The organism is Brevundimonas sp. (assembly GCF_051858995.1).
Lineage (GTDB): Bacteria > Pseudomonadota > Alphaproteobacteria > Caulobacterales > Caulobacteraceae > Brevundimonas.
The window spans coordinates 170,131-227,801 of the sequence record NZ_JBHYGN010000010.1; the positions used below are offsets into that span (position 1 = coordinate 170,131).

The window sequence follows — 57,671 nt, forward strand, 5'->3', positions numbered from 1 at the left end:
CGGAATCAGCCGCCGGGGAGCGGCGTGGGAAACGCAGACATGGCCTTCTGGAACCGCCGCCGTTCGATCGACGCGATGCTGGCCCCGCATGACGGGCCGGCGCTGAAGAAGACGCTGGGCTGGCCGCACCTGATGGCGCTGGGGGTCGGCGCCATCGTCGGCACCGGCATCCTGACGCTGATCGGCGTGGGCGCCGGGCTGGCCGGTCCGGCGGTGCTGATCAGCTTCGCGCTGGCGGGTCTTGTCTGCGCCTGCGCGGCTCTGGCCTATGCCGAGCTGTCCACCATCATGCCCGCCTCGGGCAGCGCCTATACATACTCCTATGCGGCGCTGGGCGAGATCTTCGCATGGGTCGTGGGCTGGAGCCTGATCCTCGAATACTCGCTGGTGGTCTCGGCCGTGGCCGTGGGCTGGTCGGGCTATGCGGTGCCCTTCCTGGCCGGATGGGGCATCGACCTGCCGACGGCGCTGACCGTCGGGCCGCACGTCGAGGGCGGGCTGATCAACCTGCCGGCCGTCTTCATCATCGCCGTGGTGACGGGCCTGCTGCTGCTGGGCACCCGTGAGAGCGCGACGCTGAACGCCATTCTGGTGGTCATCAAGATCGCGGCGCTGGTGGCCTTCGTGGCCATCGCCCTGCCGAACTTCGACGCGGCCCACTTCACGCCCTTCATGCCCAACGGCTTCGGCGCGCCCTTCGTGCAGACGGGGGTGATGGCGGCGGCGGCGATCATCTTCTTCGCCTTCTACGGCTTCGACGCCATCGCCACGGCGGCGGAGGAGACCAAGAAGCCGGAGCGGGACCTGGCGATCGGCATCGTCGGTTCGATGGTGATCTGCACCATCCTGTACATCGCCGTGGCGGCGGCCGCGATCGGCGCGGCCCCGGTGGCTTCGTTCGCCGACAGCCCCGAGCCTCTGGCCCACATCATGCGCGGTCTGGGGCAGGGCGTGGCCGCCCAGTGGATCGCGGCGGCGGCCGTGGTGGCCCTGCCGACCGTGCTGCTGGCCTTCCTGTTCGGCCAGAGCCGCATCTTCCTGGGCATGGCGCGGGACGGCCTGCTGCCGAACCGTCTGGCGAAGATCTCGAACCGGGGCGTGCCGGTGGTGGTGACCGTGTTCACGGCCATCGTCGTGGCCTTCCTGGCCGGGATCATGCGGCTGGACGAACTGGCCTCGCTGGCCAACGCCGGGACGCTGATGGCCTTCATGGCCGTGGGGGTCAGCCTGATCGTGCTGCGCATCCGTGAGCCGAACCGCGAGCGGAAGTTCAAGGCCCCGCTGTGGTGGCTGGTGGGCGGCATCGCCATCGTCGGCTGCATCGTCTTCTTCTTCAGCCTGAAGGGTTCGACCCAGCTGTACTTCCTTGGCTGGAACCTGCTGGGCCTGGTCGTCTACCTCGTCTGGTCGTCGCGGAACTCGCGGCTGGCCAAGGGCGAAGAGGCGGAGGGCTGATGGCGCGCAGGGATCTGTCGGGGGCGGTCGACTTCGCCGTTCTGGAGCGGATGACCGGCGGGCAGGACGCGATCACCGACGAGGTCCTGGGCCTGTTCGGCCAGCAGGCGGCCCTGTGGTCGCCGATGCTGGACGTCCGGGAAGAGGGCTGGCGTGACGCCGTGCACACGATCCGGGGCGCCGCCTCGGGCATCGGGGCCGATCAGCTGGCCGAGGCCTGCCAGACGGCGGAGAGCTCGGACAAGGCCGGGGCGCCGCCGCTGCTGGACCGGGTGCGGGATCAGCTGGAGATCGCGCTGGCTGATGTGGCGGCGTTCCGGCACGAGATCATGCTGCGGAGCCTGAGGGGGTAGCTGTCGCCGGCGCCCCGCCACCGCTTCGCGGTCCTCCTCCCCCAAGGGGGAGGAACGGCTAGACCCGCGTCTTGTCCCAGACGCTGAACTCGTGGGCGATGCAGCGGTCGACGAGGGTGCGCCAGACCGGCTCGGCGATGTCGGCCGACAGGCCGGCGGAACCGGCGGCCGCGAGGACCTTGGACACCACATCCTCGATGCGGGCGTCGTCATGGACCACGTCCCGGCTGGGCTTGATGCGGGCGGCGGCGTGCATGTAGCGCTGACGCTCGGCTAGCAGGGTGACCAGCGCGCGGTCCAGGGCGTCGACGCCGTGGCGGACCTCGGCCATCGTCAGGCAGTCTTCCGGGGCGACGCGGGCGTCAATCGCCACAACGGTGGGGGACTCAACCGACAAAGGCGCGCTCCAGAACATAATCGCCGGGCTCGGCGTTCGAGCCCTCCTTCAGACCGTAGGTTTCGAGCAGTTCGCCCGTTTCCTTGATCATGGCCATCGAGCCGCACAGCATGACGCGGTCGGTGTTGGGCGAGAAGCCGATGGGCAGTTGCAGGTCGGCGAAGACGTCGCCGGACTTGATGCGATCGGTGATCCGGCCGGGCGTCTCGAACTTCTCGCGCGTGACGGTCGGATAGTAGACCAACTGGGCCTTCGCCTCGTCGCCGACCAGCGGGTCCTCATGGATGCCGTGGGTGAAGAAGTCGCGGTAGGCGAGGTCGGCCACGTTGCGGACGGTGTGGCAGACGATGACCTGACCGAAGCGGCTGTAGGTGTCCGGGTCGCGGGCGACCGAGAGCCACGGCGCGAGACCGGTGCCGGTGCCGATCAGCCAGAGGCGTTCACCGCCGGTCAGGGCGTCCAGCACCAGGGTGCCGGTCGGCTTCTTGCCCATCAGGACCGTGTCGCCGACCTGGATCTTCTGCAGGCGCGAGGTCAGGGGACCATCGGGCACTTTGATGGAGAAGAACTCCAGCGCCTCGTCCCAGTGCGGGGAAGCGATCGAGTAGGCCCTAAGGACGGGCTTGCCGCCGTCTTCGCCGGGCAGGCCGATCATCACGAACTCGCCCGAGCGGAAGCGGAAATCCTCCGGGCGGCGGATGCGGAAGCTGAACAGCTGATCGGTCCAGTGGTGGACGGTCAGGACCTCAAGCTCATGGAAGGGCGAGGCCTTGGCGGGGGGAGGGGCGACGGCGTCGGTCATTGCCGCGCTTCTTAGGACGCGTCGCGGCGGGGGGGAAGGGCGGCGGTGTCGCGGGGCTTGGCAGGGTGGGCCGAAAATGACGGAGCCCTGCTGTCCCGGGGCTGTCGGTGAAATGTGCACTCAGAAAAAAATGGAGTGCACATCGTGCACATTTTCGCGTGAGGCGGGGTGGTTGGGGCCGGTTCAACCGTGGCGGAGGGCGTCGGGCACGAAGCCGGGAGCCGGGCGATGGGGGCTCGGCGAGGGTTTCCAGTGCGGCGGGGCATTCAGCCTGTGCTCAACCCGGAGGGAGCGTCACGGACCGCGATGTCAAAGACCGGGAAGCAGTGTGGCATGCCGATGCGTCAAATTTGGTCGTAGGGGCGAGCTTGTCATCCCGGCCGCAGCGAAGCGGAGAGCCGGGACGGTGGCGGCAACTCTGTTTCCCCCTTCCGGACAGCCCGCAGGGCTGAGCCGGAAGACGCGTAGCCACACGCTTGATCTTGCCCGCCGGAGCGCGCCGCCAGCCGTCGCCCGGATAACCGCTGGCGCGGCTTCCGGGCGGGGGGTAGTTGGACCCTTCCGTCCCGGCTCTCCGCTTCGCGTCGGCCGGGATGACAAGGAGCTGCGGCTTACGCCGAATGCGAATGATCGACCCTCACCCTGATCGCTTCGCTCTCAGCGGTTCAAAAGTCCCTCTTCCGACGGGAAAGGGGTAGTGCGGTGGGGGGTGACGGAACCGGATTCCCGCTCTAGCGTCCGGGTCCGGTTCAAAAATCCAACGTCTGGCTTCCATGCGTAATATCCTGCTGGCCTCCACCCTGCTTGTGGCGACGTTGTCGCCGTTCACCGCCGCGATGGCGCAGCAGGCCCCCGCGCCCGCCGCGGCGTCGGCCCAGAGCGCCATCCTGACGCCCGAGCGGGTGTTCGCGAATCCGTCGCTGGCCGGGCCGGTGGCCAAGGGCGTCAGCCTGTCGCCGGACGGCGAACTGGTCGCCTTCCTGCGCTCGCGCGAGGACGATGTGGAGGTGCAGGACCTGTGGGCCGCGCCGACCGGCGAGGGCGAGCCGTTCAAGCTGATCGACGCGCGGGCGCTGGTCCCCGATGCGGGCGAGCTGTCCGAGGCCGAGAAGGCCCGGCGCGAACGGATGCGCATCAGCGCCCGGGGCGTGGTGGAATATTCGTGGGACGAGCAGGGACGCTACATCCTGGCGCCGCTGGAGGGCGACATCTTCCTGGCGACCCGCGCCGACGGGACGGTGCGCCGCCTGACCGAGACCGATGCGGACGAGATCGACGCCAAGGTGTCGCCGCGCGGCAATTTCGTCTCGTGGGTCCGGGACCAGGACCTGGTCGTCTATGACCTGTCGACCAATACCGAGACGGCGATCACCAGCGACGGCGACGGGCTGAAGACCTGGGCCACGGCCGAGTTCATCGCCCAGGAAGAGCTGGATCGCGACACCGGCTACTGGTGGAGCCCGACCGAGCGCTACATCGCCCTGCAGCACACCGACGAGAGCACCGTCGATGTGATCCCGCGTCTGGACATCACCGGCGGCGGGGCGACGACGGTGGAGCAGCGCTATCCGCGCGCCGGTCGTCCGAACGCGGTCGTCGAGCTGTATGTGCACGACCGCGAAAGCGGCCAGCGGGTGAAGGTCGACCTGGGCGCCAACAGCGACATCTATCTGGCGCGGGTGAACTGGTCGGCGGACGGGCGGACGCTGTACGTCCAGCGCCTGTCGCGGGACCAGAAGACGCTCGACCTGCTGAGCGTCGATCCGTCCACGGGCGCCTCGCGCGTGATCGTCAGCCAGACCTCGAACGCCTGGGTGCCGCTGAACCACGACTTCAAGGCGCTGGATAACGGCGACTTCATCTGGTCGACGGAAGAGACCGGCTGGAAGCACCTGTACCTTTACAACCGCGACGGTCGTCGCATCCGCGCGATCACATCGGGCCAGTATCCGGTCAAGGGACTGGCGGGGGTGAACCAGCGCACGGGCGAGGTCTTCTTCACGGCCTCGATGCGCGACGGGCGCGAGCTGCCGATTGAGCAGCAGCTGTTCCGCGCGAGCCTGCGCCGGACCATGACGCCGGTGGCGGTAACCTCGGCCGGTGGCTGGTGGAGCGCGTCGATGAACCGGACGGGGACGGCCTTCGTCGGCAACTATACTGACTTGAACACCCCGACGCAGTCGGCCCTGTATCGCGCCGACGGAACCCGCATCCGCTGGATCGAGGAGAACCGTCTGCAGCCGGGGCATCCGGCGTACCCGTTCATCTCGCGTCGCGGCGAGGTGACCTTCGGCACGCTGGAAAGCCATGGCGAGACCCTCGTCTGGCAGATGACGACCCCGCCGGGCTTCGACCCGACCAAGACCTATCCGGTGGTCATGCAGGTGTACGGCGGACCGTCGGGCGGCGGGGTCAAGAAGGGCTGGCAGTCGTCCACCAATCAACTGTTGACCGAGGCCGGCTACATCGTCTTCCGCATGGACAATCGCGGCGAGGGCGACCGCTCGGCGGCGTTCAAGCAGGCGCTGTATCTGCGCATGGGGCAGCCTGAGATCGAAGATCAGGTTATGGCGGCTGACTATCTGAGATCATTGCCTTTCGTGGACGACGACCGCATCGCCATGATGGGCTGGTCCTACGGGGGCTTCATGACCCTGATGGCGGCGACGGAGCCGAAGATGGGGCTGGCCGGCGCGCTGGCCGGCGCCCCGCCGACCGAGTGGGGCCTGTACGATACGGCCTATACCGAGCGCTATATGTCGACGCCGGAAGCGAACGAGGCGGGCTATGCGGCGTCGGACGTGATTCCGCGTCTGCCGAACCTGACCGGGCGGCTGCTGCTGATGCACGGCATGGCGGACGACAATGTGATTCTGGAAAACTCGACGCGGGTGATCAACGCGCTTCAGCAGAACAGCCAGCCGTTCGAGCTGATGCTGTATCCGGGGCAGCGTCACGGGGTGCGCGGGAACGAACGTCAGCTGCAGCAGTGGCGGACGTATCTGGACTTCCTGGACCGGACGATCGGGACGCGGTCTCACTGAGTGAGTCCCCCTTCCCCTCGAGGGGAAGGGGTTGGGGATGGGGTGGAGATGATGGGTTTCATGAAGTGGCGCGAGGGGCTGGGTCTTCGGTTTGACGGAGCCTTTGGCGCTTCATCCGGACGCCGTGCGCCTCCACCCCTCCCAACCCTCCCCCTCGAGGGGAGGGCTTTGGCGGGAGCGGCCGCCGCGCTGATGATGCTGGCGACGGGGGCGGCGCAGGCCCAGGTGACACCCGACGTCCATGTGACGCGCGAGCCGGTTGTCAGCATCCCGCTGCGTCCGCCTCTGACGGCCGAAAACATAATGGCTCAATATCGGGCCTATGACGGTCGTGCGGCCAGCATGATCCGCTGGAGCCCATCCGAAGTTCTGGCGCCGATGTTGCCGGGCGCGGTGATGACCTCCACCCCTGATGCGCCGCTTACCGAGATCAGCGGTCGCAGGCTGGTCCTGAAGGACAATATTGAAACGGCGGACCTGCCCACGACGGCGGGCTCGCTTGCGCTCGCGGACAATGCGCCCGGGCGCGACGCTCCGATCGTGGCCAGGCTGAGAGCCGCGCGGGTGATCATCCTAGGCAAAGCCAATCTTTCGGAATGGGCCAACATCCGGTCGTCGAACTCCATCAGCGGGTGGAGCGCGGTCGGGGGGCAGACACGTAATCCCTATGACCCCGAGCGGACGCCGTGCGGGTCTTCTTCGGGCAGTGCCGTGGCGGTCGCGACGGGCCTAGCCGAACTGGCCATCGGGACGGAGACGGACGGGTCGATCACCTGTCCGGCCTCGGTGAACGGCGTGGTCGGGTTCAAGCCGACGGTGGGGCTGGTGTCGCGGACGCACATCGTGCCGATCAGCCACTCGCAGGACACCGCCGGGCCGATCACCACGACGGTCGAGGACGCGGCGCGGGTGCTGACCGTCATCGCGGGCAGCGACCCGCTGGATGCGGCGACGGCCGAGGCGGATGCGCGCAAGGTGGACTATGCGGCGGCGCTGGATGCGGACTCGCTGCGCGGGGCGCGGATCGGGGTGCTGCGGTTCCTGCTGCCGTCCTATTCGCCGGAGACGCACGAGGTGTTCGAGCGGTCGCTGGAGGCGATGCGCGAGGCCGGGGCGGTGCTGGTGGACGTCAATGAGCCGCCCGCCGACTGGCGTAATCTGGGGACCTGGGAGCTGCAGGTGCTGATGACCGAGCTGAAGGTCGATTTGAACGCCTATCTGGCCTCGACCGACCCGGAGCAGGTGCGGACGCGGACTCTGGCCGATGTGATCGCCTTCAACACCGCCGAACCGCGCGAGACCGAGCTATTCGGGCAGGAGCTGTTCCTGCGGGCCGAGGCGACGACGGGGCTGGAGGATCCGGTCTATGTGCACGCCCGCGCCAGCTCGCTGCGCGCCGCCGGGCCGGAGGGGATCGACCGGATGATGGCGGACAATGGCGTCATCGCCCTGATCGCGCCGACGACCTCGCGCGCCTGGACCAATGACCGGGACGATGAGGACAATATGCAGGGCTCGGCCAGCCGTCTGGCGGCGGTGGCGGGCTATCCGCACCTGACCGTGCCGATGGGCTTTGACAGAGGGATGCCGGTGGGGCTGAGCCTGATGGCCGGGAAGTGGGAGGACGCGAAGGTCCTGTCGCTGGGGTATGCGTTCGAGCAGCGGACGCGGGCGCGGCGGGCGCCGGGGGAGCGTTAGTTTTCCTCCCCGTCGCGGCTCGCGAGGGGGAGGTGGCGCGCTTCGGATACGAAGCGTGACGGAGGGGGCGGCGCAGGCGGCTGAGAGCCGATCGCCATCTCCGCTGACCGTCTGAGCCGCCCCCTCCACCACCCAGGCTAAGCCGCCCGGTCGGTCCCCCTCCCCAGTCGCGACGCGACCGGGGAGGACATGCAACCTTCGCCGTTAGCCCGGGTTCAACCGACCATGGAAAAGCTGTTCGTCAAATTCGCCACCCTGACGGCGAAGGTCGCCGGCAAACCGTGGACCTTCATCGCCTGCGTCGGGATCGTTCTGGCCTGGGCGGTGACCGGGCCGATCTTCAAGTTCAACGAGACCTGGCAGCTGGTGATCAACACCGGCACGACCATCATCACCTTCCTGATGGTGTTCCTGATCCAGAACACCCAGAACCGCGACGGGGCGGCGATGCAGGCCAAGTTGGATGAGCTGGTCTATGCGGTGACGCGGGCCGATGTGCGGTTCATCGGCATCGAGCACCTGACCGACAAGGAGCTGGACGCCGTGCTGGCCGAGGTCGAGCGCCGCGCCCTGGCCATCCACAAGGGCAAGCCCGCCCGTCCGATCAAGGGCCGGCGCGGTCTGCGGATCGAGGAGGTCGAGGCGGAGAGGCCGACGAAGGTCGCGCCCGCCGGACGGAAGGCGCCGGCCAGGGCGCGCGAGGCGTCGTGAGCGGACTGGTCGCGAATATCGTGGGCACGGCGGCGGCGCTTTGCTCGATCACAAGCTTCGCGCCCCAGATGATCAAGATCTGGAAGGAGCGGGACGCCTCGTCGATCTCGCTGAAGACCTATTCCCTGACGGTGACCTGTTTCATTCTGTGGACAATCTATGGAGTGATGACGGAGGCTTGGCCCGTGGCGGTCGCCAATGCCTGCGCGCTTGCAATGGCGGCCGGCGTTCTGGCGATGAAATGGCGGTTCAACCGGCAATAAAGGCTGAGCTTGTTAACCGATGTAGCCGTTTTGCGACGCTTTTAAGTCTTAAGAAAGTCTTGAAGTCCGCAGGCTTGCCGGTACTAGCTGCGATCTCGAACAGGGGATTTCACGGGACGACAGGACGGGTTTCGCATCGCGGTGGGCGCGGTGTGGCCGTTTCCTGCGCCGGCTATCCGCCAACAGGGAACGACAGACATGCCGACCACTCTGGCCGCAGGCGACATCGCGATCATCGGCGTCAACGGGGATGACCCGGACGGCTTCGCCTTCGTGTCCCTGGTCCCGATCACGGCCGGCACGACGATTACCTTCACCGACAACGGCTGGACCGGCTCGGCCTTCCGCACCGGCGAGGGTGTCTTCACCTACACCTTCCCGGCCGACGTTCCCGCCGGTACCGTCATCAACATCGCCTCGGTGGCGCCGATGAATTTCGCGGCGGCGGGCGACCAGATCCTGGCCTACCAGGGCACGGCGGCGAGCCCGACCTTCCTGTTCGCCATCGACTTCGCGGATGACAACACCACCTTCGCCGGTGCGGCGACCAGCTCGAACACCTCGGCAGTGCCGACGGGCCTGACGGCGGGCGTGAACGCCGTGGCCGTGGGCGCGGACAACGTCCACTACACCGGCCCGCGCAGCGGCACTCCGGCGGAGCTGCTGGCGGCGATCTCGAACACCGCCAACTGGTCGGGCGACAACGCCGTCCGCTACACCTTCAACACCGCCAGCTTCAGCGTGGGCGGGGCCACCAGCTTCGCCATCTCGGACGCGACGGTGACCGAGGGCGACGCGGGCACGGTGCTGCTGACCTATACGGTGACGCGCAACAACGCCGCGGGCGCCGCGACCATCGACTTCGCCACCTCGGACGGCACGGCGACGGCGGGCTCGGACTATGTCGCACAGAGCGGCACGGTCAGCTTCGCGGACGGCGAAACGACCCGGACCATCACCATCGTGGTCAACGGCGACACGGCGGTCGAGGGCGACGAGACCGTGACCGTGACCCTGACCAATCCGTCGGTGGGCACCATCGGCGACGCCACGGGCGTGGGCACCATCACGAACGACGACGTGCCCGCGGGCGCGGTGACGCCGTTCATCAACGAATTCCACTACGACAACGCCTCGACCGACGTGGGCGAGTTCATCGAGATCGCGGGCAGCGCGGGCACCAATCTGAACGGCTGGACCATCGTCCTGTACAACGGCGGCAACGGTCAGTCGTACGGCACGATCAACCTGTCGGGCACCTTCGCCGACCTGCAGAACGGCATGGGCGTCCTGAGCTTCGCCGGACCGGCGGGCGGCATCCAGAACGGTTCGCCGGACGGCTTCGCCCTGGTGGACAACAACGGCAATGTCGTCGAGTTCCTGAGCTACGAAGGCAGCTTCGTCGCCACCAACGGCCCGGCCAGCGGCATGACCGCGACGGACGTGGGCGCGGGCGTAGAAGAGCCGGGCGACGCCAACGGCACCTCCATCGGTCGCGTCGGCACCGGCGGGCAGAGCAACTTCACCTGGGCCGTGATCAGCGATGACACGCCGGGCACGATCAACAACGGCCAGACCTTCACCCCGGTGGTGTCGGTCGGCGACGCCACGGTGACCGAGGGGAACAACGGCTCGAGCCTGATCACCTTCACCGTGACCCGCACGACGGGCGCGGGCGCGGCGACCGTGGACTGGTCGACCCAGGACCCGATCCCGGTGAACGGCACGGACGCCAACGCGAGCGAGGACTACGCCCGGTCGATGGGCACGGTGACCTTCGCCGACGGCGAGCTGACCGCGACCTTCACCGTGGAAGTGTTCGGCGATGTGACGCCGGAGCTGACCGAGCAGTTCGAGGTGCATCTGTCGAACCCGACCGGCGGTCTGGTGATCGGCGATGGCGTGGGCATCGGCGCCATCACCAATGACGACGCGCCCCCGCCGACGGTGTCGGTGGCCGACGTTTCGGTGGTCGAGGGCGACAGCGGCACGGTCACCATGACCTTCACCGTGACCCGTGCGGGCAGCACGGGTCCGTTCAGCGTCGACTACGGCACCGCCGACGGCACGGCCACGGCCGGGCAGGACTACACCGCCGCCTCGGGCACGCTGACCTTCGCGGACGGCGTGATGACCCAGACGGTGACGATCACCGTCAGCGGCGACACGGCCTCGGAAGCGACCGAGCGCTTCACCCTGAACCTGTCGAACCCGACCAATAACGCGGTGATCACCGACGGCTCGGCCACGGGCACGATCACCAACGACGACCTGACGGCCATCTATACGATCCAGGGCGAGGGCCACATCTCGGCCTATGTCGGCGAGGAAGTGACCACGACCGGCATCGTCACGGCCATCGACAACAACGGCTTCTACATCCAGGACCCGAACGGCGACGGCAACCGCAAGACCTCGGACGCCATCTTCATCTCGACCGGTTCGGCCCCGGTCGGCATCGTGATCGGCAGCGCCGTGACCGTGTCGGGCGTGGTTCAGGAATCCATCGGCGCGGCGGGCAACCTGAGCATCACCCAGATCGCCTCGGGCGTGAACGGGCTGAACTATTCGGCCAACGGCACCGGCACGGTGCAGATGACCTACATCGGCAACGGCGTGGGCGAATACCTGCCGCCGAGCGCGCAGGTGGACGACGACAACTTCACCTCGTTCGACCCGGAAACCGACGCCATCGACTTCTACGAGTCGATGGAAGGCATGCTGGTGACGATGCGCGACGCGCAGGCGGTGTCGGACACGGCCTCGGGCGGGACCTATGCCGTGGCCAACTCGGGCGCGGGCGCCACGGGCATGAACGACCGTGGCGGCATCACCAACTCGGAAGGCGACCTGAACCCCGAGAAGCTGATCATCTACGACGACTCGACCATCTCGGGCGCCTATACGCCGAACCACTCGGTCGGCGACCGTCTGGGCGACGTCACGGGCGTGATCAGCTACTTCGGCGGCGAGTACGAACTGATCGTGCGCGACCCGGTCAATGTGATCTCGGACGTCACCGCCGGGGAGGAAACCACCAACCTGGTGCAGGCCGACACGGGCGCGAACGAGCACCTGACCATCGCCAGCTACAACGTCGAGAACATGGAGCCGGGCGACACGGCCCGCATCAACGAACTGGCGCTCGACATCGTCAACAACATGGGCACACCGGACATCATCGGCCTGATCGAGGTTCAGGACGGCAATGACGGCACCCTGTCGGGCCAGGCCTCGGCCCAGGCCCTGATCGACCGGATCGTCGCCAACGGCGGACCGACGTATGTCTACATCGAGGTTCCGCCCGCGACCGAGGGCTCGTCGGGCGGCGCCGCCGGCGGCAACATCCGCAACGGCTTCATCTACAACCCGGACCGCGTCAGTTACGTCAATGGCTCGGCCGTGGCCCTGCTGGACCCGGCGTTCAACGGCAGCCGCAAGCCGCTGTCGGCCCAGTTCGAGTTCAACGGCGAGATCATCACCGCCCTGTCGATCCACTCGACCTCGCGCATCGGCTCGGACCCCTACATGGGCTCGAACCAGCCGCCCGCGAACGCCGGTGAAGGCGGCCGTCTGGCCCAATCTCAGGCCATCGAGGCCTATCTGGACCAGCTGCGCACCGTCGATCCGAACGCCCATATCGTGGTGTCGGGTGACTTCAACGCCTTCTACTTCGAGGAGTCGGTCCGGCTTCTGGAGCAGGGCGGGCTGAACAATCTGTGGGACCTGTTGCCCGAGCACGACCGCTATTCGTACATCTTCGACGGCAACTCGCAGACGCTGGACCACATGCTGGTCTCGGACTCGCTGCGGAACGGGGCCCAGTTCGACGGGGTGCACATCAACAGCTTCATCCCGACGCAAGCCAGCGACCACGACGCCCTGCTGGCGCAACTGGTCGTGGTCGGCGCGGGCGCCAACCTGATGACCGGGACGGCGGGTGCGGACACCATGGCCGCGCTGGGCGGCAATGACACCTACATCGTCAACCACGTCGGCGACGTGGTGATCGAGGCGGCCAACGGCGGGACCGACACGGTTCAGGCCTCGGTCTCGCACACGCTGAGCGCCAACGTCGAGAACCTGATCCTGACGGGCACGGCGGCGAACGGCACGGGCAACGCCTCGGCCAATGTCATCACCGGCAACGCCCAGAACAACACGCTGAACGGCGGGGACGGCGACGACATCCTGATCGGCGGCGCGGGCGCGGACATCCTGATCGGCGGCGCCGGGACGGACACCGTCAGCTACGCCGGGGCCGCCGCTGGCGTTTCGGTGCGTCTGTCCAGCCAGGTGACGCTGAACGACGGGACGGGGGCGGTCGACACCCTGTCGTCGATCGAGAACGTCATCGGCTCGGACTTCGCCGACACCCTGTTCGGCTCGAACGGCGCCAATGTGCTGAACGGCGGCCTGGGCGCCGACATCCTGCTGGGTCTGGGCGGCAATGACATCCTGATCGGCGGCGCGGGCGCGGCCAACACCCTGCAGGGCGGTCTGGGCGACGACCTCTATATCGTCAGCGCGCAGGACACGATCACCGAGTTCGCGGGCGAGGGCATCGACACCGTCCAGACGTCCCTGAACAACTGGACCCTGTCGGCCAATGTCGAGCATCTGATCTTTACCGGATCGGGTTCGTTCGTGGGTCGCGGCAATGCCTCGGGCAACAACATCTCGGGCGGCGCCGGGGCCGACATCCTGGACGGTGGCGACGGCAATGACGTCCTGATGGGCGGCGCGGGCGTCGATGTGCTGCTGGGCGGCGCGGGCTCGGACACGGCCAGCTACGCCAATGCCGCCGCCGGAGTTCAGGTGCGTCTGGCGGTCAATGTGACGCTGAACGACGGTTCGGGTTCGGTGGACAGCCTGTCGTCCATCGAGAACGCCATCGGCTCGGACTTCGCCGACACCCTGTTCGGATCGGCGAGCGACAATGTGCTGAACGGCGGTCTGGGCGCGGACATCCTGCTGGGTCTGGACGGCAACGACACCCTGATCGGCGGCGACGGCGCGGCCAATACCCTGCAGGGCGGTCTGGGCGACGACACCTATGTGGTCACCGCCCTGGATACGATCACCGAGTTCGCGGGGCAGGGCGTGGACACCGTCCGGACCAATCACGCCGCCTACACCCTGGGCGCCAACCTCGAGAACCTGGTGTATTTCGGCTCGGGCGCCTTCGCCGGGACCGGCAATGCGCTGAACAACGCCATCACCGGCGGGGCGGGAAATGATGTCCTGACCGGCGGTCAGGGCAACGACACCCTGACCGGCGGCGACGGGATCGACACCCTGGTCCTGAGCGGCAATGTGAACGACTACGATCTTCTCGGCCTCGCCGGGAACTATCTGGTGACGGACCGTATCTCCGCGCGCGACGGGGAGGACTCGATCACCCAGATCGAGCAGATCCGCTTCGGCAACGGTCAGGTGATGACCATTGATGAAGTCATCGCCGCGCATGCCGTGCGCGACGCGCCTCCGTCGATGTCGACCGATGACGACTTCCTGCCGCTCGGCAAGATGGCCGACATGCCGCTGGTCCTGCCGGGGCTGGAGGAAGCCTCGGTCTTCGCCAAGGGCGACCTGGCGCAGATCCTGCCGGGCCTGCACGATCTCGGCGTGTCGGACGTCGTGGCCTTCGAGAACGGCCACGGACAGGAGCACAGCATCCACGGGAACACGCCGGCCCTGTCGGTGTGGAACGACATTCTGGCCGGTTGAGGCTGAGGCGGGGCGCGGGTTCGGGGGAACTCAGCGACCCTGCCGGGCCAGGATCAAGGCCAGGACGCGATCGGCCGCCTGTTCGGGGGAACAGGCGGCCGTATCAATTCTGAGGTCCGGCGCCTCGGGCGGCTCATAGGGGCTGTCGATGCCGGTGAAGTTGGGCAGGCGGCCCAGACGCGCGCGGGCGTAGAGACCCTTCACGTCCCGCGCCTCGACCACTTCCAGCGGCGCATCGACATGGACCTCGAGGAAGGCGTCGGGGGGCACGAGAGCGCGGGCCATTTCGCGCTCGGCGCGGAAGGGGGAGATGAAGGCGACCAGCACGATCAGGCCCGCGTCGGTCATCAGCCGGGCGACCTCGGCGACGCGGCGGATGTTCTCGACCCGGTCGGCGTCGGTGAAGCCGAGGTCCCGGCTCAGGCCGCCCCGGACATTGTCGCCGTCCAGCAGGGCGGTGTGCAGGCCCTCGGCCAGCAGGCGCTGCTCCAGCAGGTCGGCGATGGTCGACTTGCCCGCGCCGGACAGGCCGGTGAACCAGACCACCAGCGGGCTCTGGCCCTTGAGCGCAGCGCGGTCGGCGGGGGTGACGGACAGGGGTTGGGGCCGGACGCTGGTCGCGCGGCGCAGGGCGAAACGGATCATCCCCGCCGCCGTCGTCGCCGAGGTCATCCGGTCGATCAGGATGAACCCGCCGAGGTCGCGGCTCTCGGCATAGGGGGTGAAGGGGACAGGGGCGTCGAGGGACAGGGTGACGAGGCCGATGTCGTTGATCTTGAGCACGCGGGCGGCCAGCGGCTGGCCGGTGTCGGGATCGACCCGGTGCTTGATCTCGGTGACGCGGGCCGGGACGGTGAGGGCGCCGATCTTCAGGTCGTGGATGCGGCCCGGCAGCAGGGGGCGGGCGGAGGTCCAGACCAGATGGGCCTCGAACCGGTCGGCGACCTCGGCGGGAGCGTCCGCCGAGACCAGCCAGTCGCCGCGCGAGACATCCACGGGGCGGTCCAGCGTCAGGGCGACGGACTGGCCCTCGGTCGCGGTGTCGGGGGAGGGGCCGAGGATGGTCGCCACGTCCGCCTCGGCGCCGGAGGGCAGGATGCGGACCGGATCGCCGGGGCACAGGGCGCCGGTGGCCACGCGGCCGGCGAAGGCGCGGGTCTCGCCCTCGCGCAGCACGGTCTGGACCGGCAGGCGGAAGGGGGCGTCGAGGTCGGCGGGCGCGGGCGTCTGGGCCAGCCAGTGCGACAGGGTCGGGCCCTCATGCCAGGCCAGCGTCGGGACGCGGCGGGTGACGCCCGCGCCGGTGACGGCGCTGACCGGGACGGCGGTGACGTCGTCGATGCCCAGTCCGGCGGCGAAGGCCAGATAGTCGGCGGCGACAGTGTCGAAGGCCGGCTGCGACCAGCCGATCAGGTCCATCTTGTTGACCGCCAGCAGGAGGCGGCGGACGCCCATCAGGGCCAGGATTCGGGTGTGGCGGCGGGTCTGGCGCTGGACGCCCTTGCGCGCATCGACCAGCACCACGGCCAGGTCGGCGGTGGAGGCGGCGGTGGCCATGTTGCGCGTGTACTGCTCATGCCCCGGGGCGTCGGCGAGGATGAAGCGGCGGTCGGCGAGCTCGAAGGCGCGCCAGGCGACGTCGAGGGTGACGCCCTGTTCCCGCTCGACGGACAGGCCGTCGAGAAGGCGCGACAGGTCAGGCTGGGGGCCGAGGGCGGACAGCTGATCAGAAGGGACGGCGCCCGCGTCGTGCAGCAGGCGGCCGATCAGGGTGGACTTGCCGTCGTCCACGGAACCGCAGGCGATCAGGCGGATGGGGCGCATCAGAAATAGCCCTCGCGCTTGAGGCCTTCGAGGGCGGCGGGCGACTGATCGACGGCGCGGCCCTGACGCTCGGAGACGCGGGCCAGGGTCAGTTCGGCGATGACGGCCTCAAGGGTGTCGGCGTCGCTCTCGACCGCGCCGGTCAGGGGCCAGCAGCCGAGGGTGCGGAAGCGGACGCTGCGCAGGGTCGGGGTCTCGCCGGGTTGCAGGCGAAGGCGCGGGTCGTCGGCCAGCAGCAGGGCGCCGTCGCGCCGGATCACCGGGCGGTCGGCGGCCAGATAGAGGTTGGGCAGGGCGATGCCTTCGCGCTGGACGTAGCGCCACACGTCCAGCTCGGTCCAGTTGGACAGGGGGAAGACGCGCAGGGTCTGACCGTCGCCGGGGCGGGTGTTGTACAGGCTCCAGAACTCGGGCCGCTGGGCGCGCGGGTTCCAGCCGTGGGCGGCGGTGCGGACCGAGACGATGCGTTCCTTGGCGCGGCTGCGCTCCTCGTCGCGGCGGGCCCCGGCGAAGGCGGCGCCGAAGCGGCTCGCGTCGAGCGCCTGTTTCAACCCCTGCGTCTTCCAGAGATCGGTATGGACGGCCGCGCCGTGGTCGAAGGGATTGATCCCGGCCGCCTCGGCCTCCGGATTTCGATGGATGATCAGGGGCAGGCCCGCCTCGGCCGCCAGGGCGTCGCGGAAGGCGTAGAGCTCGGCGAATTTCCAGCGCGTGTCGATGTGGAGAAGGGGGAAGGGCGGCCGCGTGGGGGCGAAGGCCTTGTGCGCCAGATGCAGCATGACGGCGGAATCCTTGCCGCCCGAGAACAGCATGACCGGGCGCGCGACCTCCGCGACGGTCTCGCGCAGGATGTGGATGGCCTCGGCCTCCAGCCAGTCCAGAATGTCGTCTCGCCCCATGCCCTACCAGTGCCGGTTGAATCGCGCGGCGCCAATGGCGAAACCGCACGCGACGCGGCAGGGTGCCGTCATGAACACGGGAATCGCTTCTCCGCTGATCGCGGGCATCGAACTGGGCGGGACGAAATGCGTCTGCGTGCTGGCGTCCGGACCGGACGACATCCGCGACGAGGTCCGCCTGCCGACGACCACGCCGGAGGAGACGCTGGGCGAGATCCGGGCGGTGCTGGAGCGCTGGGCGGCGGGGCCGGGCTTCGCCGCCATCGGCATCGCCAGCTTCGGCCCGGTCGAGCTGGACCCGAAGTCGGACAAGTATGGCCACGTCACCGAGACGACCAAGCTGGCGTGGCGCTGGGCAGACCTGAATGTGATGCACCGCGGCTTCGGCGTGCCGGTGGCGCTGGACACCGATGTGAACGGCGCGGCCCTGGCTGAAGGGCTGTGGGGCGCGGCGCGGGGGCTGGACAGCCACGCCTATGCGACCGTGGGCACGGGCATCGGTGTGGGCGTGGTGGTCAATGGCCGGACCGTGCGCGGCTTAGGCCATCCGGAGCTGGGGCATCTGAAGGTCGGCCGTCTGCCGGGCGATCAGTGGCCGGGTGTCTGCGCCTATCATGGCGACTGCGTCGAGGGACTGGCGTCGGGCCCGGCGGTCGGGGCGCGGGCGGGCAAGCCGGGGATCGACGTGACGCCGGACGATCCGGCCTGGGACATGGTGGTCCATGCGCTGGCCGGGATGCTGCACAATCTGGTGCTGACGGCCTGTCCGCAACGGGTGCTGATAGGCGGCGGGGTGGCGGACGGCCAGCCGTGGCTGTTCGAGCGCCTGCGCAAGGCGCTGGTCGAGAGCCTCGCGGGCTATGGCGTGGCGGGCGCCATCGCGGCGGGCGTGGACGCCTTCCTCCAGCCGCCGGGTCTGGGCTCGAAAGCCGGGCCGATGGGCGCGATCGCGGTGGGGCTGACCGCGCTCTAGGTATCCTGAGTGCGCGAAATCTGAGCCGAGCAGGACTGCGCCCGCTCGACCGATTTCGCTCTAGCGCCTCCGGTGCTCGGACGGCTGGATGCCGTGGCGGGCCATCTTGTCGTAGAGGGTCTTGCGGGGGATCTGCAGGCTTTCGGTGACCCGGCGCATGTCGCCGCTGAAGGCGGTCAGGGCCTCGCGGATCAGTTCGGCCTCATAGTCCTGAACCTGTTTCGACAGGCTGCGGTCGGTCACGGGGCGTTCGGCCGGGGCGGCGATGCCGACGGCGACCTCGCTGGCGAAATTGGACAGCTCACGCAGATTGCCCGGCCAGTCGTGCTCCAGCAGGCGGCGGCGGATGGCGTGGTCGATGGGCGGGATGGCCCGGCCCAATCGTCCGGCGGCGCGGTCAAGGAAGCGGGCGAACAGCAGGGGCACGTCCTCGCGCCGTTCGCGCAGGGGCGGGATGCGCACCCGCACCACGTTCAGGCGATAGAAGAGGTCCTCGCGAAGGTCGCCGCGGGCGACGGCCTCGGCGGGGTCGGACTTGGTGGCGGCGACGATGCGCAGGTCGAGTGCATGGGCCTCGCCCGCGCCCAGCGGCATGACCTCGCGCTCTTCCAGCACCCGAAGCAGCAGGAGCTGGGCGGCGCGGGGGGCCAGATCGATCTCGTCGAGGAAGAGGCTGCCCTGGTGGGATTGCTCGATCTGGCCCTCGCGGCGGCGCAGGGCGCCGGGGAAGGCGCCGGCGGCGTGGCCGACCAGCTGGCTCTCCAGCCCCTCGTCGCGCAGGGTGGCGCAGGAGACGGCGACGAAGGGCTTCACCCGGCGGCGTCCGGCGTTGTGGATGGCGCGGGCGACAGCCTCCTTGCCCGCCCCGGTCTCGCCCTCGATCAGGACATCGACCTCGGCGTTGGCGAGCCGCTGGATGGCGGCGCGCAGGGCGGTGACGGCCCGGCTCTCGCCGCTGAGCGGGATCGACCATTCATCATCGACCGCGAGGGCGGCGAGGCGGCGGTTGTCGAGGACCAGCGCCCGCTTCTCCAGCGCCCGGTTGAGGGTCTCCAGCAGGCGCTCGGGGGCGAAGGGCTTGGCCAGGAAGTCATAGGCGCCGCGCTTCATCACATCGACGGCTTCCGAGATGTCGCCATGGCCGGTCATGACCACGACCGGCAGGTCCGGGTCCATGGCGGACAGGTGGTCCACCAGCTGGCGACCGTCGAGTCCGGGCATGCGCAGGTCGGTGACCACCACGCCGTCGAAACGGGCGTCCAGCGCCTTCAGCGCGGCGTCGCCGGAGGAGAACTCCGAGACCGTCAGGCCGGACAGGCCCAGCCGTTCGGCGAGAGCGGCGCGGAAGGCGTCGTCATCCTCGATCAGGGCGACGCGATTGCAGGGCTGGAAGCTCATGGGGCCTTGGCCAGTACGATCTTGAAGACGGCCCCTTCGGGCGAGGGAACGTGAACCAGTTCGCCGCCGAAGCCGGCGACGATGTCGCGGCTGATGACGAGGCCGAGGCCCAGCCCGTCCCGCTTGTCGGTGGTGAAGGGGGTGAAGAGCCGCTCCAGCACCTCGGGTGAGACGCCTGGGCCGTTGTCGGAGACTTTCAGCGTCACCTTGCCCGCACGGACCGAGACGGCGATCTCAATGACCGGGGAGGGCACGTCCTCCAGCGCCTCGACGGCGTTTTGGAGAAGGTTGAGCACCACCTGCTCGAGGCGGTTGCGTTCTGCCAGCACCTCCAGCTCCGCCGGGACCTTGCCGCGCTTCAACTCGACGCCGCGTTCGCGCAGGCGGGGGCCGACCAGCAGCAGGGTCCCGTCTATGGCGGCCTCGACGCCGACGGCGACCGTGCCGGAGCGGGTCTTGCGCGAGAAGGCGCGCAGTTCGTCGGTGATGGCCCCGACCCGCTGGGTCAGTTCGCCGATGCGGGTCAGGGATCGACCGGCGGCGTCAGCGTCCTGTCGATCCAGATAGACGGAGGCGGTGTCGGCGTGAGTGCGGATGGCGGCGATGGGCTGGTTGATCTCATGCGCCACGCCCGCCGCGATCTGGCCGAGGGTGGCCAGTTTATTGGCCTGGATCAGTTCGTCCTGCAGGTCCTGACGGCCCTTTTCGAGGCGGCGGCGCTCCTCGATCTCGAGGTTCAGCTGGTCGTTGGCCTGACGCAGTTCGGCGGTCCGGGCGTCGACCTGACGCTCCAGATCGATGCGGGCGGCCTCGTCCTCGGCGGCGCGGGCGCGGGCACGCTGTCGGCGGCGCAGCAGGATGCCGGTCAGGCCCGCCAGCAGGGCGACGCTGAGCAGGGCGACGACGCGTGCGGCCATGATCGCCCGCGCCATCATGGCGCCGGAGGGCGACAGCAGGTGCAGCCGCCAGCCCAGTTCGGGGATCGGCGCGGAGGCGCGAGCGTAGATATCCGGCGGCACGCTGCGGGACAGGCGGATCATGCCCGGCGCCAGGGCCTCGAAGGGCAGGGTGGACAGGTCGGCCCGTCCGGCGGTCTGATCCACGGCGAGACGCTGGCGGCGATCCGGGCGCAGGGCCCCGGTGGTGTGAAAACGCCAGCTGGAGACGGTGGTGATCAGGACCACCCCGTCGCTGTCCGTAACATAGGTGGGTTCACCCGAGGCGCGCCACTCGGTCTCCAGCGCGTCGAATTCGACCTTGGCGACGATCACGCCGAGCGGACGCCCATCCGCCCCGGCGATGCGGCGGGACAGATAGAGGCCGGGGCGGCCGCTGACGGTTCCGAGCGCGAAGAAGCTGGCCTGGCCGTCGCGCAGGGCCTCGTAGAAATAGGGGCGGAAGCGGTAGTCGGTGCCGACGAAGCTGATCGGCTGGTTCCAGTTGCTGGCGGCCAGAGCGACGCCGCGGGCGTCGAGCACATAGATCACCGCCGCGCGGGTCTCGCGGGCCAGTCCCTCGAACTTGCGGTTCAGCCGATCCACCGAAGCCGCATCCGGGCGGGCGAGCAGGCCCTGGAGGTCGGGGTCCTGGGCCAGAACCATGGGCAGGGAGCGGTGACGCTCCAGCTCGCTACGCAGGACGGCGGCGTGCAGGGCGGTGGCGGTGGCCGCCTGTCGCAGGGCCTCGCCCCTGGCTTCGCGTCTTGCAATCTCGCCGGCGCCCACCGCGGCGAGTACCGCGATGATCAGCCAGAAGACGGCGAAGACGCGCCACTGGCCCTGTGCGGAATCGAGAAAGCGGCGCATGGAGAGACTAATGCGAGATTTCGCACATATGTCGAGACGATGTGTGCGGAAGTCCGCTCAAAAGCGGATTTTTGCAGCCGCGAAATCTGAAGTAAGTTTATAAAAGTCAACGCGGTAGATGATTTCAGCCTTTCGCTTGCGAGGCTGGAGTGGGGCTCACGATACTAACCCCACGTCACCGCGTCAGACGGTGAAGCAAACCGGGACCGGCAAGCGGTCTCTTCGGGAGGGTCATTTGATCCAGATTGCATCCACGCCGGAGGCAGGCGCCGCTACGCGCAAGCCCTGGTATCGTAGCCTCTACGTGCTCGTCCTCGGCGCCATCATCGCCGGGGGGCTGATCGGCCATTTCTGGCCGGAGCTGGGCAAGGACCTGAAGCCGCTGGGCGACGCCTTCATCAAGCTGGTGAAGATGATCATCGCTCCGGTGATCTTCCTGACCATCTCGACCGGCATCGCCGGGATGAGCGACCTGAAACGCGTCGGCCGGGTGGCCGCCAAGGCGTTCGCCTACTTCCTGGTCTTCTCGACCCTGGCCCTGATCGTGGGCCTGATCATCGCCAATATCGTGCGCCCCGGCCACGGGCTGAACATCGACCCCGCGACGCTGAACGCCGGGGCGGTGGCCCAGTACGCCGACGCCGCGCACGAGACGACCATCGTGGGCTTCCTGACCGGCATCATCCCGACCACGCTGGTGAGCCCCTTCGTCGAGGGCAACATCCTGCAGACCCTGTTCGTGTCGATCCTGTTCGGCATCTCGCTGGCCATCGTCGGCGCCCCGGCGGCGCCTGTGGTGCGGGCGCTGGAGTCGCTGAGCCAGGTCGTCTTCCGCGTGGTCGCCATCCTGATGAAGGCCGCGCCCATCGGGGCCTTCGGCGCCTTCGCCTTCACCATCGGGGCCTATGGGGTCGGCGCGATCGCCAACCTGTTCGCCCTGATCGCCACCTTCTACCTGACCTCGCTGGTCTTCGTTCTGGGCGTCCTCGGGCTGGTCGCTCGCGCCAACGGCTTCTCGATCTTGAAGCTGATCGCCTATCTGAAGGAAGAGCTGCTGCTGGTGCTGGGCACCTCGTCGTCCGAAGCGGCCCTGCCCAGTCTGATGCAGAAGCTGGAAACCGCCGGCGCGCCGAAGTCGGTGGTCGGTCTGGTCGTCCCGACGGGCTATTCGTTTAATCTGGACGGCACCAACATCTACATGACCATGGCGGCCCTGTTCATCGCCCAGGCCATGAACATCCAGCTGAGCCTTGAGCAACAGGTGCTGCTGCTGCTGGTCGCCATGCTGAGCTCCAAGGGCGCGGCGGGCATCACCGGCGCCGGCTTCATCACTCTGGCCGCCACGCTGGCCGTGGTGCCGACCGTGCCGGTCGCGGGCATGGCCCTGATCCTCGGCATCGACCGCTTCATGAGCGAGTGCCGGGCGCTGACCAACTTTATCGGCAATGCCGTGGCGACCCTGGTGGTCGCCCGCTGGGAGGGGGAGCTCGACCGTGAGGCCCTGCATGCCGCGCTGAAATCAACACCGAAGGCGCTCGCCGCGCCGCCGGATCCGGCCGCGGGGCCGGGGGACAAGGAAGCCCTGACAGCCGACTGAGAAACGGCGGGGGAGTAAAGGGAGGAACGGGAATGAAATCGATGCATAGAGGCGCGCTGCTGGGCGGCGCGGCGGTGCTGGCCCTCTTGAGCGCAGGCGTCGCCGCCGCTCAAGAGGCGCCGGTCCAGACCGCGCCGCAGGACGCACAGGCTCAGGACGAGGCGTCCGAGTTGAGCGAGGTGGTCGTGGTCGGCTCGCAGATCCGCGGCGCCTCCACCACCAACGCCCTGCCGGTCGTGGTGGTCGATCGGGAGCAGATGGACGCCGTCGGCGCGGTGTCGGGCGACGACCTGATGCGTTCGATCCCGCAGATGGGCGACGTGCTGTTCGACAGCGCCAACAATCCGCAGACCTCCAACTCGGCGCGCGGCGATGTGAACTCGGTCAACCTGCGCTCGCTGGGCGTCGGCAACACTCTGGTGCTGGTGAACGGCCGCCGGATGGTGCAGCACCCGACCAGCCAGGGCACGTCGGACACCGGCACGGTGCCGGTGCTGAGCTACAACTCCAACGCCATCCCGGTCTCGGGGCTGGAGCGCGTCGAAGTCCTGCTGGACGGCGCGGCGGCCATCTACGGCGCCGATGCGGTGGCGGGCGTGGTCAACACCGTGCTGCAGGATGACTTCGAGGGCCTGACGCTGGAAACCCGCTACGGCGGCGCCGAGGGCACGGGCCTGCGTGAGTTCGAGTTCAACGTCTTCGCGGGGCGGAATTTCGAGCGCGGCAATATCTCGCTGTTCGCCAACTATGCCGACCGCACCAAGCTTATGGCGGAAGATCAGGACTTCACCTCCAGCGACGACATGCGGTCCTACTTCTCGGGCTTCGAGGGCTATGAGACCTCGACGGTGCCGGATGGCCGGTCCTCGCACACCACCTGGGCCGCGCTGAGCATCGCGCCGGTCACCACCGCGACCCGTCCGCGCTCGAACGGCACGGTGGTGACGACCGCCGCCGGCGCCTTCCACTATCAGCCGGAGAGCTTTGGCTGCGTGGGCGTGGATCTGGGCGATATCTGTCTGGTCAGCGGCGCGGCGGCCTACAACGGCGTGAACCGCGAGATGCGCTTCGACACCCGCAAGGGCACCACGGTTCGTCCGTCGGTCGAGCGCGGCAATATCTTCCTGACCGGCCACTATGACCTGACGGACAACGTCACGGCCTTTGGTGAAGTCGGCTTCTACACGGCCGAGAGCAAGGCGATCCAGCCGCCGGTGGTGAACCTGAACGGCCTGTGGATTCCGGCGACCAACTACTGGAACCCGTTCGGCCCGACGACCTTTAACGGCCAGCCGAACCCGAACCGTCTGCCGAACCTGACCAATGTGCCCGCCTCAGGCCTGGCTGTGCGTCTGGGCAACTATCGCTTCGCCGATACGGGCTTCCAAGAGGTGACGGTCAAGAACTATCAGGCCCGCATCCTGGGTGGACTGCGCGGCGAATGGCGCGGCTTCGACTGGGAAGGCGCGGTGCTGTACTCCGAGGCCGAGGCCGAGGATATCTCGCCCAACATCAACATGACGGCCCTCCAGGCCCAACTCGCCCTGTCGACGCCGGACGCCTACAATCCGTTCAACGGCGGCTGCGTCTCGACGCCGAGCTACAATGACTGCACCCCGTCGTCGCAGGCGGCGATCAACGCCATCGTCTTCGATATGCGTCGCCTGTCGCGCACCACCCTGGCGCTGGCCGACTTCAAGATGTCGCGCAGCGATCTGTTCGAACTGTCGGGCGGGCCGGTGGGCGTGGCCTTGGGCGTCGAGGTTCGCCGGGAGACCCAGAGCGACGACCGCGACGAGAATCTGGACGGCACCTTCACCTTCGTGGACATGGTGACGGGCGAAACCAATCTGTCGAACGTCTCGGCGGTCAGCCCGAACCCGGACACCAAGGGCGACCGCACCGTGGCCGGCGCCTTCGTCGAGTTCGCCATTCCGGTGGTCTCGCCCGAGATGAACATCCCGTTCGTCCAGGCGGTGGATGTCCAGCTGGCAGGCCGGTTCGAGCACTATTCGGACTTCGGCTCGGTGGGCAAACCCAAGATCGCCGTGGCCTGGGACGTGGTGGACGGCCTGCGGGTCCGGGGTTCGTACTCGGAAGGCTTCCGCGCGCCGAACCTTGAGCAGGTAAACGCGACCCAGTACGCCCGGCTGGCCAGCGCGCCGGACTTCATCCGCTGCGAGGCGGATATCCGCAACGGCACCATCGCCAACATGACCCAGTGCACCCGCACGGCCAGCGTCTCGCTGCAAATCGCGGGCAACCCGGACCTGAAGCCGGAAGAGAGCACCAACTGGTCATACGGCCTGGTGTTCCAGCCGACGTTCCTGCCGGAGCAGTGGGGCGACTTCACCTTCACCATCGACCGCTGGAAGATCGAGCAGGAAGAGATCGTCGGCCTGCTGGGCGCCCAGACGGCGCTGGCGCTGGAATACCTGAACCGCGTGCAGGGCGAGACCAATCCGAACGTGGTCCGTTCGGCGCCGACGCAGGACGACATCGATCTGTTCGACGGCACGGGTTTGACCGCGGTGGGCAACGCCCAGACGATCAGCGACCGGTTCATCAACCTGCTGCCGCAGACCGTCGAGGGCATGGACTTCGGCTTCTCGTGGGCCAAGCGCCGCACGGAGTGGGGGACCTTCATCTTCCGCGCCAACGCCCAGCAGATGCTGACCTTCTCGCGCGCGCCGGGACCGATCGTGGACTCGCTGTACGCGGCCCGCGCCGCCGGGATCATCGACTCCCTGACCCCGCTGCCGGACTCGAGCCAACTGATCGCCCAGAACGGTCGTCCGGAGTGGAAGGTCAACGCCAGCTTCACCTGGCGCCACGGTCCGTGGCGTGTCGGGGCCTCGACCCAGTACGTCAGCGAGGTCTTCCAGACGAGCCTGCTGAGCTCCACAGGGCAAGCGTGGAAGGTGTCGGATCAGATGACGCTGAACCTGTACGGCCAGTTCGAGTTCGACGACCGCTTCGGCGCGGCCGAGGGGACCGAACTGCGTCTGGGCGTCCGCGACCTGACCGATGAAGGCCCGTCTCTGGCGGACGGCGGCTATCTGGGTTCTGTGCAGCGTCCGTACGGCCGCTACTGGTACGTCGACGTCTCGAAGACGTTCTAGACTGTGCCGAACCGGCGCGGATCGATCCTCCCCCGATCCGCGCCGGACCTGTTTTGCGAGGGTATTGATGACGCGACTGGCCGCCCTGTTCGGAGCCCTGATGCTGGCGGCGCCCGGAGCCGCGCTCGCGCAGACGCCTTCAGCGCTGGAGCGGGCCGCGCCGACGCCCATCGACTGCCCGGGTTCTGTGGGGCGCGAGGTGCGCTGCCTGTCAGGGCAGGACGCAAACGGCGCCTGGTATGTCATCGCCCTGCCGACGACATGGAACCGCAAGCTGATCGTCCACACCCACGGCGGACCACGCACGGGTGATCCGGAGGCACCGGACTCGCTGGAGGATCTGGACCGGTTCGCGGTGATGGTCCGTCAGGGCTACGCCTGGATCGGCTCGACCTATCGCCGAGGCGGCTATGGCGTGCGGATGGCGGCCGAGGACGCCGACAACAGCCGCAAGATCTTCTGGGCCCGCTTCGGGCGGCCTGATCGTACCATCCTGCACGGCCAGTCGTGGGGAGGGAACGTCGCGGCCAAGGCGGCGGAGTTGTACGCCCTCGATGTCGACGGGCGACCGAACTACGACGGGGTCCTGCTGACCAATGGCGTGCTGATGGGCGGGACTCGGGCCTATCAGTTTCGGGCCGACCTGCGAGCCGTCTACCAGTTCTATTGCGACAACCATCCGTCGCGGCAGGACGGGGCCTATCCGGTCTGGCAGGGCCTGCCCGCCAACGCCGTGATGACCCGGGCGGAACTGCGTCGGCGGGTCGTGGAATGCACCGGCGTCGGCCTGTCCCAGCGCGAGAGGCGGGCCGACCAGACCCGACGTCTGCGCAACATCCTGGCGGTGACCGGGATCGAGGAGGACGAGCTGATCGCCCACCTGAGCTGGGCGACCTTCCTGTTCCAGGATCTGGTGCAGAAGCGTCTGGGCGGGCTGAACCCGTTCGACAACAGCGCGACCGTCTACAGCGGCTCGAGCGACGACGCGGCGCTGAACGCCGAGGTCGAGCGATTCCGCGCTGACCCGAGAGCATTGGCGAGGCTGGCATATGACGCCGACCTGTCGGGCTTGATCGTGGCGCCGACGGTGACCATCCACGCCCGTCACGACCCGACGGTGACCTATCTGGCGGATACGCTCTACGCCGAGACGGTCGCCCGGGCCGGGCGCTCGAACCTGCTGGTTCAGGCGCTGACGGACGAGGACCAGCACAGCAAGATGCAGGACGGCGGCTATCTGACCGCCCTGACCGCCCTCGAACACTGGCTGGATACGGGGACCAAGCCGGATCCCGCCCGATTCCAGCAGCAGTGCCTGACCCTTGCTCCCGCCACCTCCTGTCGTTTTATGGCCACGCTTCCCTAACGGTTGAAGTTCCACTTTTGAGGGAAATGTCTTGTCCACGTTTGTGTGCTAGGTGTTTCTACTGAGGGACTAAAGGGGGTAGGGTTATGGCGCGTTCGTTGAGAGCGAACCGGTTCGCGCGCGTAGCGCTGCTGCTGGACCAACTTTCCTCAGGTCTGGAGCCGGAGCGTATCCCGGCCCGATCCCGAACCGCGTCGCTGGCAGAGCTGGAAAGCCTGTGCGCGCTGCTGGTCGGTCATCCGGACGATATCGACGGCCTCCTGTACGCCGCCCTGCAGCGTCTGCACGCGCATATGGCGCAGGCGAGCGAGACCCGGCGCCCCCGCGCCGTGGACGCCGCCCGCAATCGCCGCCTGGCCCGCAATCTGCGCCGCATCGCCGCCCTGGTGGCCGCGGGCGCCGCCTTCTGGCCCATGGCCGCCGCCGCGGCTGACGTTCCCCCCGTCGGGGCCCCGGTCATCGTCAGCCCCCTGTCCGTCGCGGTCGGCGATACGATCGTGCACCCGGTTACCGGCGCCAATGTCACCGTGACCGCGATCGTGTCGAACGGCGTCATCGTCACCGGCGACCAGTTCATTCTGACCAACATCGCCGTCGGCGCCGTGCTGCCCAGCCCGACGCAGGCGGGGGTGACCTCGGCCATCACCGCGCAGACGGTGGCGTCCGGGCGGGTGGTGTCGGTGACGCTGGCCAATGGCGAGGTCATCAGCACGGTCACGTCCCTGAGCAGCGCGCCCGGCGGCGGCGCGGGGGGCTCGCTGACGCTACCGGCCGGCGCGGGCGACCAGAACGCCTATGCCTATGTGCGTCAGGCCGCCGGCGGCGGCGGCGGGCGCGACGGCGCCCTGTTCGTGTCGTCGGGCAGCGGCGGCGCGGGGACGCGCGGCGAGGACATCACCATCACCGTGGGCGCCGGGAACGGCGACATCACCACCACGACGGCCGGACGGCCCGGCGTCATCGTGGCCAGCGTCGGCGGCAACGGCGGCTCGGGCGGCGACGGCTATCTGGGCGCCAGCGGCGGCTCGGGCGGTCGCGGCGGCGAGGGCGGCAACGTCAACCTGACCTCGCAGGTCGGCAACATCTCGACCACGGGCAACGCAGCGCATGGCGTGGTCGGCCAGAGCCGGGCCGGCGTCGGCGGCCCCGGCGGCAGCGGCTACGCCTTCTCCAGCGGCGGCAGCGGCGGCGCGGGCAGCGCGGGCGGCAATGTCCTGGTCACGAACCACAGCAACATCACCACGCGTGGCGTGGCGGCGCACGGCGTCTTCGCCCAGTCGCTGGGCGGCGGCGCGGGCAGCGGCGGCGGCAGCTACGGCATCTTCGGCGACGGCGGCGCGGGCAATACCGGCGGCCAAGGGCGCACCGCCCACGCCATCAACTACGGCGTCATCACCACCCTGGGCGACGGTTCGTCCGGGGTGACGGCGCGCAGCATCGGCGGCATCGGCGGCGACGCGGGCAATGCGGTCGGCCTGGTGACCTTCAGCAGCGACGGCGCGGCGGGCGGCAACGGCGGCACGGCCATCGTCGAGACCATGGCGGGCTCGAACATCCGGACCGAGGGACGGGCCTCCTACGGCCTGTTCGCCCAGTCGGTGGGCGGCGGTGGCGGCGAGGGCGGCTTCAGCGTCGGCCTGGGCACCATCGGCTCGGGCGGCGGCACGGGCGGCAACGGCGGCGCGGCCCAGGTCTTCGCCCGCGACGGCAGCTTCGTCACCACGACGGGCGAGGCCTCGCACGGCATCTTCGCCCAGTCGATCGGCGGCGGCGGCGGCAACGGGGGCGTCAGCGGCGCCCTGATCGTGGCCGTGGGCTCGCGCGGCGCCAGCGGCGGCACCGGCGGGGACGTGACGGTCGAGAGCGGCGCGGTCCTGACCATCGGCGGTTCGACGGACACCACCGGCCTGATCGGCCGGGACGCGCGCGGCATCTTCGCCCAGTCGATCGGCGGCGGCGGCGGCAATGCGCTCGGCACCGGGGCGGCGATCTCGCTGGGCGGAGACGGCGGCGGGGCCGGCGCGGCCGGGATCGTCACGGTCACGACCAGCAACGCCAGCTCTATCACCACCTGGGGTCGGGGCGGCGACGGCATCTTCGCCCAGTCCGTGGGCGGCGGCGGCGGCACGGGCTCGAGCAGCGGCGGCATCGCGGCGCTGGGCGGTTCGGGCGGCGGCGGCGCGAACGGCAACACCGTCACCGTGAGCAACAACGGGCAGATCACCACCCACGGTGATCTGGCGCGCGGCATCTTCGCCCAGTCGGTGGGCGGCGGCGGCGGCGCGGGCGGCGACGGCGGCGGTCTGGTCTCCCTCGGCGGCGACGGGACCGGCGCCAGCACGGGCGGTCTGGTGACCGTGACCAACACGGGCGCCATCGAGACCTTCGGCAATCGCGCCCACGCCCTGCAGGTTCAGTCGATCGGCGGCGGCGGCGGTGACGGCGGTTCGTCGGGCGGCGTGCTGATGACCATAGGCGGCAGCGCCGGGGCCGGGGCCCGCTCCGGACTGGTGACCGTCAACAATTACAACAACCTGACGACCCACGGCGAGTATTCGCACGGCGTCTTCGCCCAGTCGGTGGGCGGGGGCGGCGGCAACGGCGGCATCGCCGCCTCGGGCAGCCTGTTCGCGGGTGTGGCCATCGGCGGGACCGGCGGCACGGGCGCACTGGGCGGCGATGTCGACGTCAACTTCTTCAATCGTACGGTGACGGTCGGCGGAGTCAGCCAGACCGTGGATCCGGTCATCTACACCACCGGGCTTGGCTCGCGCGGCGTGTTCGCCCAGTCGGTGGGCGGCGGCGGCGGCTCGGGCGGCTTCGCGACCCAGACCACGCTCGGCTACGGCATCGGCGCCAGCGCCGCCATCGGCGGGCGCGGCGGCACGGGCGGCACGGGCGGCCTGGTCACCGTCGACGGCGATGCGACCCTCATCACCGAGGGCGACTACGCCGAAGGTCTGTTCGCCCAGTCGGTGGGCGGGGGCGGCGGTTCGGGCGGCTTCGCCCTGTCCATCGCCTTCTCGGGCGGCGAGACGATCTCGGGCGCCTTCGCCCTGGCCCTGGGCGGCGCGGGCGCCGCGGGCGGTCAGGGCGGCGAGGTGCGCGTCAGCTCGGGCGGCGCGATCCAGACGGACGGCCAGTTCTCGACCGGGCTGGTGGCTCAGTCGGTCGGCGGCGGCGGCGGCACGGGCGGCTGGTCCGTGGCGGTCAGCGGCTCCGGCTCGGGCGGGGTCGCGGGCTCGGTCTCGGTCGGCATCGGGGGTTCGGGCGGCGCGGGCGGCAACGGCGGGACCGTGACCGCCGGCTTCGACGGGACGATTCTGACTCGTGGAGACGACTCCGGCGGCGCCCTGATCCAGTCGGTGGGCGGCGGTGGGGGCTCGGGCGGTTTCAACGTGTCGGCGGCCGTCACGGCGGCGGGCACGGCGGCCTTCGGCGCCTCGGCCGGCGTCGGCGGCTCGGGCGGCTCGGGCGGCATCGGCGGCGACGTGACCGGCGATGTCCACGACGGGGTCGAGACATTCGGCGCCCGCTCGACCGGCGTGACCATCCAGTCGGTCGGCGGCGGCGGCGGCACGGGCGGGTTCAACGTCTCGGGCTCCATCGGCGCGGCCGGAACCTTCGCGGGCGGCCTGTCTGTCGGCCTGGGCGGTTCGGGCGGCGGCGGCGGCAACGCCGGTACGGTGATCGGCAGCGCCGACACCATCTGGACCCATGGGGACCAGTCGGGCGGCCTGCTGATCCAGTCGGTCGGCGGCGGCGGCGGCAACGGCGCCTTCAATGTCAGCGGCTCTATCGGCGGCGGCGGCACCTTCGGAGGCGCGGGCGCCTTCGGTCTGGGCGGTTCGGGCGGCACGGGCGGCCACGGCATGGGCGTCATCGGAGACGCCCTCGGTTACGTCCACACCCAGGGCGACCAGTCGGCGGGCGTGATCATCCAGTCGCTGGGCGGCGGCGGCGGCTCGGGCGGCTTCAACGTCGCGGGCTCCATCGGCGGCGGCGGCAGCTATGCGGGCGGGGTCTCGGTCGGCCTCGGCGGCGCGGGCGGCGGCGGCGGTAACGCGGGCACGGTGGACGCCACATCGGTGGGCATCCGCACCGAAGGCGAACAGTCGGGCGGCTTCCTGGCCCAGTCGGTCGGCGGCGGCGGCGGCTCGGGCGGCTTCAATGTGGCCGGGAACATCGTCGGCTCGGGCGGCGGCGGCATCGGCCTGTCGGTCGGTCTGGGCGGCGCGGGCGGCACCGGCGGCAATGGTCTGCGGGTGACCGCGACCGTCAACGGCGACGTCACGACCCTGGGCGACCAGTCCGACGCCATCGTGGCCCAGTCGCTGGGCGGCGGGGGCGGCAACGGCGCCTTCAACATCTCGGGCGGCATTTCGGCCAACGCACAGGTCTCGGGCTCGGTCAACGTCGGCATCGGCGGCGCGGGCGGCGGCGGCGGCGCCGCCGGTCACACCACCCTGAACGTCACGGGCGCGACCTTCACCAGCGGGACAGAGAGCGACGGCATCGTGGCTCAGTCGGTCGGCGGCGGCGGCGGCAACGGCGGCTTCAACGTCTCGGCGGGCATCGCCGTGGCGGCGAACGGCGCGGGCACGGTCGGCGTCGGTGTCGGCGGGCAGGGCGGCGCCGGCAATAACGGCGGCGCGGTGACGCTGAACGTCAACGCCGGCGTACTCGATCCGGACGATGACCTGATCGCGGTCGTGACCCTGGGCGATTTCGCGCGCGGCATCACCGCCCAGTCACTGGGCGGCGGTGGCGGCAACGGCGGCTTCAACATCACCGGCGGGATCGGCGTGGCCAAGGACGGCGCCGGGAACATCGGCGTCGGCGTGGGCGGCGGCGGCGGCGACGGCGGCGACGCCGAGACCGTGATCGCCACCATCAACGGCGATATCGAGACGCAAGGCCATGACGCCTCGGCCTTGCTGGTCCAGTCGGTGGGCGGCGGCGGCGGCACGGGCGGCTTCAACATCACCGGCGGCATCGCCGGGTCGAAGACCGTGGCCGGGAACCTGCTGGTTGGCGTGGGCGGCTTCGGCGGCGGCGGCGGCTTCGCGGGAACCGTGACCACCACCTTCACCGGCGACATCCTGACCTTTGGCGACCGGTCGTTCGGGGCCAGCATCCAGAGCATCGGCGGCGGCGGCGGCGCGGGCGGCTTCAACATCACCGGCGGGGTCAGCCTGTCGATCGACAGCGGCGGCGGCGCGGGCGTGCTGGGCGTCGGCGTGGGCGGCTTCGGCGGCGACGGCGGCTATGCGGGCACGGTCACCGCGACCCTGACCGGCGACATCACCACCGCCGGGGACGAGGCGCACGGCGCCCTGATCCAGTCCGTCGGCGGCGGCGGCGGCGCGGGCGGGATGAACATCACCGGCGGCTTCAGCGCCAGCCAGGGCGTCAACGGCGTGATCGGCGTCGGTCTGGGCGGCTTCGGCGGTCTGGGCGGCTATTCCGGCGTGGTGACGGCTGACCTGACGGGCGACGTCCACACCCTGGGCCGGGGCTCGTACGGCGCCCTGATCCAGTCGGTCGGCGGCGGCGGCGGCTCGGGCGGCCTGAACATCACCGGCCAGGTGGCGATCAGCGCGGGCAACAACGCCGCGGTGGCCGCGGGCTTCGGCCTGGGCGGCTTCGGCGGCTCGGGCGGCTATAGCGACGTTGTCACGGCCACGGTGATCGGCGACTACCAGACCCAGGGCGATGACGCGGACGGCGTGACCGTCCAGTCGCTGGGCGGCGGCGGCGGCGCGGGCGGCCTGAACGTCAACGGCTCCATCGCTCTGGGCCTCGGCACGGCGGGCACGGTCGGGATCGGCATCGGCGGCTTCGGCGGCGGCGGCGGGGACGCCCAGACCGCGACCCTGACCCGTACGGGCGACACCTTCACCCACGGGGCCAACTCGGACGGGATCATCGTCCAGAGCGTCGCGGGCGGCGGCGGCGCCGGCGGCCTCAACATCACCGGCGGCATCTCCGGGACGACCCAGGGCAATGCGGGCGGCTTCGGCTTCGGCCTGGGGGGCTTCGGCGGCAACGGCGGCACGGCGCAGCGCGTCGAGGCCACCATCACCGGCAATGTCATCGCCAACGGCGTCGGCACGGATGTGGTCCACCCCGAGGTGGTCCTGACCGGCCTGTTCCTGGGGCTGACCTACACCATCCCGGAATACCGCGAGCGGTCGAACGGCTCGCACGGCGTTCTGGCCCAGTCGATCGGCGGCGGCGGCGGCGCCGGCGGCTTGAACGTGACCGGCCAGATCAGCCTGACCGCCCCGAGCGGCTCGACCAGCAGCCGCACGGCGGCCATCGGCATCGGCGGTTTCGGCGGTCTGGGCGGCGACGCCGGCGAGGTCGATCTGACCATCCGCGCGCCGGGCACGGACCGGGTGCAGGTGGTCTCGGTCGGCGACGACCGGATCGCGGTGGGCGCCCAGTCCATCGGCGGCGGCGGCGGCGCGGGCGGGATCAACATCTCGGGCGGCGTCTCCATGGACGGCCAGCTGGTCGCCGGGATCGGTGGCTTCGGCGGCGGCGGCGGCTTCGCCATGCGCGTGGACGCGGACATCGACGCCGACGTCTTCGCCAGCGGCGTGAACGCGCGCGGCATCCTGGCCCAGTCGGTCGGCGGCGGCGGCGGCGCGGGCGGCATCAACATCTCGGGCGGCTTCACCTCCGATCCGACGACCACCGAGCCCTCGCTGGTCTTCGGCCTGGGCGGCTTCGGCGGCGCGGGCAACATCAGCGGCGACGTCGATGTCATCCAGAACGGCCAAGTCATGGTCGAGGGGACCAATTCGACCGGCATCCTGGTGCAGAGCGTGGCCGGCGGCGGCGGCGCGGGCGGCCTGAACGTGGCGGCCAACATCTCGCTGGCGGGCGGCGAGAGCCGGACCAACGGCTTCGCCTTCGCGGCGGGCATGGGCGGCAACGGCGGCGCGGGCGCTGACGCGGGCCACGTGGACCTGAACTCGAACGGCGATGTGCTGGTCAATGCGCGGGTCGAAACGGATCCGCTGACCGGTCTGAACCGGTTCGTGGCGGTGGACTACGCCGGGGGCTCGATGGGCATCGTGGCCCAGTCCATTGGCGGCGGCGGCGGCATGGGCGGCATCAACGCCACCGGCGTCATCGCCCCGAACGGCCAGCCGGTCTCGGTCGGCATCGGCGGCTCGGGAGGCGCGGGCGGCCACGGCGGCGATGTCACCGTGATCCGCGGCTATGACGGCGCGGCGGCGACGCCCCACCTGATCCGCACCTTCGGCGACGGCTCGACGGGTCTGTTGGCCCAGTCGGTCGGCGGCGGCGGCGGCGCGGCCCAGATCAACATGGCGCTGGCCCTGACAGTGCGCACCCCGACCCAGAACGCGGCGACCGCGGCGACCATCGCCATCGGCGGCAACGGCGGCGATGCGGGCGACGGCGGCATCGTCGGCGTCACCCACGCAGGCAATATCTTCACCACCGGCGCCGGGGCCGACGGCCTGCACGCCCAGTCGCTGGGCGGCGGGGGCGGCAGCTCCTTCCTGAACCTCAGCCTCGGCCTGATGCGCAACGCCAACTCGGTCAGCTTCGCCCTCGGCGGGCGCGGCGGGGCGGCGGGGATCGGTCAGGCGGTCACCGTCGACCACGTCGGCGACATCGGCACCGAGGGCGACAACGCGTCCGGCATCCGGGCCCAGTCGATCGGCGGCGGCGGCGGCAACGCCTCGTTCGACCTGGCGATGGGGCCGATGTCGCGCAACAACGTCAACCTGGTGCTCGGCCGTCTGGGCGGCACGGGCGGCGAGGGCGGGGACGTCACCGTCACCGCTGACGGCGCCATCGAGACCAACGGCGCCATGTCGTCGGGCATCCTGGCCCAGTCCATCGGCGGCGGCGGCGGTTCGAGCGGCTCGTTCACGACCGGCTTCTCGCACACGGGCGGGACCGGCCAGGACGCTGAAACCTACAGCGCGGGCCTGTCGGTCGGTCTGGAAGGCGGCTCCGGCGCGACCGGCGGCGCGGTCAATGTGTTCAACCACAGCCAGATCGTCACCCGCAGGGAGGACTCCCGCGGGATCCTGGCGCAGTCCATCGGCGGCGGCGGCGGGGTCGGCGGCACGGGCGCCAACGCCATCGTGCGCGCGGCGGGCGCGGCCAGTGTCGCCGTCGGCGGCTCAGGCGGCACAGGCGGTGAGGCCGGCGTCGTCACCGTCACCAATGACGACCGCATCGCTACCTTCGGCGCCAATTCGGACGGCATCCTGGCGCAGGCCATCGGCGGCGGCGGCGGCGTGGGCGGTCACGCCCGCACCCTGGCTTTCCAACTGGGCGGTTCGCCCGGCGCGTCGACCAGCAACACCATGTCGGTCAATGTCGGCGGCAGCGGCGGCACGGGCGGCTACGGCGGCGTCGTGGACGTCACCAACACCGGCGTCATCACCACCGAGGGCGTGAACGCCTTCGGCATCCGCGCCCAGTCCATCGGCGGCGGCGGCGGCATCGGCGGCGCGACCATCACCACCCGGCTGCAGAGCCCGCGCAACAACAATGACCTGACGATCGCCGTCGGCGGCACCGGCGGCGCCGGCGGCTACGGCGGCTCGGTCGATGTGCTGAACGAGGGCACGATCTGGACGACCGGTCGCGACGCGGCGGGCATCAGCGCCAACAGCATTGGCGGCGGCGGCGGCGACGGCGGGCTGGTGCTCGACGTGGTGGCCGGCCAGACCACGACCGAGCAGGTCTCGCACCGGATCGCCGTCCTGATCGGCGGCACGGGCGGTACGGGCGGCACGGGCGGCGATGTGACCGTGATCAACCGTCCGACCTCGTCGGCCAACAGCGGCATGATCATCACCGAGGGCGACGGCGCCTACGGTATCTTCGCCCAGTCGCTGGGCGGCGGCGGCGGCAACGGCTCGTCCGTCCTGTCCCTGACCGGCATGCGCTCGGGCGCGGACAGCGGCGCCTTCACCTTCAGCTACGGCGGCACGGGCGGCTCCGGCAACTCGGCCGGGACGGTCATCGTCGACAACGCGGGCGTCATCGACACCGCCGGCGATAGCGCTCACGGCATCTTCGCCCAGTCGCTGGGCGGTGGCGGCGGCAACGGCGGCCTGGCCATCGCCGCCAACATGATCATCGGCGCCTCGGGCAATACGCCCCTGATCACCATCGGCGGCTTCGGCGGTTCGGGCGGCGACGGCGGCCCGGTCACCGTGACCAACAGCGGCTCGATCACCACCCGCGGCGCGGGCGCCCACGGCATTCAGGCCCAGTCGATCGGCGGGGGCGGCGGCAACGCCAATCTCGGCTTCTCGCTGACCGCCGAGCCGGGCAGCCTGGTCATCGGCAACGCCCTGTCGGCCCTGATCGGCGGCGTCTTCGGCGGCGGGGCGGGCGGCGTCGGCGGCTCGGTCACCGTCAACCACACGGGCGACATCACCGTGCTGGGCGCGGGCTCCATGGCCATCAACGCCGAGAGCATCAACGGCGGCGGCGGTACGCTGGCGCTGGACTTCTCGGGCGTCACCGGCCTGCCGGGCGTGCCCTTCGTCGGCGGCGGCACGCCTCCGCCCCCGGCGGACGCCCTGGTCGCGGCCCGCGCGGGCGCGGACGGCGCCAGCGGCATGAACGCGGGCCTCGTCACCGTGAACACCAGCGGCGCCTTCGGGGTCGGCGGGGATCACGGTGTCGGCGCCTTCATGCAGTCGGTCGGCGGCGGCGGCGGCACGGTCAATCTGTCGGCCACGCTGGCGGCGCTGAATGACCCGACGGTCATCCTGCCCGCGGCGCCGCTGGCCTTCCGCATCGATCTGGGCGGCGTTGACGGCGACGACAACGAAGGCGGCGACCTGCTGGGCGGCCACACCGGCAGCCTGACCAGCCTCGGCGACGGGGCTCCCGGCGTCCTGTTCCAGAGCATCGGCGGCGGCGGTGGTCGCGGCATCATCGACGTGACTGCCCCGGCGGGGACACTGCTGGGCGATGTCGGCGTCACCCTCGGCGCGATCAACAGCCAGACCTCGGACGGCGGCGACATCCTGCGCAGCCAGACGGGCCGTATCGCCACCGCGGGCGACCTGTCGGCGGGCGCCATCCTGCAGACCATCGGCGGCGGCGGCGGCTTCGCCACCATCACCGTCAGCGGCTCCGGCTCGGCCAACAGCGCTCCGGCGCTTCCGGCGCCGAACGTCATGCCGCGGCTGTCGGACAAGGACGATGTCCTGACCCCGATGGTCCAGCCGGTGATCTTCGATCCGCTGGCCGCGCCGGGCGATACGGTCGCCACCGTCAGCCTGGGCGCCGCGGGCGGCCTGGGCAACGACGGCGGCGTGGTCAACTCCGGCTTCAGCGGCGGCTTCGTCAGCCAGGGCGATCACTCGCCCATGCTGGTGGTGCAGTCGATCGGCGGCGGCGGCGGCGGCCTGTTCATGAGCGGCGTCAATGCGCCAATCGTGAACCTGGGCGGGACCCTTGGGGCGAGCGGCAACGGGGGCTCCATCACCCTGACCAACAGCGGCGACCTGCGCTCGACCGGCCTCGGCTCGCACGGCCTGCTGTTGCAGTCCATCGGCGGCGGCGGCGGCGCGGTGTTCGGGACGTTCGACAATGCGACGGTGAACCTGAGCGCGGCCAACAGCGGCTCGGGCGGCTCCATCGGGCTGGACCACACCGGCTCGATCATCGTCACCGGCGACGTAGCCCATGGCGTCATCGCCCAGAGCCTGGGCGGCGGCGGCGGTTGGGTCGACGGCATCTTCGCCGGTACGGCGGGCGGCGCGGGCGCGGGCGGCGCGATCACCCTGGATGTCTCCGGGGTGGTCTTCGCCCCGGGCGAGGACTCGATCGGCATCTTCGCCCAGAGCATGGGCGGGACCGGCGCGGGCAATATCAGTGTCCTGTCCGACAACATGGTCCGCGGCGGCGCGGGCGCCGGTGTCGGTATCCGCCTGTCGGGCGGCGCGTCGAACCTGATCAACACCTCGGGCTCGGTCTCGGCCGTCTCGGGTCTGGCCATCGACACCGGCGCGGGCAATGACCGCGTCGAGAACACCGGCGAGATCTTCGGCAACATCGATCTGGGGTCGGGCGTCAACGCCCTGCTGAACGGGGTGGGCGGGACCTTCCTGGCCTTCAACACGATTGACCTTCAGGACGGTCCGGGCAGCACCGGCGCCTTCACCAATGCGGGCGATTTCCTGATGGGGCTCAGCGCCTCGCGCACCCCGATTGATCTGCTGAACGGCGAGACCTTCGGCAATCTGGACGCCGAGGGCGATCCGACCAGCAACCTCTACTACGGCGCGCGGGTCATCAACACGGTCGCCCTGGACGGCGACTACATCCAGACCGGCGCGGGGCATCTGGGCTTCGACGTGGCCTATGGCCCCTATGCGTCGGACCGGGTGAACGTGACCGGCGACGCCACGGTCGACGGCACGGGCGAGGTCATCCTGACCTGGCTCGAGAACTCCAACCGCGTCACCCTGTTCGCCACCGGCGGCGTGGGCGTCGACAACGGTCTGGAGATCGAAGACACGCTGGCGATGGACTACCGGATCGAGGCGGACGCCGACGGCGTGCACCTGGCCTTCAGCACCCACTTCGGCCAACCCTTCCTGAACCGGAACGGCCAGTATCTGGGCCTGCATATGGACTCGGCCATCGCTTACGGCGGGTCGTCGGGCATCGGCCAGCTGATGGCCCTGATCGGCAACCTGCAGGTCGGCGATGAGGACCTGTACAGCTACATCTTCAATGAGTTGAACCCCGAACCTCTGCTGTCGTCTTCGGTGATGCAGCTGACGGCGGCGCGTGATTTCGCCGACCAGATGTTCAACTGCGGCTCGGATCTGGTTCCCGCCGGCGACCGCTGCGTCTGGGCCCAGGTCGAGGACCATCAGTTCGAACGGGAAGGCGACAGCGAGTATTTCGGGATCAAGGCTGACTCGGTCGCTCGCTTCCGCGCCGGGTTCGAGCAGCCCATCAATCTGGCCGGCGGCGGCTGGATGCTGGGCGGCGCCTTCGGCTACGACGACCTTGGTCTGAACGCTGTCGACGGCGTGCGGGCCAGCTTCCAGGGCGATGGCTTCCACGGCGGCCTGGGTCTGCGTCGGACGGCTCCGGACGGCGGCCAGATGGGCGTCTCCATCAGCGGCGGCTGGCAGGATGTCGTGACGACGCGCTTCAGCAACGTCTTCACGACCCTGGTCGGCAAGTCGAACAACGACAGCGGCTATCTGCGGATGGACGCCGAGGTGGCGCGCATCTTCGGGGCGGGCGGCTTCTATGTTCGTCCGGCCCTGCGCGGCTCGGTGACCGCCCTCTATCTCGACGGCTTCTCCGAGGAGGGGATGGCCGGTCTGGGCGTCGAGGCCTACGAAAACACCGACGTGTTCGGCACGCTGAATCCGGAGGTGACCTTCGGCTTCCACTCCGACCTCCGCGAGGGCTCCAGCGCCACGGCGGCAATCACCATCGGCGGCGTTTTCCAGTCGGATGACGAGCTGGTTTCGCCGATGCGCCTGCTGGGCTCGAACCCGAACGCGGCGCCCGCCTTCATCACCACGCCCATCGACGACGAAGCCTGGCGAGTGGGGGCCGACATCCGGTTCGAGACCGATCAGGGCATGTCGCTGCGCCTGCAGTACGTCGGGGAGTACGGCGAGAAGATGGAAAGCCACACCGCGGGCGTGAACTTCCGCCTGAAGTTCTAAAGCCGGGTCGGCGCGCCTGTCCGTCATTGACGGGCGCGCCGGACTTGCGGACCAATGGGGGATGACTTCCCCGTCCTATGTCAGCACCCGTGGCCGTTCTCCGCTCGTCGATTTCGCCGGGACCGTGATCAACGGCATCGCGCCGGACGGCGGCCTGTTCGCGCCGTCCGTCTGGCCGCGTCTGTCGCTGGACGATCTGATCGCGGGCGGAGCGGATTATGCGACCCTGGCCGAGCGGCTGTTGACCCCCTTCGTGGGCGAGGGCTTGCCCGAAGGCGCGCTGGCGGCGGCGACGCGACGGGTGCAGGACCGCTTCTCGCATCCGGACGTGGTCCCTTTGGTCGAGCTGAAGCCCGGCCTGCATGTGTTGGAGCTGTTCCATGGCCCGACGGCGGCGTTCAAGGATCTGGCCATGCAGCTGGTGGCCGGGATGGCCGAGAGCCTGCTGGCGGAGACGGGCGAGCGGCTGCTGCTGCTGACCGCGACCAGCGGCGACACGGGCGCGGCGGCGGTGAAGGCCTTCGCGGGGGCGGAGCGGATTGATCTGGTGGTGTTGCACCCGCTGGGCCGGGTCTCGCCGATGCAACGGCTGCAGATGACCACGACCGGCGCGTCCAATGTGCTGAACCTCGCGGTGCGGGGCGATTTCGACGACTGCCAGCGGCTGGTGAAGGCCCTGCTGGGCGTGGAGGCGCTGAAAGCGAACCGACGGGTCAGTTCGGTCAACTCGATCAACTGGGCTCGGCTGTCCGGGCAGGCGCCCTATTACGCCGCGACGGCGGCGAAGCTGGCCGATCCGGCGACCTATGTGGTCCCGACCGGAAACTTCGGCGACGCCTTCGCGGGCTGGGTCGCGCGGCAGTGCGGCCTGCCCATCGGCGATCTGGTGGCGGCGACCAACCGCAACGATGCCCTGGTGCGGGCGCTGCACACGGGCGTCTATGAGCGGACGCAGGCTGAGCCGACGGCCAGCGTCAGCATGGACGTACAGGCGCCCTCGAACTTCGAGCGACTGGTGTTCGAGGCCACGGGCCGGGACGCGGATCTGACGCGTGGCCTGTTCGAGGACTTCAACAAGGCGGGACGGGTGACCCTGCCGGACGAGGTGCTGACGGCGCTGCGGCGCGAAGTGTCGGCGGTGTCGGTCAGCGAGGCCGAGACGGTCGCGGAGATGCAGCGGACCTGGCGCGAGAACGGACGGGTGATCTGCCCACACACGGCGGTGGCCTTGCATGCGGCGCGGCGGATTGAGCGGACGGGCGCGATGGTCGCCCTGTCGACGGCGCATCCGGCGAAATTCCCCGACAGTGTGGAGGCCGCGTTGGGCTTCGCGCCCGAACGGCCGCCGCAGCTACAAGGGCTGGAGGGCAAGACCGAGCGGTTCGAGATCGTGGATGCGACGCTGGAAGCGGTGCTGGCGACGATCGGCTAGGCCGCCAGCGCGGCCTGCTCTGTCCACCAATCCAGTCGCCTCAGGAAGGGCGCGGGATCCTTGGGGGTGACCAACCGGGTCGGGTCGTGGAACAGCCGGTCGTGCAGCCGGGTCAGGGTGAAGCGCACCGCCGCGACGGCGCCCAGCGCCGGCAGGGCGGCGGACTCAGCGGGCGCCAGGGGGCGGACGGACTCATAGCCCGCGCGGAAGGCCGCCAGCGCAGCCGGTAGCGGCTGGCCCTCGGCGTCGAAGCCCCAGGCCGACAGAGCGATGGCGAGGTCATAGGCGAAGGCGTCTGTGCAACCGAAATAGAAGTCGATCAGCCCGCTGGGGGCGTCGCCCTCGAACAGCAGATTGTCGGGGAAGTAGTCGGCGTGGATCGGGCCGCGCGACAGGCCGGCGCCCGGATCGGCGCAGGGGCCAGTGACCCACGGGGCCATGCGGTCCAGCAGGGCGTGTGTGGCGGCGTCGGCGCGGGTCAGGCAGCGGTCGAACAGGGCGCGGCGGGCGGCGGGGCCGACCGGATTGGCGCGCTCCAGCGGGAAGTCGGCGCCGGCCAGATGCAGTCGGGCCAGCAGGGCGCCGGCGGCGTGTTGATGCTCCAGAGACGGTTCGCGCTTCCACGCGCCGGGCAGCCATTCGAGGATGGCGGCGGGGCGGCCATTCAGCGTGCCGACCGCCTGACCGTCAGCGGCGATCATGGCGCGGGCGCAGGGCAGGCCCCTGTCGGCGGCATGGGCGGTCAGGCCCAGGCAGAAGGGCAGGGCGTCGGCGTCGGTGCGGCCCTCGAACAGTGTCAGGACGAAGCGGCCCTGACCCGTGTCGAGGCGATAGTTGGTGTTCTCCACCCCTTCGGCGATGGGCGTGAGCGCGCCGAGACCCAGGCCGTAGCGACTAATGAAGGGCTCGGCGTCGGCCTCCTCGACGGGGGTGAAGACGGCCATGGTCAGGCGACCTTCGACAGGCGGGCGGCGGCGAGGTCGGACAGGTCGGCCAGCAGGCTCTCGGCCGTGGCCCAGCGCCCGGCGCCGCGACCGCGACGGCGCACGACCGATCCATCCAGCGAGACCACCTTCAAGGCGTTGCCCTCTCCCTTCAGCTCCGCGAACAGCGGATCGAGCTGGCCCGAGACCAGCCGCACGGCGGCGACCAGCTTGCCCTCTTTCAGCTCGCAGCGACAGAGCTGGCGCGAGCCGGCGGGCGGCAGGGCGGCGGGATTCAGCACGTCGCGGGGGATGTCGGCTTCCTCGGGCATGACTCCGAAGGCCTCGAAGGCCAGAAGGCGGACCTTGGCGAGGGCGTCGAGGCCCTCAAGGTCGGACGACGGGTTTTCCTCGGCGAAACCGGCGGCGCGGGCCTCGGCCAAGGCCTGATCGAAGGAGGCGCCTTCGCCGAGCCGGGCCAGCATGAAGTTGACCGTGCCGTTCAGCACCGCTTCGAAGGCGGCGACCGGGGCGTCGGCGCGGGCGGCGCGAACGGCCTCGACCATGGGCACGCCGCCGCCGACGGAGGCCGACCACAGCAGGCGGGCGCCGTTCTGTTCCGCCAGGGACAGCAGGCCGACGGGATCGACGCTGACCGCCTGTTTGTTGGCCGTGGCGACATCGACGCCGCGCGATAGGGCGGCGCGGATGACGGCGTGACCGGCGGCGGCCTCGGACAGGGCCTCCAGCACGATGTCGGGCTGACGCTCCAGAAGGGCGTCGGGACTGGAGACCAGCAGGGGCGCCAGTTGCGCGTCTGAGGCGCCGGGCACATCGCGCGGCTTTGACGGATCGCGGACCAGGACGCCGACCACTTCGACGCGGGGATCGACCAGCAGGCGGGCCAAGGCGCCGCCGCCGACCACGCCGCAGCCGGCGACGGCTACGCGCAGGCGGCGGTGGGCGGGCGCGGGTTTTGGCGGGGCGCCGACCGGGCCGACGACCGTGCGGTGGCCGTCGAGATAGTTGCGCACCTCGACCTTCAGCTGGCGGGCCTCGGCCAGATCGAGCGCGTCCGGCTGGACCAGGCCGCCGCCCAGCGCCTTGGCCTCGGCCCAGCTGGCCTGATCATAGCGGCGGGCGTCGGGGTGGACGTTGGGATCGCGGTCGTAGAGGCCGTCCACGTCCTTCACCAGCTGGACGCTGTCCAACTCCAGCTCGGCCGCGAGGACGAGGGCCGTCAGGTCCGAGCCGCCGCGGCCCAGAAGGACGACCTGCCCCTCGGGCGAGACGGCGCCGAAGCCGGGCACCACGACGACCTCATGCCTGAGCAGGGCGCGGTCCAGCGCGGCGCGATCCAGCGACAGCGGACGGGCGTGCTCGCACGGGCCCTCGGCGACGAGGCCCAGTTCACGAACCGTCAGGGTGGCGGCGCTGAGGCCGACGCGGTCGCAGGCCAGGGCCACGAGGGCGGCGGACCGCTCCTCGCCCTGAACGACGTAGGCGGGGAGGATGCTGTTGTCGTGGGCGAGGCCGAGGGCGCGGGCCTCGGCCAGCAGACGGTCGGTCTCTCCGGCGAGGGCCGAGACGACCGCGACCACCCGACGGCCCCGGCGGACCTCGGCGTAGATGTCGGAGGCGACCTTGGGCGCATCGGCGGGATCGACCAGCACGGAGCTGCCGAACTTCATCACCACCACCTCGGGCGAGGCGGCGGAGAGGGCGGGGGCGGCGGGGCGTTCGAGGAGGGCGAGATTGGAGGACATGAGGTGGGTCTTTCGGAGAGTTCGGGAAAAGAAAAACCCCGCCCGGGGCGATCCGGGCGGGGTTGGGTTTTTGCGTTCCTGAGCTTCGGTGCGCGCTAACCTGTCCCCGCCAGAGGCGTGGTGGTGGTGCCGGTGGTCATACCAATGACGCGCGCGGTCGCGCCGCCGCACGAGGCGGTCGAGGCGATGGCGATGCGGGCGTCGAGGCGGCTCACGGCGGACCTGCTCAGTTGAAGTTCGGGAGGGAGGCTGACGGACAAACCGGGGGTCCGTCAACCCGCTAGGTCGAAAATTGCGCCCTGATCATCGATCTGTTGAGGTCAGGGCATGGTTCTTTCGTCAGGCCCAGTGCATCTGCACGCGATGGGCGGCGGCCCAGTGGATGGCGCGGATGCCGTCGATGACCGCGTTGGCGGCCTCGCGGGTGCCCAGCTTGCCTCCCAGGTCCTGGGTCACCGCGCCGGCGGACAGGACGGCGGCGCAGGCGGCTTCGATGGAGGCGGCTTCGTCCTCCAGTCCCAGACTGTGGCGCAGCAGCAGGGCGGCGGACAGGATGGTCCCGACCGGGTTGGCCTTGTCCTGACCGGCGATGTCGGGCGCCGAACCGTGGATCGGCTCGAACAGGCCCGGGCCGCTGGAGCCCAGCGAGGCGGAGGGCAGCAGGCCGATGGAGCCGCCCAGCACAGAGATCTCGTCCGACAGGATGTCGCCGAACATGTTCTCGGTCAGGATGACGTCGTACTCGCGCGGCTTGCGGATCAGGTGCATGGCCATGGAGTCGACCAGGGCGTGCTCCAGCTCGATGCGTGGGAATTCCTCGGCGTGGACGCGGCTGACCACCTCGCGCCACAGGCGGCTGGTCTCCATGACGTTGGCCTTGTCGACCGAGGTGACCTTGCCGCGCCGCTGCTGGGCGGTCTGGAAGGCGGCGCGGGCAACGCGCTCGATCTCCGGAACCGTGTATTCGCACAGGTCGGTGGCGCGGTCGGCGGTGCGGGTCTTTTCGCCGAAATAGATGCCGCCGGTCAGCTCACGGAAGACGATCAGGTCGACGCCCTCGACGATCTCCTTCTTCAGCGGCGAGCGGTGGGCCAGCACCGGCGAGACCTGCAGCGGGCGCAGGTTGGCGTACAGGCCCATGGCCTTGCGCAGGCCCAGCAGGCCTTCCTCGGGGCGACGCTTGCCGCCGTCCCACTTCGGCCCGCCCACGGCGCCCAGCAGGACCGCGTCGGCGGCCAGACAGGCGTCGGCGGTCTCCTGCGGCAGGGGATCGCCGGTGGCGTCGATGGCCGCGCCGCCGATCAGGTGTTCGCTGAAGTTGAAGGTGTGGCCGTAGAAGTCGCCGATCACCGTCAGAACCGACCGGGCCGCATGGGTCACTTCGGGGCCGACGCCGTCACCGGGCAGGACGACGATATTGTAGGTCTTCGGGGCGGACATCAGACGGTTTCTTTCTGGCGTTCAAAGGCTTCGATGGCGGGCAGGCGGGCTTGCAGCCAGCCGAGGGTGTCGACCCCGTCGAGCAGGCACTGGCGGGCGAAACTCTCCACAGCGAAGGCGACGGGCTCGGCGTTGCCGCGCTGGATGGTGGAGGTTTCGAGGTCGATGGTGATCGGCTGGTCGGCGTGGGCGGCCAAGTCGTCCCAGGTCGCCTGATCCACCACGATGGGCAGGAAGCCATTCTTCAGGGCGTTGGAGGTGAAGATGTCGGCGATCCCGGTCGAGACGACGGCGCGGAAGCCGTAGTCCATCAGGGCCCAGGGGGCGTGCTCGCGCGAGGAGCCGCAGGCGAAATTCTTCCCGGCCAGCAGGATGCGGCGCTCGCTCGGGTCGATGCGGTTGAGGATGGCTTCGGGCTTGGGCGAGCCGTCGGCCTCATAGCGCCAGTCGTAGAAGGCCCAGGCGCCCAGACCCTCGCGGCTGGTGGTGCTCAGGAAGCGGCCGGGGATGATCTGGTCGGTGTCGATGTTGGACTGCGACAGGACCACGGCCTGTGAGGTCAGGGATTTGAAGGGCTCAGGCATCGACCTTCTCCATCAGAAACACGCGCGGGTCGGTCAGGACGCCGGTGATGGCGGTCGCGGCCGCCGTGGCCGGGCTGGCCAAGATGGTGCGCGAGCCGGGTCCTTGTCGGCCCTCGAAATTGCGGTTGGAGGTCGAGACGGCCAGTTGGCCCGGAGCCACCATGTCGCCGTTCATGGCCAGGCACATGGAGCAGCCCGGAATGCGCCATTCGGCCCCGGCCTCGGTGAAGACGGTGTGCAGGCCCTCGGCCTCCGCGTCGCGGCGAACGGCTTCGGAGCCGGGCACGACCAGCATGCGCAGGCCCTGTTTGACCTTGCGGCCGCGCAGTACCTCGGCGGCGGCGCGCAGGTCGGGCAGGCGGCCGTTGGTGCAACTGCCGATGAAGACGACGTCAACCGCATGGCCGGTGGTCGCCTCGCCGGGGGTGAAACCCATATAGGCCAGCGCCTTCTGGCCCGAGGCGTCGCGCGGGGCGGGGACAGGCTCGCCGATGGCGGAGCCCGCGTCCGGCGTCGTGCCCCAGGTGGCCATCGGGCGGATGGCGGCGCCGTCGATCTCGATTTCGGCATCGTAGGTCGCGCCCGGATCCGAAGCCAGCGACAGCCAGTCGGCGACGGTCCGGTCCCAGGCGGCGGCGTCGGGCGCGTGCTTGCGGCCCTTCAGCCAGTCCACGGTGGTCTGGTCCGGGGCGATCATGCCCGCGCGGGCGCCGGCCTCGATCGACATGTTGCAGACGGTCATCCGCCCTTCCATGTCCAGCGAGCGGATGGCCTCGCCGGCGTATTCGACGACGAAGCCGGTGCCGCCGCCGAAGCCCAGACGGGCGATGACGGCCAGGGCTACGTCCTTGCCGGAGACGCCGGGTTGCAGCTGTCCGTCGACGGTGACGCGCATGGTCTTCGGCTTGCGTTGCAGCAGACACTGGGTGGCCAGCACATGGCCGACCTCGGACGTGCCGATGCCGAAGGCCAGGGCCCCGAAAGCGCCGTGGGTGGCGGTGTGGCTGTCGCCGCAAACGACGGTCATGCCGGGCTGGGTCAGGCCCAGCTCCGGCCCCATGACGTGCACCACGCCGCGATCCGCCGAGTCCCAGCCCGCCAGCGACACGCCGTGGCGCGCGCAGTTGGCCTCCAGCGTCTCGACCTGGGCCTTCGACGCCGCCGTGTAGTAGGGCCGCTCGCCGTTCGCATCGGCGGGCAGGGTGGGGGTGGAGTGGTCCAGCGTGGCGAAGGTGCGGTCGGGGCGACGCACCTTCAGCCCCCGGCTCTCGATCTCGGAGAAGGCCTGCGGGCTGGTGACCTCATGGACCAGATGCAGGTCGATGTAGAGCACCGCCGGGACGTCAGGCGTTTCCGCCTGCACCACGTGCCGGTTCCAGACCTTTTCAAACAGCGTCTCAGGCATACTCGGCCTCGCGCTGCGTGGCAGGCGCCGGAGCGTTGATCGGCTCCAGCCAGTTGTGGCGGTCCGGCGTGGCGCCGGAGAACAGGCCGCGGAAGGCGGCGTTGACGGCCTTGGTCACCGGACCCGGCCCGGCGGCGCGGGTGGTGATGCCGTCCACCGAGCGGACGGGCGTGATCTCGGCGGCCGTGCCGGTCATGAAGATCTCATCGGCGACATACAGAGCCTCGCGCGGCAGGATCTGCTCGCGGGTCTCATAGCCCAGGCCGCGGGCCAGCTTCAGCACGCTGTCGCGGGTGATGCCCATCAGGATGGAGGCGGCGGCGGGCGGGGTGATGATCTCGCCGTCCTTGACGATGAACAGGTTCTCGCCGGCGCCTTCGGACAGGCGGCCGTCGGTGCCCAGGGCGATGCCTTCACCGAAGCCGCCGACGCGGGCTTCGCGCCCGATCAGGTAGGAGGACAAATAGTTGCCGCCCGCCTTGGCGCCCGAGGGCACGGTATTGGGGGCGATGCGCGACCAGCTGGCGACGCAGGCGTCGACGCCTTTCTCCAGCGCCTCCTCGCCCAGATAGGCGCCCCACGGGAAGGCGGCGATGGCGACATCGACGTGCATGTTCTCGGGAGAGGGCGTCACCCCCATGCCGCACGCGCCCAGGAAGGCGATGGGGCGGATGTAGGCCGACTTCAGACCGGTCGCGCGCACGGTGGCGCGGCAGGCCTCGACCAGTTCGTCTACCGTGTAGGGCAGCTCGAAATGGTACATGCGGGCGCTGTCGAACAGGCGGCGCACGTGGTCGGTCAGGCGGAAGCCGCAGGGGCCGTTGGGGGTGTCATAGACGCGGACGCCCTCGAACACCGAGGTGCCGTAGTGCAGGGCATGGCTCATCACGTGAACCTTGGCGTCGGCCCAGGGCGTCAGGTCTCCATTGACCCAGATATGTTCAGCCAGCGGCCGCATACGCGTACTCCTGTCGGGGGGCGGCGTCCGGGCGCGAGGCCTCGATGATCGCCAGCAATTCGTGGTCGTTGATTTCGCCGATCTCATCGGCGCGGCGTTTGAAGCCGGCGAAGGCGGCGGCCAGATGGGCGCCGGATACGGGCTGGCCCAGCGCCTCGGCGCGCTTGGCCACGGCGTGGCGGCCCGAGTGCTTGCCCAGCACGAACCAGGTGCCTTCGAAGCCGACGTCCTGCGGGCGCATGATCTCGTAGGTCGAGGGATCGGCCATCATGCCGTGCTGGTGGATGCCCGCTTCGTGGGCGAAGGCGTTCAGGCCGACGATGGCCTTGTTGCGCACGACCGGGGTGTGGGTGATCTCGCTCAGCAGACGGCTGGCGCGGACCAGATGGGTGGTGTCCACGCCGGTGTGCAGGCCGTAGCGGTCCGACCGGGTGCGGATGGCCATGACCATCTCCTCGATGGAGGCGTTGCCCGCCCGCTCGCCGATGCCGTTGATGGCGCCCTCGACCTGACGCGCCCCGGCCTCGACGGCGGCCAGCGAGTTGGCGACGGCCATGCCCAGGTCGTCGTGACAGTGGGCCGAGAAGACCACATGCGGGTGGCGCACGCGGACTGCGGCGATCAGGTTGCGATAGATCTCGGCGATCTCGCCCGGGGTCGAATAGCCGACGGTGTCGGGGATGTTCAGCGTCGTGGCGCCCGCCGCCGCGGCGACCTCGCACACCTCGGCCAGGAATTCCGGCTCGGTGCGGATGGCGTCCTCGGGGCTGAACTCCACGTCCTCGAAGCGGGTGCGGGCATAGCCGACCGCGCGCTCGACGGCGGCCAGAACCTCGGCCGTGGACATCTTCAGCTTGGCCGAGCGGTGGATCGGGCTGGCGCCCAGGAAGATATGGCAGCGACGCTCCTCTGTCCCGCGCAGGGCGCGGTAGGCGGCGTCGATGTCAGCCTCGTTGGAACGGGCCAGCGAGCAGAAGACGGGGCCTTCGACCTCGCCGACGACGCGGCGCACGCACTCCTCGTCGCCGGGCGAGGCGGCGGCGAAACCGGCCTCGACCACATCGACCTTCATCTCCGCCAGGACGCGGGCCATGCGGACCTTGTCTTCCGGTCCCATTGAGAAGCCGGGCGCCTGTTCGCCGTCGCGCAGGGTGGTGTCGAAGACGACGACCTTGTTGGGGTCAGCGGCGACAGCGGTTTGAACCTTGGTCATGCCGCTACCTCGGGATGGAAGGTGGAGGCGGCGTTCGCGCGGGTGACGCCGAACAGCTTGTCGATCTGGCGGCCCAGGGTCTGGGTGCAGCGGCCATCGTCGCGGCCACGAACGGCCATCTCGATCCGGCGCGCGGCGCCTTCCTCGCGCATGGTGATGCCGTCGATGTGGAAGCCACGGCGCTCCACCAGACCGATCAGGCGCTGGAGCGAGCCGTCGGCGCGATCAATGTTCAGGTGCAGGGTTTCGGTGCTCATGGCTCAGGCGCCTTCCATCATTTCGGCATTGCTCTTTCCGGGCGGGACCAGCGGCCACACGTTCTCCCGGGGATCGATGATGACGTGTGCGAGGCAGGGGCCTTCGGCGGCCAGCAGGCGGGCGATCCCGGCCTGAACCTCCTCGCGTCGGCTAATTCGGAAGGCTTCGATCCCGAACGCCTCGGCGACCTTCACGAAGTCCGGATTGTCGGACAGGTCGATCTCCGAGTAGTTGCCGTCGAAGAACAGCTCCTGCCACTGGCGGACCAGGCCCAGAGAGCTGTTGTCCAGCAGCAGGACCTTCACCGCGACGCCGTAGCGCCGCAGGGTGGCCAGCTCTTGCACATTCATCATGAAGCCGCCGTCGCCGGCGATGACGACGACCGTGGCGTCCGGATCGGACAGCTTGGCGCCGATGCCGGCGGGCAGGCCGAAGCCCATGGCGCCCAGCCCGCCCGAGGTGATGTGGGCTTCCGGCTTCGAGAACCGACAGTGCTGGGCGGCCCACATCTGGTGTTGGCCGACGTCGCAGGCGGCGACGAAGTCGTCCCCGGCGGCTTCCGAAATCGCCTTCAGCAGGGCCGGGGCGTAGACGCCCTCGCCCGGGGCGTCATAGCGGAAGGCGGTGCGCTGGGCGCGGCTGGCGCAGTGGATCATCCACGGATCGATAGCTGGACCACGGCCCGCCAGACGGGCGGTCAGGGCGGCGACGCCCTCGGCCAGTTCACCCTGAACCGGGATCCAGGTCTCGCGCAGCTTGCCGATCTCCGACGCGTCGATGTCGAAATGGATGACGCGGGCGTGGGGGGCGAACTCGGTCAGCTTGCCGGTGGCGCGGTCGTCGAAACGGGCGCCGAAGACGATCAGCAGATCGGCTTCCTGCACCGCCTCATTGGCCGCGCGCGTGCCGTGCATGCCCAGCATGCCCTGGAAGCCGGGCGCGTCCGTGGGGATGGTCCCCAGCGCGTTCAGGGTGGCGACCGACGGGATGCCGGTGGACTCGGCGAAGGCGCGGACCTGCTCCGTGGCGCCGCCGATCTTCACCCCGCCGCCGACGTAGATCAGCGGGCGCTGTGCAGCCCGGATGGCCTCGGCCGCCGCGGCGATGGCGTCGTGGTCGGTCGGGACGGTCTCGTTCGGATAGTGGAAGCCGAAATCCTCGGTGGTCTGGGCGACCTGAACGTCCTTCGGCAGATCGACCAGCACCGGGCCGGGGCGGCCCGAGGCGGCGATGTGGAAGGCTTCTTCGATGGCCGCCGGGATGTCTGCGGGATCGCGGACCAGGATCGAGTGCTTCACGATGGGCAGGGTGACGCCCAGGATGTCGATCTCCTGGAAGGCGTCAGTGCCCATGACGCCCTGGGCGACATTACCGGTGATGCAGACGACCGGGATGGAATCCATCATCGCATTGGCGATGCCGGTGATCAGGTTGGTGGCGCCGGGGCCGGAGGTGGCCATGCAGACCCCGACCTTGCCGCTGCGGCGGGCCCAGGCGTCGGCGGCGAAGGCAGCGGCCTGTTCGTGGCGGACCAGAATGTGGCGCAGGTTCGATCCGGCCAAGGCGTCATAGACGGGCATGATCGCGCCGCCCGGATAGCCGAACACGACCTCCACCCCCAGCCGCTCCAGGGTGGAGACGAGCAGGCGGGCGCCGCTTTTCGGGGCGGCGGCGGGTTCAGACATACGGGCGGCGGAGGCGGTCATGATTCAGGCGGCTTCCGATTTGGGGGCGTGCAGCCAGGCCATGCGCTCGCGCAGCTTCGCGCCGGTCCGTTCGATGGGCTGTTCGCCGTCAGCCTCGACCCAGGCGTCGTAGCGCGGCTTGCCCGCCTCGTTTTCGGCGATCCATTCGCTGGCGAACTGACCCGACTGGATCTCGTCCAGAATGGTCTTCATGCGGGCGCGGGTTTCGTCGGTGATGACGCGCGGGCCGGACTTGACCGAGCCCCACTTGGCCGTCTCCGAAATGAACTCGTTCATCCTGGTGATGCCGCCCTCGTAGAACAGGTCCACGATGAGCTTCAGCTCGTGCATGCACTCGAAGTAGGCGATCTCGGGCTGGTAGCCGGCCTCGACCAGGGTGTTGAAGCCGGACATGACCAGCTCCTTGGCGCCGCCGCACAGGACCGCCTGTTCGCCGAACAGGTCGGTCTCGGTCTCTTCGCGGAAGGTGGTCTCCAGCAGACCGCCGGTCGCGCCGCCGTTGCCCCTGGCGTAGCCCATGGCGCGGTCGCGGGCCTTGCCGGTCGCGTCCTTTTCGATGGCGAACAGGGAGGGGACGCCGCGCCCACGCTGGTACTCGCGGCGGACCAGATCGCCCGGCCCCTTGGGGGCGACCAGGATGACGTCCATGTCCTCGCGCGGCGTGATGCGGCCGTAGATGATCGAGAAGCCGTGGGCGAACAGGATGGCGGCGCCCTGTTTGGCGTTCGGCTCGATGATGTCGCGATAGACCTCGGCCTGGATCATGTCCGGGGTCAGGATGGCGATGATGTCGGCGCCCTTGACCGCCTCGGCGGGATCGGCGGTCGGGACGCCGTCGGCGGTGGCGTTGCGCCAGCCCTTGCCGCCATGGCGGACGCCCGCGACCACGTCGTGGCCCGAGTCCTTCAGGTTCTGGGCGTGGGCCCGGCCCTGCGAGCCATAGCCGATGATGGCGATACGCTGGCCGGCGATGGCGCCGGGGCGAATATCGTCATTGGTGTAGATGGTGATGGCCATGGGTCAGGCGTCCTCTCGGGCGGATTGGGTTTCGGTCTCGGCGGGACGCTGGACCGCAGGCGGGTTGGGAATGGTCACGGCGCCCTGGGCGGCGGAGGCCACCGCGGCGCGGTATTTGGCGAAGACCCCGTGCGCCGGGCGGATCGATCGGGGGGCGAAGTCCGCCCGGCGCTTCGCCAGATCGACGCCGATGACGTCGATGCGGCGGTTGGTGACGTCTATGGCGATGCGGTCGCCGTCGCGGATCAGGGCGATGGGGCCGCCGACAGCGGCTTCGGGCGAGACGTGGCCGGCGACGAAGCCGTAGCTGGCGCCGGAAAAGCGGCCATCCGTGATCAGGGCGACGTTGTGGACGCCACGGCCCTTCAGGGCGGCGGTGACCTGCAGCATCTCGCGCATGCCGGGGCCGCCCTTGGGGCCCTCGTAGCGGATGATGATGACGTCGCCTTCGCCGACCGAGCCGTCCTGAACGGCGTGGAAGGCGTCCTCCTCGCTGTCGAAGACGCAGGCGGGGCCTTCGAAGCGATCGACCTTGTGGCCAGTCAGCTTGATGACCGCGCCATCCGGGGCGACGTCGCCGTAGATCACGGCGAAGCTGCCGCGGTCCATGACCGGGGCGTCGAAGGTGGTGACGACCTGCTGGCCCGGCGTCTCCTCGGCCTCGGCGGCCTCAGTAAACAGGCTGCGGCCCGAGACGGTGGGGGCGTTCACGATCTTGCCCGCCTCGGCCATTCGCTGGGTGACCAGACGGGTGCCGCCGGCGGCGAACAGGTGCGAGGCCAGGAAGCGGCCTCCGGGCTTCAGGTCGCAGATGACCGGGGCGTCGACGCACGCCTGGTGGCAGTCCTCGACGCCGAACTCGACTCCCGCCTCGGCGGCGATGGCGGTCAGGTGCATGACGGCGTTGGTCGAGCCACCCGAGGCCGAGACGGCGACGGCGGCGTTCCGCAAGGAGGCGCGGGTGATGTACTTCCGGGCGCTGTCGCCGGCGAAGACGCGCTCGACGATCAGACGGCCGCAGCGCTCGCCCTCGGCGGCCTTGGCCGGATCGACGGCGGGGACGTCGTTCGCTCCCATGGGGGACAACCCCATGACCGACAGGGCCATGGCCATGGTGTTGGCGGTGAACTGGCCGCCGCAGGCGCCGGCGCCGGGGCAGACCGCCGTCTCGACCGCCTTCAGGCCAGCGTCGTCCAAGGCTCCGGCGGCGTGGGCGCCGATGGCCTCGAAGATCTCCTGAACCGAGACTTCCTTCTGGCCGATGGTCCCCGGCATGATCGTGCCGCCGTAGTAGACCAGTCCGGGGATATCCATGCGGGCCAGCGCCATGGCGGCGGCCGGGATGGTCTTGTCGCAGCCGACGATGCAGACGACGCCGTCCAGCTGGTGGCCTTCGACGGCCAGTTCGATACTGTCGGCGACGACCTCGCGGCTGATCAGCGAGGCCTTCATGCCGGGGGTGCCCATCGAGATGCCGTCGGTGACGACGATGGTGTTGAAATCGACCGGATAGCCGCCCGCGGCGATGATCCCGGCGCGCACATCGGCGGCCAGACGGTCCAGGTGCATGTTGCACGGGGTGACCGATGACCAGGTGTTGACCACCGCGATCATCGGCTTGTCGAAATCGGCGTCCTGCATGCCCGCCGCGCGCAGATAGCTGCGGGCCGCGGCGCGGTTCGGACCGGCCGTGACAACACGGCTGCGCGCGTTCGGCGGCCGGTCGGTCGGGGTGAAATCTTGCGTCATTGGCGAAGTCGGTTCCGGTAGGCTCCGGATCGCGCACAACAAAAAACCCGCTTCCTGGGTGGAAGCGGGTGGCTGCGTGCGATCCTGATGTTGCGTTAGGTCAGGTCGCGTGCGTCCACGCCGCTCCGGTAAGGAGGACGAGAATTACCGCGAGAATAAGGGTGTTCAGGGCCAGCTCGACCGACGGCGCGCGCACGACCGCAATCGCCTTGGCGGCGATCTTGCGGTCAGCGATGTGGGCGCGGTGGCTCACGGGTGGCTCCAGTTGAACGGCCTCAGGAAACCATGGCCTGCTGCGTCGCACAAGACTGTTAAGCAAAATTATTGCGTGACGGAGCGTTTGGGAGGCGGCGAGGGCAGGAATTTGCCGCGTTAAAATCCGGCCTGTCAGGAGCGGATCTGGTCGTTCCTGAGAACCGGCGCGGCGGCCAGGATCGCCTGGCTTCTGTTGTTCACTTTCAGCTTCTTCAGAATGGCGGAAACGTGTTGTTTCACAGTGCCTTCCGTCAGGTTCATGTCGCCCGCGATCTGCTTGTTCAGCTTGCCGTCCACGAGGGCGCGCATGATCCTCAGCTGGGCTCCCGACAGCGTGGCGATACGGCGATGGAAATCGACCGACTCCGGGTCGGGATCGACATTCTCCGGAAACACGGTTTCGCCCCGCAAGATGGCGCCGACGGCGTTCACCAGGGTCTCGACCGGCTCGCATTTCGACAGCCAGGCGTCGACGCCGAACGCCCTGGCCATGGACAGGGTGTGCTGATCAGTGCGCGAGGAGACCATGGCGATCTTGCCGTCCGGTAAGAGCTGCTGGAGGCGGAGCAGGGCGCTGAACCCCTCGGCGTCGGGAAGCATCAGATCCAGCATGATCAGCTTCACGCGAGGGCCGTGCAGACGGACATAGGCATCGGCTTCGGTGGCCGAGGTCACCCGGCCGACATCCAGATGCGGATAGGCGGCCTGGATGGAAAGCTCGAAAGCCTGACCGACCAGGGGATGGTCATCAACGATCAGCACGATCCAGCGCACCGCCGAACCTCCCGAATCCGACCTTGGCTATACCAAGGGTTGCACGACCACATTGCAAGCCTGTTTCCTAACAACAGGTTTTCTGTACGGCAGGCGAAAAGTTAGGGGGCGAAGTTGTTTTGACATGCAACCTATAACTTTGGTTCGATTTGCACCTTTTTAGCGGGCCGGGTTGTGGACCTGGCCGCCGATCGGGATGAATTGGACGCCAACGAGACGCAACCCCCACGTCGTTGGAGACTAGAAATGATCAAGTTGATTGCCGCCGCCGCCCTCCTGACGGTCGCCATCGCCGCCCCCGCCATGGCTCAGTCGGCCTCCACCACCGGTTCGGGCTCCATCACCGTCATCCGCCCGCTGACCATCACCAAGAACGCCGACCTGAAGTTCGGCACCGTCGTCCGCCCGGCCACCGGTTCGGGCACGGTCACGGTCAGCGCCGCCGGCGCGCGCTCGGTTGCGGGCGGCGTGGTTGGCCTGAGCTCGGGCGACACCCCGCAAGCCGCCCAGTTCACCGTCGACGGTGAAGGCGGCCAGTCGATCTCGGTCACCATCCCGGGCACCTTCTCGATCGCCAACGGCACCGACACCCTGACTGTCACGACCTCGAACAACCTGTCTGGTTCAGCCGCGTCGCAGACCCTGAGCAACGCCCTGGGTTCGGCGGGCTCGCTGGTCTTCAAGGTTGGCGGCAGCGTTCCGGTGCTCTCGACCTCGCCGACGGGCGTCTACACCGGCACCTTCACCGTCTCGGCCGCCTATAACTGATCGGACGCGCTGTGTTTCCGCTGCAGGAGATACGAGCCGCTCACCCTGTCGTTAACGCATCGGTTGTGCGTCACGGCTATGTTCACGCTGGGGATGGGTTCAGGAGGGTGATCGCGGTGGCGATGCGTCTGTTTCTGTCGGCTTTTTTCCTGTTGCTGATTGCCGGACCCGCCGCGGCCCAGGTTGGCGCCGATCTGAACATCTCGCCCAAACGGGTGGTGTTCGAGCCGGGCGAGCGCAGCGCCACCGTCTACATCTTCAACCAGGGTGACCAGGCGGCCACCTATTCGGTCGAACTGGTCGACCGGACCATGTTGCCGGACGGCCAGATCGTGGCGGCCGCCGACCAGCCGGGCGCGACGGTCGATTCCGCCGCTGACCTGGTCCAGTACACCCCGCGCCGCATCACGCTGCAGCCGCGGGAGAGCCAGGCAATCCGCGTCCGCGCCCGTCCGGGCGCCGGGGGCGAGCATCGCACCCACCTGACCGTCACCGCCCTGCCGTCCGAGACGGCGGGCTTCACCGTCGAGCAGGCGGTCCAGCCCGGCGCCGATGAGGTGGCCGTGCAGGTCATCGCCCTGTTCAGCGTCAGTGTGCCGGTGATCGTCCGCGACGGCCCCGCCGATGCACGGGCGGCGGTCGAGAACCTCGCGATCCTGCAAGGCGAGACGGGGCCGGTGCTGTCGCTCGACCTAGTCCGCCAAGGCGCCAGTTCGGTCTATGGGGATGTCGAGATCCGGCTGGGGGAGGGCGCTGACGCCCCCTTGGCCACCGCCGTGCGCGGCGTGGCCGTCTATCCCGAGATCGACCGCCGCACGGTCGTGACCCCGCTGCCGGCGCCGCTGACCCCAGGTCAGACGGTGACGGTGATCTACCGCGACGATGACGCCCGGCCGGGCGAGGTCCTGGCGACGGCGACCCTCGTCGCGCCGTGAGGCCGGTCTTGCCGGTCAGTCTGGCCGCTTTGGCCCTGGCCGCCTTGCCGGAACCGGCGCAGGGGCAGGAACTGGTGCGCAACCTGATGATCGCCGCCGATCCCCAGCCGTTCAGCCCCGACGACCTGCTGTGGATGGAGGTCCGCTCGGGCGATGTGCAGCTGACCGATTCCCTGAACGTCTATTCGTCCCGCTCGGGTGTCTTCGTGCCGCTGGGCGAGTTCTCGCGGGTGCTGGACCTCGCCGTGGGTGTCTTCCCGGCGCAGCGCCGGGCCGAGGGCTGGGTCATCTCGCCGGAGCGCAAGCTGACCGTCGACCTGGCCACGGGCGAGGCG

General features: G+C 69.7%; 35 protein-coding genes (1 of these 35 running past the window's edge). 16 read left to right on the plus strand and 19 right to left on the minus strand.

All coding sequences use genetic code 11. The annotated features are described in order from the left end of the window. Positions 1 to 39: 39 nt before the first annotated feature. Positions 40 to 1,455, plus strand: a complete 1,416-nt coding sequence (locus ACTIEF_RS11855; RefSeq protein WP_439472349.1) for an amino acid permease — start codon at positions 40 to 42, stop codon at positions 1,453 to 1,455. Continuing rightward, complete coding sequence (locus ACTIEF_RS11860) at positions 1,455 to 1,808, plus strand: Hpt domain-containing protein (RefSeq protein ID WP_439472350.1); 354 nt, start codon at positions 1,455 to 1,457, stop codon at positions 1,806 to 1,808. The genes ACTIEF_RS11855 and ACTIEF_RS11860 overlap by 1 nt, the downstream gene beginning before the upstream one ends. 58 nt (positions 1,809 to 1,866) lie before the next feature. Here the strand turns inward: ACTIEF_RS11860 and ACTIEF_RS11865 are convergent, their stop codons facing one another. Both ACTIEF_RS11865 and ACTIEF_RS11870 read right to left on the minus strand, forming a co-directional pair. Further along, positions 1,867 to 2,223: a chorismate mutase gene (locus tag ACTIEF_RS11865; RefSeq protein WP_439472351.1), complete on the minus strand. Its 357-nt coding sequence runs from the start codon at positions 2,221 to 2,223 to the stop codon at positions 1,867 to 1,869. Continuing rightward, complete coding sequence (locus tag ACTIEF_RS11870; protein ID WP_439472352.1) at positions 2,195 to 3,007, minus strand: ferredoxin--NADP reductase; 813 nt, start codon at positions 3,005 to 3,007, stop codon at positions 2,195 to 2,197. Before ACTIEF_RS11870 ends, ACTIEF_RS11865 begins: the two co-directional genes overlap by 29 nt. 773 nt (positions 3,008 to 3,780) lie before the next feature. Here ACTIEF_RS11870 and ACTIEF_RS11875 point away from each other — a divergent pair. The 5 genes from ACTIEF_RS11875 (at position 3,781) to ACTIEF_RS11895 (ending at position 14,453) form a co-directional block, all read left to right on the plus strand. After that, entirely contained in the window at positions 3,781 to 6,051 is a 2,271-nt protein-coding gene (locus tag ACTIEF_RS11875; RefSeq protein WP_439472353.1) for a S9 family peptidase, read from the plus strand. A gap of 396 nt (positions 6,052 to 6,447) precedes the next feature. Further along, positions 6,448 to 7,749: an amidase gene (locus ACTIEF_RS11880; RefSeq protein ID WP_439472424.1), complete on the plus strand. Its 1,302-nt coding sequence runs from the start codon at positions 6,448 to 6,450 to the stop codon at positions 7,747 to 7,749. A 225-nt stretch (positions 7,750 to 7,974) separates the two neighbouring features. After that, complete coding sequence (locus ACTIEF_RS11885; protein WP_439472354.1) at positions 7,975 to 8,460, plus strand: low affinity iron permease family protein; 486 nt, start codon at positions 7,975 to 7,977, stop codon at positions 8,458 to 8,460. Then, positions 8,457 to 8,723, plus strand: coding sequence for a SemiSWEET family sugar transporter (locus ACTIEF_RS11890; protein WP_439472355.1), 267 nt, complete (start codon positions 8,457 to 8,459; stop codon positions 8,721 to 8,723). The genes ACTIEF_RS11885 and ACTIEF_RS11890 overlap by 4 nt, the downstream gene beginning before the upstream one ends. 198 nt (positions 8,724 to 8,921) lie before the next feature. Beyond that, entirely contained in the window at positions 8,922 to 14,453 is a 5,532-nt protein-coding gene (locus ACTIEF_RS11895) for a Calx-beta domain-containing protein (RefSeq protein ID WP_439472356.1), read from the plus strand. 30 nt (positions 14,454 to 14,483) lie between these two features. Here the strand turns inward: ACTIEF_RS11895 and cysC are convergent, their stop codons facing one another. Both cysC and cysD read right to left on the minus strand, forming a co-directional pair. After that, complete coding sequence (gene cysC, locus ACTIEF_RS11900) at positions 14,484 to 16,277, minus strand: adenylyl-sulfate kinase (RefSeq protein ID WP_439472357.1); 1,794 nt, start codon at positions 16,275 to 16,277, stop codon at positions 14,484 to 14,486. Beyond that, entirely contained in the window at positions 16,277 to 17,176 is a 900-nt protein-coding gene (cysD, locus tag ACTIEF_RS11905) for a sulfate adenylyltransferase subunit CysD (protein ID WP_439472358.1), read from the minus strand. The genes cysC and cysD overlap by 1 nt, the downstream gene beginning before the upstream one ends. A 70-nt stretch (positions 17,177 to 17,246) precedes the next feature. Here cysD and ACTIEF_RS11910 point away from each other — a divergent pair, with 70 nt between their 5' ends. Further along, complete coding sequence (locus tag ACTIEF_RS11910) at positions 17,247 to 18,149, plus strand: ROK family protein (protein WP_439472359.1); 903 nt, start codon at positions 17,247 to 17,249, stop codon at positions 18,147 to 18,149. Positions 18,150 to 18,209: 60 nt separating this feature from the next. Here the strand turns inward: ACTIEF_RS11910 and ACTIEF_RS11915 are convergent, their stop codons facing one another. Continuing rightward, positions 18,210 to 19,547, minus strand: a complete 1,338-nt coding sequence (locus ACTIEF_RS11915) for a sigma-54-dependent transcriptional regulator (protein WP_439472360.1) — start codon at positions 19,545 to 19,547, stop codon at positions 18,210 to 18,212. Beyond that, the gene (locus ACTIEF_RS11920) at positions 19,544 to 21,352 is read right to left on the minus strand and encodes a sensor histidine kinase (protein ID WP_439472361.1); all 1,809 of its coding nucleotides are present in this window, start codon (positions 21,350 to 21,352) and stop codon (positions 19,544 to 19,546) included. The genes ACTIEF_RS11915 and ACTIEF_RS11920 overlap by 4 nt, the downstream gene beginning before the upstream one ends. 235 nt (positions 21,353 to 21,587) lie before the next feature. Here ACTIEF_RS11920 and ACTIEF_RS11925 point away from each other — a divergent pair, with 235 nt between their 5' ends. The 5 genes from ACTIEF_RS11925 to thrC all read left to right on the plus strand — a co-directional run bounded on the left by ACTIEF_RS11925 (position 21,588) and on the right by thrC (position 41,585). Next, positions 21,588 to 22,949, plus strand: coding sequence for a dicarboxylate/amino acid:cation symporter (locus tag ACTIEF_RS11925; RefSeq protein ID WP_439472362.1), 1,362 nt, complete (start codon positions 21,588 to 21,590; stop codon positions 22,947 to 22,949). Positions 22,950 to 22,981: 32 nt separating this feature from the next. After that, complete coding sequence (locus tag ACTIEF_RS11930; RefSeq protein ID WP_439472363.1) at positions 22,982 to 26,071, plus strand: TonB-dependent receptor domain-containing protein; 3,090 nt, start codon at positions 22,982 to 22,984, stop codon at positions 26,069 to 26,071. A gap of 67 nt (positions 26,072 to 26,138) precedes the next feature. Further along, positions 26,139 to 27,437, plus strand: a complete 1,299-nt coding sequence (locus ACTIEF_RS11935; RefSeq protein ID WP_439472364.1) for a hypothetical protein — start codon at positions 26,139 to 26,141, stop codon at positions 27,435 to 27,437. An 86-nt stretch (positions 27,438 to 27,523) separates the two neighbouring features. Then, complete coding sequence (locus tag ACTIEF_RS11940) at positions 27,524 to 40,153, plus strand: hypothetical protein (RefSeq protein ID WP_439472365.1); 12,630 nt, start codon at positions 27,524 to 27,526, stop codon at positions 40,151 to 40,153. Between the two features lie 61 nt (positions 40,154 to 40,214). Beyond that, positions 40,215 to 41,585 carry a threonine synthase gene (gene thrC, locus ACTIEF_RS11945; RefSeq protein ID WP_439472366.1) on the plus strand — a complete coding sequence of 457 codons (1,371 nt, stop codon included), beginning with the start codon at positions 40,215 to 40,217 and terminating at the stop codon, positions 41,583 to 41,585. Here thrC and ACTIEF_RS11950 read toward each other — a convergent pair. The 13 genes from ACTIEF_RS11950 to ACTIEF_RS12010 form a co-directional block, all read right to left on the minus strand. Continuing rightward, positions 41,582 to 42,529 (minus strand): homoserine kinase, encoded by a 948-nt coding sequence (locus tag ACTIEF_RS11950; protein WP_439472367.1) that lies wholly within the window; start codon positions 42,527 to 42,529, stop codon positions 41,582 to 41,584. The two genes, thrC and ACTIEF_RS11950, sit on opposite strands and share 4 nt — an antisense overlap. Before the next feature lie 2 nt (positions 42,530 to 42,531). Next, positions 42,532 to 44,274 carry an amino acid kinase family protein gene (locus ACTIEF_RS11955; protein WP_439472368.1) on the minus strand — a complete coding sequence of 581 codons (1,743 nt, stop codon included), beginning with the start codon at positions 44,272 to 44,274 and terminating at the stop codon, positions 42,532 to 42,534. Between the two features lie 339 nt (positions 44,275 to 44,613). Further along, positions 44,614 to 45,714: a 3-isopropylmalate dehydrogenase gene (gene leuB, locus ACTIEF_RS11960; RefSeq protein WP_439472369.1), complete on the minus strand. Its 1,101-nt coding sequence runs from the start codon at positions 45,712 to 45,714 to the stop codon at positions 44,614 to 44,616. Next, positions 45,714 to 46,298 (minus strand): 3-isopropylmalate dehydratase small subunit, encoded by a 585-nt coding sequence (leuD, locus tag ACTIEF_RS11965; RefSeq protein WP_439472370.1) that lies wholly within the window; start codon positions 46,296 to 46,298, stop codon positions 45,714 to 45,716. Before leuD ends, leuB begins: the two co-directional genes overlap by 1 nt. Next, positions 46,291 to 47,703: a 3-isopropylmalate dehydratase large subunit gene (leuC, locus tag ACTIEF_RS11970; protein ID WP_439472371.1), complete on the minus strand. Its 1,413-nt coding sequence runs from the start codon at positions 47,701 to 47,703 to the stop codon at positions 46,291 to 46,293. Before leuC ends, leuD begins: the two co-directional genes overlap by 8 nt. Next, on the minus strand, positions 47,696 to 48,661 hold the full coding sequence (locus tag ACTIEF_RS11975; RefSeq protein WP_439472372.1) for a branched-chain amino acid transaminase: 966 nt from the start codon (positions 48,659 to 48,661) through the stop codon (positions 47,696 to 47,698). Before ACTIEF_RS11975 ends, leuC begins: the two co-directional genes overlap by 8 nt. Then, positions 48,645 to 49,874, minus strand: coding sequence for a 2-isopropylmalate synthase (locus tag ACTIEF_RS11980; protein ID WP_439472373.1), 1,230 nt, complete (start codon positions 49,872 to 49,874; stop codon positions 48,645 to 48,647). The genes ACTIEF_RS11975 and ACTIEF_RS11980 overlap by 17 nt, the downstream gene beginning before the upstream one ends. After that, a complete protein-coding gene (locus ACTIEF_RS11985; protein WP_439472374.1) occupies positions 49,871 to 50,131 on the minus strand; it encodes an ACT domain-containing protein in 261 nt (86 codons plus the stop codon). Before ACTIEF_RS11985 ends, ACTIEF_RS11980 begins: the two co-directional genes overlap by 4 nt. A 3-nt stretch (positions 50,132 to 50,134) precedes the next feature. Then, positions 50,135 to 51,838 carry an acetolactate synthase 2 catalytic subunit gene (gene ilvG / locus ACTIEF_RS11990; protein WP_439472375.1) on the minus strand — a complete coding sequence of 568 codons (1,704 nt, stop codon included), beginning with the start codon at positions 51,836 to 51,838 and terminating at the stop codon, positions 50,135 to 50,137. Positions 51,839 to 51,841: 3 nt separating this feature from the next. After that, positions 51,842 to 52,855: a ketol-acid reductoisomerase gene (ilvC, locus tag ACTIEF_RS11995; protein WP_439472376.1), complete on the minus strand. Its 1,014-nt coding sequence runs from the start codon at positions 52,853 to 52,855 to the stop codon at positions 51,842 to 51,844. Between the two features lie 3 nt (positions 52,856 to 52,858). Then, the gene (locus tag ACTIEF_RS12000; RefSeq protein ID WP_439472377.1) at positions 52,859 to 54,604 is read right to left on the minus strand and encodes a dihydroxy-acid dehydratase; all 1,746 of its coding nucleotides are present in this window, start codon (positions 54,602 to 54,604) and stop codon (positions 52,859 to 52,861) included. A 100-nt stretch (positions 54,605 to 54,704) separates the two neighbouring features. Further along, complete coding sequence (locus ACTIEF_RS12005) at positions 54,705 to 54,857, minus strand: hypothetical protein (protein ID WP_439472378.1); 153 nt, start codon at positions 54,855 to 54,857, stop codon at positions 54,705 to 54,707. A gap of 134 nt (positions 54,858 to 54,991) precedes the next feature. After that, positions 54,992 to 55,633: a LuxR C-terminal-related transcriptional regulator gene (locus tag ACTIEF_RS12010; protein WP_439472379.1), complete on the minus strand. Its 642-nt coding sequence runs from the start codon at positions 55,631 to 55,633 to the stop codon at positions 54,992 to 54,994. Between the two features lie 246 nt (positions 55,634 to 55,879). Here ACTIEF_RS12010 and ACTIEF_RS12015 point away from each other — a divergent pair, with 246 nt between their 5' ends. From ACTIEF_RS12015 to ACTIEF_RS12025, 3 genes are all read left to right on the plus strand, one after another. Next, complete coding sequence (locus tag ACTIEF_RS12015; RefSeq protein ID WP_439472380.1) at positions 55,880 to 56,401, plus strand: DUF4402 domain-containing protein; 522 nt, start codon at positions 55,880 to 55,882, stop codon at positions 56,399 to 56,401. A gap of 122 nt (positions 56,402 to 56,523) precedes the next feature. Next, positions 56,524 to 57,336 carry a hypothetical protein gene (locus tag ACTIEF_RS12020; RefSeq protein ID WP_439472381.1) on the plus strand — a complete coding sequence of 271 codons (813 nt, stop codon included), beginning with the start codon at positions 56,524 to 56,526 and terminating at the stop codon, positions 57,334 to 57,336. A gap of 8 nt (positions 57,337 to 57,344) precedes the next feature. After that, a protein-coding gene (locus ACTIEF_RS12025; protein ID WP_439472382.1) for a hypothetical protein crosses the window boundary here: on the plus strand, positions 57,345 to 57,671 show its start. 2,373 nt of this gene lie beyond the right edge of the window; 327 of the gene's 2,700 nt are visible here — the first part of the coding sequence; the start codon lies at positions 57,345 to 57,347; the stop codon falls past the right edge of the window.

What these genes read in the sequence shown, in the direction of transcription:
- ACTIEF_RS11855 (WP_439472349.1), top strand. Translation starts at nt 40, where the DNA reads ATGGCCTTCTGGAACCGCCGCCGTTCGATCGACGCGATGCTGGCCCCG.
- ACTIEF_RS11860 (WP_439472350.1), top strand. Translation starts at nt 1,455, where the DNA reads ATGGCGCGCAGGGATCTGTCGGGGGCGGTCGACTTCGCCGTTCTGGAG.
- ACTIEF_RS11865 (WP_439472351.1), bottom strand. Translation starts at nt 2,223, where the DNA reads ATGTTCTGGAGCGCGCCTTTGTCGGTTGAGTCCCCCACCGTTGTGGCG.
- ACTIEF_RS11870 (WP_439472352.1), bottom strand. Translation starts at nt 3,007, where the DNA reads ATGACCGACGCCGTCGCCCCTCCCCCCGCCAAGGCCTCGCCCTTCCAT.
- ACTIEF_RS11875 (WP_439472353.1), top strand. Translation starts at nt 3,781, where the DNA reads ATGCGTAATATCCTGCTGGCCTCCACCCTGCTTGTGGCGACGTTGTCG.
- ACTIEF_RS11880 (WP_439472424.1), top strand. Translation starts at nt 6,448, where the DNA reads ATGACCTCCACCCCTGATGCGCCGCTTACCGAGATCAGCGGTCGCAGG.
- ACTIEF_RS11885 (WP_439472354.1), top strand. Translation starts at nt 7,975, where the DNA reads ATGGAAAAGCTGTTCGTCAAATTCGCCACCCTGACGGCGAAGGTCGCC.
- ACTIEF_RS11895 (WP_439472356.1), top strand. Translation starts at nt 8,922, where the DNA reads ATGCCGACCACTCTGGCCGCAGGCGACATCGCGATCATCGGCGTCAAC.
- cysC (WP_439472357.1), bottom strand. Translation starts at nt 16,277, where the DNA reads ATGCGCCCCATCCGCCTGATCGCCTGCGGTTCCGTGGACGACGGCAAG.
- cysD (WP_439472358.1), bottom strand. Translation starts at nt 17,176, where the DNA reads ATGGGGCGAGACGACATTCTGGACTGGCTGGAGGCCGAGGCCATCCAC.
- ACTIEF_RS11910 (WP_439472359.1), top strand. Translation starts at nt 17,247, where the DNA reads ATGAACACGGGAATCGCTTCTCCGCTGATCGCGGGCATCGAACTGGGC.
- ACTIEF_RS11915 (WP_439472360.1), bottom strand. Translation starts at nt 19,547, where the DNA reads ATGAGCTTCCAGCCCTGCAATCGCGTCGCCCTGATCGAGGATGACGAC.
- ACTIEF_RS11920 (WP_439472361.1), bottom strand. Translation starts at nt 21,352, where the DNA reads ATGCGCCGCTTTCTCGATTCCGCACAGGGCCAGTGGCGCGTCTTCGCC.
- ACTIEF_RS11930 (WP_439472363.1), top strand. Translation starts at nt 22,982, where the DNA reads ATGAAATCGATGCATAGAGGCGCGCTGCTGGGCGGCGCGGCGGTGCTG.
- ACTIEF_RS11935 (WP_439472364.1), top strand. Translation starts at nt 26,139, where the DNA reads ATGACGCGACTGGCCGCCCTGTTCGGAGCCCTGATGCTGGCGGCGCCC.
- ACTIEF_RS11940 (WP_439472365.1), top strand. Translation starts at nt 27,524, where the DNA reads ATGGCGCGTTCGTTGAGAGCGAACCGGTTCGCGCGCGTAGCGCTGCTG.
- thrC (WP_439472366.1), top strand. Translation starts at nt 40,215, where the DNA reads ATGACTTCCCCGTCCTATGTCAGCACCCGTGGCCGTTCTCCGCTCGTC.
- ACTIEF_RS11950 (WP_439472367.1), bottom strand. Translation starts at nt 42,529, where the DNA reads ATGGCCGTCTTCACCCCCGTCGAGGAGGCCGACGCCGAGCCCTTCATT.
- ACTIEF_RS11955 (WP_439472368.1), bottom strand. Translation starts at nt 44,274, where the DNA reads ATGTCCTCCAATCTCGCCCTCCTCGAACGCCCCGCCGCCCCCGCCCTC.
- leuB (WP_439472369.1), bottom strand. Translation starts at nt 45,714, where the DNA reads ATGTCCGCCCCGAAGACCTACAATATCGTCGTCCTGCCCGGTGACGGC.
- leuD (WP_439472370.1), bottom strand. Translation starts at nt 46,298, where the DNA reads ATGCCTGAGCCCTTCAAATCCCTGACCTCACAGGCCGTGGTCCTGTCG.
- leuC (WP_439472371.1), bottom strand. Translation starts at nt 47,703, where the DNA reads ATGCCTGAGACGCTGTTTGAAAAGGTCTGGAACCGGCACGTGGTGCAG.
- ACTIEF_RS11975 (WP_439472372.1), bottom strand. Translation starts at nt 48,661, where the DNA reads ATGCGGCCGCTGGCTGAACATATCTGGGTCAATGGAGACCTGACGCCC.
- ACTIEF_RS11980 (WP_439472373.1), bottom strand. Translation starts at nt 49,874, where the DNA reads ATGACCAAGGTTCAAACCGCTGTCGCCGCTGACCCCAACAAGGTCGTC.
- ACTIEF_RS11985 (WP_439472374.1), bottom strand. Translation starts at nt 50,131, where the DNA reads ATGAGCACCGAAACCCTGCACCTGAACATTGATCGCGCCGACGGCTCG.
- ilvG (WP_439472375.1), bottom strand. Translation starts at nt 51,838, where the DNA reads ATGACCGCCTCCGCCGCCCGTATGTCTGAACCCGCCGCCGCCCCGAAA.
- ilvC (WP_439472376.1), bottom strand. Translation starts at nt 52,855, where the DNA reads ATGGCCATCACCATCTACACCAATGACGATATTCGCCCCGGCGCCATC.
- ACTIEF_RS12000 (WP_439472377.1), bottom strand. Translation starts at nt 54,604, where the DNA reads ATGACGCAAGATTTCACCCCGACCGACCGGCCGCCGAACGCGCGCAGC.
- ACTIEF_RS12015 (WP_439472380.1), top strand. Translation starts at nt 55,880, where the DNA reads ATGATCAAGTTGATTGCCGCCGCCGCCCTCCTGACGGTCGCCATCGCC.
- ACTIEF_RS12020 (WP_439472381.1), top strand. Translation starts at nt 56,524, where the DNA reads ATGCGTCTGTTTCTGTCGGCTTTTTTCCTGTTGCTGATTGCCGGACCC.